Source organism: Streptomyces sp. NPDC127119 (genome assembly GCF_042677425.1).
In the GTDB taxonomy this organism is placed as follows: Bacteria; Actinomycetota; Actinomycetes; order Streptomycetales; family Streptomycetaceae; genus Streptomyces.
In genome coordinates, this window is record NZ_JBHXTO010000033.1 from 1 (window position 1) to 57,501 (window position 57,501).

Consider the following 57,501-nt stretch of genomic DNA (forward strand, 5'->3'; position numbering starts at 1 on the left):
GCATCGAACCCGCACCCAAAGGCCCCGTCAGGGGCGCGGGGAACGGCGCGAGCAACCACATCGAACCCGCACCCAAGGGCCCCGTCAGGGGCGCGGGGAACGGCGCGAGCAACCACGACCCACCCGCACCCGAAAACCCTGCGCACCTACCCCTCCACCGGCGGAGCCACCCCCCTCTTCCTCGCCCACGCCGCAGGCGGCGACGCCACCGTCTACACCCGCCTGGCAGCAAGCCTCGACGCCGACCGCCCGCTGTACGGGTTCGACAGACAGGCGGAGCCGGACGACGTACCGGGCCGCGCCGCGGAGTTCGCCCGATGCGTACGGGAGACGAGCCCCGACGGCCCATGGGTGATCGGCGGGTGGTCGTACGGCGGACTCGTGGCCCAGGAGGCGGCCGGACTCCTCACCCCCCACGGCACAGTCCGCGCCCTGATCCTCCTGGACTCCGTCCTCCCCCTCCCCACCACCGTCCCTCCGGCCGAGCAGGCCCTGCGCCACTTCCAGGACTTCGCCACCTACGTGGAACGCACGTACGGCACGGCACTGGACCTCCCGTACGACGAACTCGCCGCCCTCGACGACACCGCAAGGATCGACCTCGTCATCAAGGTGCTCAGGGACACCGTGGAGCTACCGGAAGCCGTCCTGGAACACCAGCGGAGCTCCTACCTGGACCTGCGCAGCGGCGAACGCCACCGTCCCGGCGGATACGCGGGCCGCACCCTGCTCTACCGCGCGAGCGAACCCGCCCCGCACACCGTCCGGGACCCCCGCTACGAGCGCGAGGACGCGACGCTCGGCTGGGACGCGCACTGCACCGACCTGACCGTCGTCCCGCTGCCGGGCCACCATCTGTCACTGCTCGACCCACCGGTCGTCGACCACCTGGCCCGGTTGCTGACACGCGATCTGCGGGACTCCTGATGCGGGACTCCTGAAGGGACTTGCCCCATGACTCGTAAGCGCAGATGTGCCGCTCTCGCGGTGACGACGGCCCTGCTCGGCACGGGCGTCGTACTCACCGCGCCGCCGACGGCCGCCGCACCCGTCGGCGCATCCGCCGCACCCGTCGAAGCCTCCGCCCCCCTCGCGAAGGCCGCCGCGACCGCCACCGTCGTGGGCGAGACGTGGCTCGACGCCCGGACCGTCGACCTCACGATCGCCTCCCCGGCGGCCGGCGCCTCCCTGCCCGTGCGGGTCGTCCTGCCGACCGGTTACGCCGCGCAGCCCGACCGCACCTGGCCCGTCCTGTATCTCCTCCAGGGTGCCCACGACGACTACACGTCCTGGACCAGGGAGACGGACGTCGTCGACTTCCTCGCCGGGCAGGACGTCCTCACCGTGATGCCCTCGTCGGGACCCACCGGCATCCCCACCGACTGGTGGAACTACGGAAGCGCGGGCGCGCCGGACTACGAGACGTTCCAGGTGGACGAGTTGATGGGCGTGCTGCAGCAGAGGTTCCGGGCCGGGACGAAGCGCGCCGTCGCCGGCGTGTCCACCGGCGGCTACGGTGCCCTGGCCTTCGCCGCACGGCACCCGGGCACCTTCGGCGCGGCGGCCTCGTACAGCGGGATCCTCGACACCACGGCCCTCGGCATGCCGACCGTGCTCAACGCCATCGTCGCCCGGGAGCTGCTGCTCCCGCTGACCCTGTGGGGCAGCTACCTGTTCAACCGGGACAACTGGAACCGGCACAACCCCTACGCGCAGGCACGCGCCCTCCAGGGCACCGGGCTGTACATCTCGCAGGGCAGCGGTCTGCCGGGCGGTGACTTCGGCAACCTCGAAGGTGCCCTGCTGGAAGGCACGCTCTGGGCTCAAGCCCACCGTTTCACCGCGCAGTTGGACGCCCTGGGCATCCCGGCTCAGGTGCACTTCTACAGCGGGGGAGCGCACGCCTGGCCGAACTGGCGGCAGGAGTTCAAGGCGTCCTGGCCGACGCTCGCGCAAGGCCTCGGCCTGAGCTGACCCCCGGTCCGAGCGGACCCGAGCCGATCCCCACCCAAGGAGGAACCACCATGGACGCGCTGGCGCAGGCCGTCGTCGCGGGAGCCGACCGCACGGAACTGGCACACCTCCCCACCCCCGGCCGCTACACCGCCGCCCATCTGCGCGCGGAGGACGTGGACAGTTTCGCCGGGGTGGCCGACAAGGACGTCCGCAAGTCGATCCACCTCGGTGACGTACCGATGCCCGAACTCGCCCCGAACGAGGTGCTGGTGGCCGTCATGGCGAGCGGCATCAACTACAACACCGTCTGGTCGGCGATGTTCGAGCCCATCCCGACCTTCTCCTTCCTGAAGCACTTCGGCCGCCAGGACCGGTGGGCGGCCCGGCACGACCAGCCGTTCCACGTGATCGGCTCGGACGCGTCCGGGGTCGTCGTCCGCGCGGGTTCGGGCGTGCGCAGATGGCACGTCGGCGACCATGTCGTGGTGAGCCCGGTCTATGTGGACGAGGAGGACCCGGCGACCCACGCCGACGGCATGCTCGGCAACGGCATGCTGGCGTGGGGCTTCGAGACGAACTACGGCGGACTGGCCCACTACGCCGTCGCCCGCGCCAGCCAACTCCTGCCGAAACCGGCCCACTTGACCTGGGAGGAGGCCGCCTCGAATCCGCTGTGCGCGGGCACGGCGTACCGCATGCTCGTCAGCGACCGGGGCGCCCGGATGACCCAGGGCGACGTGGTCCTGATCTGGGGAGCGGCCGGCGGGCTCGGCGCGTACGCGGTCCAACTCGTCCGCAACGGCGGCGGGATCGCGGTGGGTGTGGTCAGCAGCGAGCGCAAGGCGGAGTACGCCCGCCGCCTCGGGTGTCACGTGGTCATCAACCGGGAGGAGATCGGGCTCATGGGCGGCGAGGCGCCCGCGGACCCGTCCGTCGTCGGCAAGCGCCTCGGCAGACGGATCCGGGCCGCGACGGGGGAGGACCCGCACATCGTCTTCGAGCATGTGGGCCGGGCCACCTTCGGTGTCTCCGTCTTCGTCGTACGCCGTGGCGGCGCGGTGGTCACCTGTGGCTCCAGCACGGGTTATCAGCACGAGTTCGACAACCGCTATCTGTGGATGCGGCTCAAGCGTGTCATCGGCAGCCATGGCTCCAACCTCCATGAGCAGGCCGCCGTCCACCGTCTCCTCGGCCTCGGCCATCTGGTCCCCGCGCTCACCGAGACCTACCCCCTCACCGACACGGCGGAGGCCGCCAGACTGGTCCAGAGCAACACCCACCTGGGCAAGGTCGGCGTCCTCTCGCTGGCCCCGGCGCCCGGCCTCGGTGTCACCGACCCCGTACGCAGGGAGCTGGTCGCCCGCCCGGCGTGATCAAATCGTAGTAACCCGCGGTAATAGCTCGGGTGTGTGCAGGCCCCGTCGTTCACGGCGGGGCCTCGGCCATGAGAGGGGAAGATCCCGGCCAGCGGCCCGTGGCGTATGCACCTATTTACCCCGCCCAAGTTGGATCATGGTGGTTGGTCAACGGATTTGTCGACTCAAAGAGCCTGGTGGGAGCGTAACCAGACCTTCACGGCGAGGGGTCGGCCACGGTGATCAGGTGGAGATCAAAACCGATAAGGTTCCCTGAAGTGCGGCGAGTTGACGCAACAGCAATCGGTTGTCACTCGCTGTCCACGCATGCCTGTCACGGGGTCGACCACTCCGTGACGAGTGCAGCCCCCCGAGTTTCCCCCTGTTCGATCGTGTTGCTTTGAAGGATGCAGATGGAACTTGCCACTCCGCCACCGGCGGCGCGGGCACCGGTCCCCTGGTACGGCTGGTGGCTGCTGCCGCTGGCTTTAGGGGCCGGTACCGTCGTCGCCGCGGTCGTTGGCTCCGACCAGGTCCGAATACCCGCGATCGTCTCCGGCGTCGTCGTCACGGCCGCGAGCGCCGTCACCGTACGGCTCCTGATCCGCTCCCAGCGTCAACTGCGCAGCAGCGCGGGTGAGTTCAGAAACGCGCAGGCCGAGCACTCCCAGCAGTGGCAGCAGCACGTGGCCGGCCTCGAACGGAAACACGCCGCCGAGCGCGCCGCCCACGACACACAGCTCGCCGAACAGGCCACGGCCTACGAGACGCGGATCGCCGAGCAGAACCGGGCCTGGCAGGAACAGCTGGACCGGCAGCTCGCCGCGGTCGCCCGGCTCGCCGACGGCCTGCTGCCCGAAGCTCTGGAGCGGCTCAGAGCCGGTGACTCCATCGACGACCTGCTGCCCACGGCCGGCCAGGGCGCCGAAGTGGGCGCCGACCTGCAGGCCGCACTGCGCAAGGCCCTCAGGACCGCGCTCATGGGTGTGGAGCAGGAGCTCGACCGCTCCACCTCCGCCGAGCAGGCCGTCATCAGCATCGGCAGCCGTATCCACGTACTGACGAGCAAGCTGCGCGGCCGGCTGCACGAGATGCAGGGCGAGCACGGCAGGCTGCCGTCCGTCGCCCAGGGACTGATGGAGCTGGACCAGGAGCTCGGCCCCGCCGACTCCCTGGCGGCGAGCATCGGCGTACTCGGCGGCACCGACCGGCCCGGCCGCCAGTGGCAGGAGCCGCAGCGGCTGCTCAGCGTGGTGCGCGGCGGCATCGGCCGGATCAGGGACTTCGACCGCGTCCAGGTGCAGTACCTGCCCGAACTCGGCGTCGACGGCGGTCTGGTGGACCACCTCACGCTGATCTTCGCCCATCTGCTGGACAACGCGGCGCGCTACTCGCCGCCCACCGAGCCCGTGATCGTCTCGGGCAAGGAGGTCCCGAACGGCGTCGGCGTCGAGATCCAGGACTCCGGCAAGGGCCTGAGCGAGGAGAAGAAGCAGGAGGCTCTCCAGGCGCTCGAAGGCGTGGCACCCGGCCCCGGTATCGGCGGCGTGTCCGAGGACGCGCACCTCGGTCTGCGGGTGGTGGGAGTGCTGGCCCGCCGGTACGGCATCAGGGTCACCTTCGCCGACTCGCCCTGGCTCGGTACGTCGGTGGTCATCGTGGTACCCCACAAGTACTTCAGCCCGCTGCCCGCCGCCGTCATCGCGCCCGCCCCGGCCGCCCAGGTCACGGCCGCGCCGGACACCGAGGCCGCCGGGAGCGACACGGCGGACCCGGCCGCGGAACCGGAGGAGACCGGGGACACCACGCCCGGCGGTCTGCCCAGGCGCCGCAGGCGAACCGAGTCCGAGCCGCCGAAGGCGGCCGTGCAGGAGGACGACTCCGTCACCACCGCCTCGCACGCGGTACCGCCGGACGCGTCCTTCACCGGCCTGGCCGCCTTCGCCACGGCGGGGCGTGAGCCGATGGCCGAGCGTGAGCCGGCCTCCGGCGCCGAGTCCACAGAGCACCGCACGGAAGAGAGCGACTAGTCCTCATGACGCAACAGGGAACCGACGTGAGCTGGGCGCTCCGCGATCTGGTCGAGAGCATCAAGGAGATCCGCTTCGCCCTTGTCGCCTCCAGCGACGGAAAGGCCATCACCTCCTACGGGGCCGACGACCCCGACGACGTGGACCGCTTCGCCGCCGTGGTGGCGGGACTGCAGGCGCTGGCCCAGCCGGTGGCCGAGCAGTTCCCCAAGTACGCCGGGCAGCTGCGCCTCGCGATGATCGAGGTCGACGGCGGCCACCTCTTCGTGGTGCGCGCGGGCGTGGAGACCTACCTCGGCGTCCTGGCCAGGGAAGGGCTCGACCAGGGCCTCCTCGGCCACCAGATGAGGGACCTGGCCCGCAGGATGGGTGAACTCCTCGGCACCACTGCGCGAGTGGAGGAGCACTCTGGATGAGTGGTCCCAGTGGACCCGCGGACCCGTCCGGTCTTGAGCGCTACTACGTCCTCACGGGCGGTCGCAGCGGACCGGGCGGTTCGGCGTCGAGCCTAGACGTGGCGACCCTCATCACCTCCCGTGGGGCGGCCGGTCCCGGCCTGCAGCACGAACACGAGGAGATCCTCCGGCGCTGCCGTGATCCGTTGTCGGTGGCCGAACTCGGCGCCCACCTCGGACTGCCCTTCAACATTCTCGCGGTGCTCTTGGCCGATCTGCTGGACGCAGGCCGCGTTGAGGCCCGTGATCCCATCCCGGCGTCGGGCGCCGGTCGCGGGCCCGACCTCGCGCTCCTTGAGGAGGTACTCAGTGGACTTCAAAGGCTTTGACCATCCCGACCGCGACCCGGCCGACGGCGCGGCCGGTGCCCGCTCGGTGAAGGTGATGATCGCCGGCGGATTCGGTACCGGAAAGACCACCATGGTCCGGTCCGTCAGCGACATCAAGCCGCTCACCACCGAGGAGACGCTGACCCAGGCCAGCGCCGACGTCGACAACCTGATCGGGGTGGCGGACAAGCAGGAGACCACGGTCAGCCTGGACTTCGGCAAGATCGGCCTCAACGACCAGCTGATGCTGTACCTGTTCGGCACCCCCGGGCAGGAACGGTTCTGGTTCCTGTGGAACGGCCTCTTCAAGGGCGCGCTCGGAGCCGTGGTCCTGGTCGACACCCGCAGGCTGGCCTCCAGCTTCCGGGCCATCGAGGAGATGGAGCGGCAGAACGTCCCGTTCGTGATCGCCCTGAACGTGTTCCCGGACTCCAAGGACCACCCGGTCGAGGAGATCCGGGACGCCCTGGACATCTCCCCGGACATCCCGGTGGTGGCCTGCGACGCGCGCGACCGGGCCTCCAGCCGTGATGTGCTCATCGCGCTGATACGGCACCTCAAGGACCGCTCCGCAGTCGCACTGGAGTCGCGATGACCGACCAGCCCTTGAACGACGGCCCCGACGCCCCGCGCGGCTGCCCGGTCGCGCACGGCGGGGGAGGGGACCCCACCCGGCTCTACGGGCCCGAGGCGGCCGTCGACCCGATCGGCATCTACGGGCGGTTGCGCAAGGAGCACGGGCCCGTCGCGCCGGTCCTGCTGGAGGGCGACGTGCCCGCCTGGCTGGTGCTCGGCTACCGGGAGAACCGGCGGGTGCTCGACAACCCCCGCCAGTTCAGCCGGGATTCGCGGATCTGGCGGGACTGGAAGGAGGGCCGCGTCGAGAGCGCGTCCCCGCTGATGCAGATGGTGGGCTGGCGGCCCGACTGCGTCTCGCAGGACGGTGAGCCGCATCGCAGGCTGCGCAGCGCCGTCACCGACAATCTGCAGGCCGTCTCGGGCCGCGGCATCCGCCGGCACGTCACGCACTTCGCGAACAAGCAGATCGACGCGTTCGCCGAGGCCGGCAGCGCCGACCTGGTGTCCGAGTACGCCGAGTACCTGCCGATGCTCGTACTGACCAGGGTGTTCGGGCTCGCGGAGAGCGAGGGGCGGCGGCTCGCCGAGTCGTCCGCGCAGGTCATCAAGGGGGGTGCGGAAGCCCTCGCCCACAACGACCGCATCATGCAGATCCTCGGCGAACTCACCGAGCGCAAGCGGGTGGAGCCCGGGTCCGACTTCACCACCGGGCTGCTGGAGCACCACGCAGACCTCGACGAGGACGAGATCGTCAACCATCTGCGGCTGGTGCTGATCACCGCGCACACCACGACCAGCAACCTGCTGGCCCGGGTGCTGCAACTGGTCCTCACCGACGCGGGGCGGCTCTCCGGCCTGGTCAGCGGGCAGTTGAACATCTCCGCCGTCGTGGAGGAGGTCATGTGGAACACTCCGCCGCTGGCCGTCCTGCCGGGGCGGTTCGCGACCGCGGACATGGAGCTCGGCGGGCACCGGCTCCAGGAGGGCGACCTGCTGGTGCTCGGGCTGACCGCCGGCAACATCGATCCGGAGATCCGGCCCGACGTGGGTGTCTCCGTGCACGGCAATCAGTCGCATCTGGCGTTCAGCGGGGGGCCGCACGAGTGCCCCGGGCAGAACATCGGGCAGGCGATCATCGAGACCGCCGTCGATGTGCTGCTGCACCGGTTGCCGGGGTTGCGGCTCGCGGTCGCTCCGGAGGAGCTCACGGCTACCGCGTCCACGTGGGAGGCGCGGTTGGACCGGTTGCCGGTTCAGTTCGCCGCCTGAGCCCGTAGCCCCGTAGCCCGCAGGCCCGTTTGCCCGTTCGCCGGGCGGCGGGCCTTCGGCCTGTTCCGGGTCGTGTGTCGTCCGCGGGTGCGTGGGGGCCGGGCGCGCAGTTCCCCGCGCCCCTGAAGGGCGGCCCCTCTTCAGCGGTGCTGAAGAGGGGCCAGGAAATCGTTGTCAGACTGCCAGGAGGTCGTCCAGGGAGCCCTTGCCCGCCAGTTCCGCCTGGGAGGCGGGGGTTTCCTTGTCGGCGGCGTAGCGGCCCGAGGTCAGCGCCCATTCGTAGTTGCCGTTGATCCAGTGCTGGATCGCCTCGACGCCCATCCGGACCCTGTCGCGCTCCTGCTCGTTCAGGCCGAGCTCGTCGCACATCTTCGGTACCTGCGACTCCAGTTCGAGGTACTCGGCCAGGCACTCCGAGGTCATCCGGTACGCCTCGTCGGCGGCCTCCTGCCAGTCGCAGCGGCGCTCCCGGTGCAGGACGGCTATCAGGTTGTGCCCGTCCCCCCGGCGTTTCTCGCGCTCGAAGGAGTGGATGTCGTTCATGAAGCCGATGGTGTCGGCGGCGAGGTCCCGCATCCTCTCCATCAGCGGATGCGCCGCCGCCTCGGCGGGCACCTCGAAGCCGCGGCTGCGCTCCCCGGCGTCGATGCTGTGGTGGATGCCCACCGTACGGCGACGGAACGCCGCGTACTCCTGAAGGTCGAGCGTGCCGGTCAGGCCGCGTGAGGCGAGGTCGACCTCCTCGGTGTGCGCCACCAGGAAACGGCCCCAGGAGGCCGCGAAGCGCGTACGCCATGTCAGAGACATGCCATCCGAAAGACGGGCCCAGACCTCGGCCCAGGCGACCGTGATGGGGCAGACCACCCGAGGGGTGATGCCCGCGGGCCGCAGCGGGGTGACGATGAGTTCCCGCGCCACCTCCGCTATGCGGTCGGCACGGTCGGGCCTGCCCGAGTCGAACTGGTCGTCGAAGAGGAAGGCCAGCGAGAACCAGTTCATCAGGACGACCATGTCGTCGGCGGAGGCGTGGGGGTAGGTGCGGGCGGCGGCCTGGGGCAGATCCCAGGACCGGTACTCCTCGAAGCCGGCGTTGCTGCGCACCAGGCCCTTGTCCCACACCCAGCGCAGATGGCGGGACTGGGCGTGGTCGAGATGTGCGCTGACCGGGGTGGCGAAGGGGAGGTCGAACCTGACGTCCTGCGGCATTCGCGTCCTTCCTTGAGGCGAGTTCGCAGGGCCCCCACTCCTGCGCGCGGGCGTGCCGAAGTGACGCCCGCTGACTCGAACTGCGCTTCCTGAGACGAAAGTTGACTCGATTTGCGCTACGAGGCTGCCCTGATCGTAAATGATCTATGCCGCGACCTGTTGCCCGGGCTGTATGCCACACGACGGGGTACCCGGTCGACGAGCAGTGGGCGGAGGGCCGTTCGCGCTCGACCGGTCTTCGGAGGAGATATGGCACTGGTAGTGGCAGGGTTCGTGGTTCTGGACTGTTCCGAGCCCGAGAAACTCGCCGCGTTCTACAAGGAGTTCCTCGACGGCGAGGAGACCGACGCGACGGCGAACCGGGTGGAGATCCAGGGGGCCGACGGCATGCGGATGGCGTTCCGGCGGGACGTGAACGCGACCCCGCCCAGCTGGCCGCGCCCCGAGAACTCGCTCCAGGCACACCTGGACTTCCACGTCGACGACCTCGACGCGGCCGAGCGCAAGGTCATCAGTCTGGGCGGGCGTGCGCTGGAGGCCAAGGACGGGGGCGGCCCGTACGAGGAGCGGGGTTACGCCGACCCGTCGGGCCACTCGTTCACCCTGCGCCTGGGAGCGGCGACCGCACCCAAGCAGGGCTGAGCGCAAGCAGGACCGGGTCCGGACAACGCTGAGCCCCCCAAGCAGGGCCGGGTCGTTCAGGCGCGGTGCGCGCGCAGGGCCGCCAGGGCGCGGTCCGCGTGCGCGCTCATCCGGAGTTCGCTGCGCACCACTTCGAGGATCTTCCGGTCCTCGGCGATGACGAAGGTGACCCGCTTGGTGGGCGCCAGCGAGAAACCGCGCTTCACCCCGAACAGCTCGCGGACCCTGCCGTCCGGGTCGGACAGCAGCGGATACCCGAGGGTGTGCTTCTCGGTGAACTCCTGCTGGCGCTCGACCGTGTCACCGCTGATGCCCACCGGCCGCGCCCCGGCGGCCGTGAACTCGGCGGCCAGATCGCGGAAGTGGCACGCCTCGGCGGTGCAGCCCGAGGAGAGCGCCGCCGGATAGAAGAAGAGCACGACAGGGCCTTCGCCCAGCAGCTCCGAGAGCTGCCGGGGTGTGCCGGTCTCATCCGGGAGGGTGAAGTCCTCGACGGTGTCGCCCACCGCTGCCTGGTTCGTCACGACTGGCTCCCTGACTGTCGGCCACCTGTAGGAAGGCCAACCGTACTGGACGGTACGGGAGGTCAGTCGCGGCCCCCCTTGTCGTCGCCGGGCCACACTCCGGTGGAGCGCTCGATGGCCTTCGCGCCGGTGCGGTCCGCCGCGCTGCGGACGACCGCGAAGATCGCGCCCTGGACGGCCGCCGCGAACAGCACCTCGCCCCAGCCGCGGTCCTTGTCCAGCGCGTCGGGCGCGTCGTCCTCGTGGCGGATCATCTTCCAGACCTTCTGGAACGCCAGTCCGGCGAGGGTTCCGCTCGTCCAGCCGAGCAGGAACCCGACGGGCTTGTAGACGACGGGCAGGCTCTTCTTCTTCTTCGACACCTGGCTCTCCTTCGGTGGCTGTTGTCCGGGACATCAGGCGAGTGTCCAGTTCAGCGGCGAATACGCGGCCCCGCTCCTCTCAGGGCCGGCCCGCCGCCGGCACCTCTTCGCCCTCGCGCACGGGACCCGGCGGACTCCCGTCCCCGAAGGGGCGCCCGCCCAGCTCCTCGCGCCCGTGCGAGGTCAGCCAGCCGGAGAGGTCGGGGCCGAGCGGCACGATGCGGGTCGGGTTGATGCCCTCGTGGACCTGGTAGTAGTGCCGCTTGATGTGGTCGAAGTCGACGGTGTCCCCGAACCCGGGCGTCTGGTAGAGGTCACGGGCGTACGCCCACAGCACCGGATCCTCCGTCAGCTTGTGGCGGTTGCACTTGAAGTGGCCGTGGTAGACGGCGTCGAAGCGGACCAGGGTCGTGAACAGCCGGATGTCCGCCTCGGTGATCGTGTCCCCGACCAGGTACCGCCGCTCCGCGAGGCGCCCCGACAGCAGCTCCAGCCGGTGGAACACACCCTCGTGGGCAGCCGCGTACTCCTCCTGGCCGGTCGCGAACCCGGCCCGGTACACCCCGTTGTTGACGTCCTCGTACACCTCCTCCACGACCTCGTCGATCTCGTCGCGGAGCCCTTCCGGATAGAGGTCCGGCGCCCCCTCGCGGTGCAGGTCCCGCCACTCGGTGGCGAGGTCCAGGGTGAGCTGCTGGTAGTCGTTGGTCACCAGCCGCCCGCTCTCCACGTCCACCAGGGCGGGCACGCTGACGCCGCCCGGGGCGCCCGGTTCCCGCGCCTCGTACGCCTCGGCGAGGTAGCGGATGCCCAGCACCGGGTCGCGGCCCCCGGGGTCCAGCGTGAAGCGCCAGCTGCGGTCGTCCTGGATCGGGTCGGTGACCGCCATCGGCAGGGCCTCCTCAAGCCCCAGCAGCCGCCGCGAGATCACCGCGCGGCTCGCCCAGGGGCAGGCCAGGCTCACGACCAGCCGGTAGCGCCCGGCCGCGACCGGCCAGCCGTCGCGTCCGTCGGCCGTCACCCGGTCCGCGAAATGGCTCTTCGACCGCTTGAAGGATTTCTTTCCGAGCGCGCTGTTGCCCCCGCCGGTGCCCTTGGTGTCGCCCATGAAACGTCTCCCTTTCGTACGTCGGCCTCCGTACGACTTCCCCGAAAACCGCCGTCACCTCGTGTGAGGCAGGGCGAGTGGGGCATTCGGCGGAGGTGAACCGTAAGCCTTCCTCCCCTTCGGACCGCCGTACCCGTGTCACCGTGCTGGTGGCACTGGCCGCCAACCTCGTGATCGCCGTGGCCAAGGCCGTGGGCGGCCTGCTCGCCGGATCGCCCGCCCTGCTGTCCGAGGCCGCGCACTCGGTGGCCGACAGCCTGAACGAGGTCTTCCTCCTGGCCGCCCTGCGCCGCAGCAGGCGGCCCGCCGACAACCGTCACCCGTTCGGCTACGGAAAGGAACGCTTCTTCTGGTCACTGCTGGCCGCCGTGGGCATTTTCCTGATGGGCGGCTGCTTCTCGTTCTTCCAGGGCTTCGAGGCCCTGGGCAGCGAGACCTCGGAGTCCCGCAGCGGATATGTCGCGGGGCTCGCGGTGCTGGTCGTGGCGCTCTTCGCCGAGGGAGGGTCCCTGCTGCGCGCGGTCCGCCAGGTGCAGAAACAGGGCGGCTTCTCCTCCGAGATCCGTGACCCGGCGCTGCGTACCGTCATCGCCGAGGACGGCACCGCCGTACTGGGCGTGCTCCTCGCGATCGCCGGCATGGCCCTGCACATGGTCACCGGCCAGGTCGTCTACGAGGCCTCGGCCTCCATCGCCATCGGCTGCCTCCTGGTCTACGTGGCGTACCGGCTGGGCCGTGACGCGCGCGACCAGCTGATCGGGCAGGCCACGGACGAGGAGTCGAGCAACCGCATCCGTGCCCTGCTGGAGGCGCAGCCCGAGATCGACTCCGTGGAGTCCCTGCTGACCATGCAGCTCGGCCCCGACTCGACCCTGGTGGCCGCCCGCGTCGACCTGACGCCCGGTCTCGACAGCGAGGAGGTCGAACTCGTCGCCGTACGCATCAAGGCGTCCGTCCGTAATCTGGTCCCGCAGGTCGACCAGATCTTCCTCGACGTGACCGACGCCCGGCTGGCACGCCGCGCGGCCGCACACGAAAATGGCCCCGCCGCGACGGGGGAGCGCGGCGGGACCTGAACATCGGGTGCCCGACGTTCACCTGTTCATGCACACCTTTTTCGGGCCGGTCAGTGACCGGCGGCCGGCTCCAGGACGAAGACCGGGATCTCGCGGTCGGTCTTCTTCTGGTAGTCGGCGTAGTCCGGGAAGGCGGCGACCGCCCGCTCCCACCACCGGGCCTTCTCCTCGCCGGTCACCTCTCGCGCGGTCAATGTCCTGGCGGGTCGGGCCGTCCTGCAGCTCCACATGGGGGTCGCCGACCACGTTGTGGTACCAGACGGGGTGCTTGGGCGCGCCGCCCAGCGAGGCGACGGCCGCGTAACTGCCCTCGTGCTCGACCCGCATGAGCGGCGTCTTGCGGATCTTCCCGCTCTTCGCGCCCCGGGTGGTCAGCACGATCACGGGGAGGCCCGTCTCCCGCAACGTCGTTCCCTCGGTACCGCCGGAGCGCTCGTACAGCTCCACCTGATCGCGCACCCACTGGGTGGGACTGGGCTCGTACTCACCCTCAAGAGGCATGTCATCCATCCCATCGATCGTCGTCGTGTACGGCTCGTGCAGGTTCGTGCCGACTGTCGCCGGCTCCCGCCGACTCGGATTCCAACACGCTCGCCTCGCTCTTTTCATCCCGCACGAGCCGTTTCACCCTCCCACCTGCCCGAGTACGCCCGTACGAGTCATCCCTGGGCCGTGTCCGATCTAGAACGGGAAGTGCGCCTGCTGCGTGGCCAGGGTCACCCAGCGGGTGTTGCTGAACGCCTCGATGCCCCAGCGTCCGCCGAAGCGCCCGTACCCGCTGCCCTTGAACCCGCCGAAGGGGGCGTTCGGTTCGTCGGCGACCGACTGGTCGTTGACATGCACGATGCCGGTACGGATGCGGCGGGCGACCCTGAGCCCATGGGTGCCGTTCTCGGTGATGATCCCGCAGGTCAGCCCGTGCTCCGTGGAGTTGGCGAAGGAGACGGCCTCGTCGTCCGTGGCGAACGTGCTGATCACGGCGAGCGGACCGAAGGCCTCCCCGCGGTACAGCTCGGCCTCCTCGGGCAGGTCGGTCAGGACGGTCGCCGGATGCACGGCTCCCTCGGGGGCGGCACCCCCGGTGAGGACGGTCGCGCCCTTGGCGACGGCGTCCGCCACGAGCGCCGCGACCCGGCCTGCGGCGTCCCGGGTGACGAGCGGGCCGACGACGGTGTGCGGGTCGGCCGGGTCGCCGGACGCGAGCGACTCGGTCTTCGCGGTGAACCTGGCCGTGAACTCCTCGGCCAGGCTCTCGTGCACGAGGATCCGGTCGGCGGACATGCAGATCTGACCGGAGTTCATGAAGACCGAGAACACGGCCGCGTCGACCGCGTAGTCGACATCGGCGTCGTCCAGCACGATCACCGAGTTCTTGCCGCCGAGTTCGAGGACCGCGGGCTTCAGATGCCGGGCCGCGTGCACCCCGATGATCCGGCCGACGTTCGTGGAGCCGGTGAAGTTGACGGCCCGTACGCGCTCGTCGGCGACCAGGGCCTCGGCGACGACGGCCGCGTCCTCGGGGGCGTTCGTGATCACGTTCAGTACGCCGTCGGGCAGGCCCGCCTCGCGCAGGATGTCCGCGATGAACAGACCGCAGGCGATCGGCGCGTCCTCGCTGGGCTTCATCACCACGGTGTTGCCCGCGGCGAGCGGCGCGGCGACGGCCCGCACCCCGAGGATGACCGGGGCGTTCCACGGCGAGAAGGCGGCCACGACACCGACGGGTTCACGGATCGCGAGCCCCAGGGCGCCTTCCTCCTGGGCGCTCAGGACCTCGCCGCGCGGGGCGGTCACCGCGGCGGCGGCCTCGCGGAGGATGTTCGCGGCGAGACCGACGTTGAACATGGCCCAGGGCCGGGTGCCGCCCACCTCGCCCGCCATGATCCGTACGGCGTCCTCGGTGCGGGCCTCCAGGAGGTCGGCCGCGGCGAGGAAGATCTTGCGCCGCTGCGCCGGACCGAGCGCGGCCCACCCCTCGAACGCGGCGTCGGCGGCGTCCACGGCCCGGGTGACGTCCTCGACGCCGGCCGCGGCGACCGTGGCGTACAGCTGTGAGCTGTAGGGATTCACGTCCTCGGCGGTGCGGCCGGAGACCGCGGGCTGGTCCTTGCCGCCGATCAGCAGGTCACGATGGAGGGTCATGCGCGGCTCTTCCCGTCGGGCGACGCGCGCGACGCGCTCCGCGACGGAACGCCCGCGTTCGTCTGGTGAACAATCGTCCATTGAATCTTCAATGGGAGTCTGCAACCCGGCGGGGTGTCAGTCAATGGCCGGCCGGCACGCCGTTCGGGTCGCACGAGCGGTCGGACGAGCGGTCGGACGAGCCGTACGAGTCGATCAGTGCGCGGGCCGCCCGCCCGGCCCGGGCGGCGGGTTCCGCGCTCCGCTCCACGGCGGCGGTGACCATCGCGCCCTCCGCCAGCAGCTGCAGCTGACCGGCCAGCTCGGCGGGTAGTCCCGCGTCGTCCACGAGACGGCCCAGATACTCCCCGAAGGCCCGTTTGTGAGCGCGGACCCGCTCGGCCACCGGTTCCGACACGGCGCCCAGCTCCCCGTACGAGTTGATCCAGGCGCAGCCGCGGAAGTCGGGCTCGCGGAACCACCGGCCCAGCCAGTCGAAGACCGCGAGGACGCGCTGCCGTGCGTCCGCGTGACCGGTCTCGTTGTTGTCCTCGTGGCGGTCCACGTACGCGGCGAGCCGCCCTCGCCAGCGGAGGTCACGCCGCTCCAGATAGGCCACCACCAGCTGCTCCTTGGCCGGGAACAGCTGGTAGAGCCGCTTGAGGGAGACCCCGGAGGCGCCACGGATGTCGTCCATGCCGACGGACTGTATGCCGCGCCCGTAGAACAGGGTCTCCGCCGCGTCCAGGGCCTGTTCCCTGGCGACCGCGCTCTCCATGTACCGGCTCACTCCTTGGTGTCCTGGTGGCCCGTCTTGACGTGAGAACCACCGTTCTCTACGTTAGCAGCGACCGCGGAGAACGTACGTTCTCCAGCCTGTGCCGGCCCACCGGCGAGCTCACTCCGAGGGGACCCCGTATGACCGACGCCGACCGCCCGCCCCTGCCGCCCTTCACCCGCGAGACCGCCGCACGGAAGGTCCAGGCGGCCGAGGACGCCTGGAACACCCGCGATCCGCTGAAGGTCTCCCTCGCGTACTCGCAGGACTCGGTCTGGCGCAACCGCGACACCTTCGTCACCGGCCGCGCCCAGATCGTGGAACTGCTCACCGCGAAGTGGCGGCGCGAGGAGGAGTACGCCCTGCGCAAGGACCTCTGGGCCTTCGACGGCAACCGCATCGCGGTCCGCTTCCAGTACGAGTGCCGTGACGCCGACGGGCAGTGGTGGCGTTCGTACGGCAACGAACTGTGGGAGTTCGACGAGCACGGCCTGATGACCCGGCGCGAGGCCAGCATCAACGACGTACCGATCGAGGAGAAGGAGCGCCGCATCCTCGGCCCGCGGCCGGACGCGGAGCGCGGGGGAGCGGGGGGATCGGGGAAGCGCGGGGAATCGTTCCCGGTTCAGTAGGGTTCCCGGGTGACTGAACAGGCCCGGAAACCCTTCCTGTACGTCGTCGTCTGCGCGGCCGGAGTCGCCGACGGCATCGGCGAGTTGATCTCCCTGGCGCAGGAGCGGAACTGGGAGGTCGGCGTGATCGCGACCCCGGTGGCGACGGGCTTCTTCGACGTCCCGGCGGTCGAGACGCGGACGGGCCGGCCGGTCAGATCCGCCTGGCGTTCGCCCGGCGATCCGCGCCCGTTCCCCGACCCGGACGCCGTCACCGTGGCGCCCGCGACCTTCAACACCGTCAACAAATGGGCGGCCGGCATCTCCGACACGCTCGCCCTCGGCACGCTCTGCGAGGCGTACGGGATGGGGGTGCCGATCTCCGTACTGCCCTGTGTGAGCGAGGCGTTGACCGCCCACCCCGCCTATCGGGACAGCCTGAAGAGGCTGCGCGGGATGGGGGTCCGGTTCGGGGAGCACGCCTTCGGCGGACCCGAACAGCGCGGGTTCCACTGGGAGCAGGCGCTGGATCTGCTGGAGCGCTGACCCGCGGTGGGCGTCGGGTACCCGTCCGGTACCGGGCTACGGTCAGCCGATCAGCCCGTCTCGCGGACGTAGTCGTCGCTGTCGGGTGTCGACACCTGTAGGTCACGGCGGACGATGCTCAGCCGGTCGCCGAAGCCTGCCAGGGCCTTCTTCATGCCCTTGTCGGTGTACTCCACGACGACGACCTTGTCGTCGAAGGCGTCCGCGTACGCACCGCACTCGTCGTACGCGCCGCACTCCTCCACCACGGCGAAGTCGAGCCCGGCGTCGGAGCGTCGGTCCGCCAGTTCCACGGTGTTCTTCTGGGCGATGGCCAGCCCCTGCGCGTGGGCGCGTTGCGAGAGCAGCTTGATGAAGGACACCGCGTCGTCCGCGTTCAGCAGGCCGTCGGAGCGGGTGTAGCTGTCGTAGTTGTCCGGCTCGACCGCGTCGAAGCCCTTGTCCGCGCAGCCGTCGATCCACCGGTCGACCCGGGCCGCGACGCGCTTGCGCTTGGCGGGTGTGCCGATGTCGAGCAGCGCCTCGTCCCAGTCGGCGTCGATGACGACCTCGCCCTTCTTGTCCCGCAGCAGCAGGTCGTCGGGCCAGTCGTCCAGCTCGTCGGGCTGGGCTTGGAAGGCGTTGACGTAACAGATGTTGTAGAGGCCGCGCGCGGGCTTGGCGCCGCGGTCGCGCGCGACGATCTCGACGCCGGACGGCGGGGTGTAGGCGCCGCCGATCTGGTAGTCGAAACCGTCGGGTACGGGGGGTAGCCGGACGGGTCCGGAACTCGACTCCGTGCTGTCTGCGCTGCCTGTGCTGTTCGGGCTGCCCGTGGTGTCGGCGGGGTCCTTGGCGTCCCCGTCGGACGAGCAGGAGGCCAGGGCCGCGAGGGCGACCAGGGCGGTGGCGGCCCTGAGAAATCCCGTGCGGGGGCCACGCTTGGCGGGCATGTCCGCTCCATCGATCGCGAGTGCGGCCCCGCCTCGGACTCCGTGACGGTCCTGGCGACTTTGGCCGGACTGCGGAGCTTGTCCACCGGCTGGGCGCACCTCTGGGTGCCGGGTTGTGGGGCTCGGCACGTTTGGATCAAAGCGTGTGGGGGGTTTGTGCGTCAAATTCGGGCGGGTTTGGGCCCCGGGCCGCGGTGGGCTTGTCGGGTGCGGGTCGGTGGGGGCTGGTCGCGCAGTTCCCCGCGCCCCTGGGTGGGTGGGAGTGGTGCACGGGGGCCGGGTGCGGGTTCGTGGGGGTGCTGTGAGTCGTGGGGTAGCCGGTGTCATGGGGAATGGGTTCGTGCGGGATAATCGTGCATATCGTGTGACGGTCGGGCATTTCTTCCGGAGTGGCGAGGTCACGACAACTGCGGAAGGAGACGCGTGAAGCACGCGGCGGGGACGGACGACGGTGCCTGGATCGTCGGCAGGGACCGTGAACTGACCCTGCTGACCGCGCTCGTGAAGGGGTTGTCCTCGGCGGAGCCGGCGACGGACCTGCCCGGAACCGGTGTGCTGGTGGTCACCGGCGGTCCGGGCTCGGGCAAGAGTGTCCTCCTGGACGAGGCCTGCCGGACCGCCCGCGCAATCGGCGTACGGGTGCTGCGCTGCACGGGCTGCGAGGTCGAGTCGGGGCTGCCCTTCGCCGGACTCCACCAGTTGCTGCGCCCGGTGCTGGACCTCGCTCAGGAACTTCCCGCCCGTCAACGGACCGCCCTGCTCGGCGTGTTCGGCCTGGCCGAGGACGCGGAGCCGGACAGCGCCCAGAATCCGCTGCTCACCTCCCTCGGCGCGCTCACCCTCCTCTCCGACCTCGCGGCACGCGGCCCGGTGCTGCTGGTGGTGGACGACGCCCACTGGCTCGACGTGGGCACGCTCGACACGCTGGCCTTCGTGGCCCGGCGCCTGGAGGGCGAGCCCGTCGCGATGCTGGTGGCGGCCCGCGACCAGTCCGTACCGGCGCAGTTCGCCCGGGAGTTCCCGCTGCTGAGCGTCGACCCGCTGGACGCCGCGTCGGCCGGACGCCTCCTCGACCTCCAGCCGGAGGCCCCCGCGGGCCGGGCCCGTTCCCGCATCCTCGACGAGGCCGCCGGGGTGCCCCTGGCGCTGGTCGAGCTGGCCAGGGCCGTGGCCCGCGACCCGCGTGCCGCCCGGGACTCGCTGCCCCTCACCGACCGGCTGGAGGCGATCTTCGCCCAGGACCTGCCCGCCCTGCCGCCCGCCACCCGGCAGCTGCTCCTGCTGGCCGCCGCCGCGGAGACCGCCGAACTGCCCCTCATCCTGTCGGCCGCGGCCCCCGACACGACCCCCGCCGACTGGCACCCCGCCGAGCGGGCCGGACTGATCCGCATCGACGACGGCCGTCTCCGTTTCCGGCATCCGCTGATCCGCTCGGCCGTCTACCAGTCGGCGACCTACGCACAACGGCACGCGGCCCATCTGTCCCTCGCCGAGGTCTTCACCGGCGACCCGGACCGCCGCGCCTGGCACCGCGCCGCCGCCGTCGAGGGCGTGGACGAGGGCGTCGCCGAGGAACTGGAGGCCGGCGCGGGCCGGGCGCAGCGCCGTGGCGGGTACGCGTCCGCCGCCACCGCGCTGGAACGCGCGGCCCAGCTCAGCCCCGACCCCGCCGACCGGGCCCGCCGCCTGGTCCGCGCCGCGACCATGGCGATGTACGCGGGGCACCCCCGCTGGGTCGCCGAGATCACCGGTCGGGTCACCGCGCTCACCGAGGACCCCGCCGTGCTCGCCGAGGCCTCGCTGCGCGCGGGCTGGGCGCTCGCGGTCACCACCCAGTTCGAGGGCTCGCTCGGCTATCTGCTGCCGCTCGCGGACGCCGCCACCGAGGAGAACCCGGTGCTCGCGCTGGACGCCCTGGCGACGGCCACCACACCGGCGTACAACTCGGGGGAGTCCGCGCACCGCGAGAAGATCGTGCGCATCGCCGAACGCGTCCCCGTGCAGGAGGACGACAGCGACCGCCTGTGGATCCTGGCGGGCACGGACCCCCTGCGCCACCGGACCCAGGCCCTCGCCCTGCTCCACGCAGACCGCGACCGTACCGACCGGGACGGCACCGGCCGGGACTGTCCGTCGGCCGACGAGGAGAGCGGTCCCGTACGGGACCGGCCCCTCTCCCAGCTGATCACCTGGGGCGCGGCGGCCTGGGTGCTCGACGAGACCGGCGAGGCCGTACGGCTCCTGGGCGCCGCGCTGGAACACCTGCGGCGGTCGCCGACCGCCGGAGCCAACGCCACCGTGGCCCAGGCCCTCGCGCTCGCCCAGTACGAGAGCGGCGCGTGGACGGCGGCCCGTACCTCCCTCGACGAGGCGTACCGCACGGCGGCCGAGGGCGGTCTGGAGAACGTGGTCGCGGGCTCGCCGATCCTCGGTGCCACCCTGCTCGCCCTGCGCGGCGACGCGGACGCGGCGCGCACCGCGGTCCGCCGTGCCGTCCACGGCGTGGACCTGCCCACCTGCCGCAGTCTGCAGGTACGGGCCCACTACGCGCTGGGCGCGGCGGCACAGGCGGAGGGCGACCACGCGACGGCGTACGACCGGTTCCGCGCCGTCTTCACCCAGGACGGCGAACCCCTGCACTTCCACGCCTCCGACTACCACCTCGCCGACCTCGCGGCCGTCGCCGTGCGCACCGGGCGGGCCGAGGAGGCACGGGCGGTCCTCGACGCGGCCGGACGGCGGCACGCCGAGGGTGAGGTGTCCCCGCGCCTCGCCGCCCTGGTGGACCGCGCGCACGCCCTGCTGGCCGAACCGGACGACGCCGAACGGCACTTCCAGCGGTCGCTCGCCCGTCCGACGGGCGACCGGTGGCCCTTCGAGCGCGCGCGGACCCTGCTCGACTACGCGGAATGGCTGCGCCGCCGCCGACGCGCCACCGAGGCACGGCCCCTGCTCTCCGCCGCCCTTGAGGTCTTCGAGAACCTCGGCACCCGGCCGTGGACGGAACGCACCCTGGCGGAACTGCGGGCGGCGGGCGTCCACGCCACCGCCACCCCCGGTCAGGAGACGGACCTGTCCGAACTCACCCCGCAGCAACTGCAGATCGCCCGGCTCGCCGCGGCGGGCCTGACCAACCGCGAGATCGGCGAACGCATCTTCCTGTCACCCCGTACGGTCGGCTTCCACCTCTACCGGATCTTCCCCAAGCTGGGCGTCACGGCCCGCGCCCAGTTGCGCGACGTCCTGCCCGACGCGCTGCGTGAGGTTCCAGAGGCCTGAGCGCGGGTAGCGACCGGCCGTGCTGCCGCACCGGCGGCGCCGGGCTACCGTGCGTACGGAGGCCAGGAGAACCGTGACGGATGCAAGGAGAGCCGTGAGCACCCCGCACAAGCCGCTCGTGATCCTGCGCCCCGACCCCCACCCCGTCGAACGCATCTTCAGACCGGACACCCTGGACCGGCTCCACGACCGCTTCACCGCCGTCGAGCCCGACAGCGAGGACGCCTTCGACCGGGCGCTGCCGGACGCCTTCGCCGTCGTCGGCCAGCCCGACCTGCCCGCCGAACGCCTCGCTCGCGCGGGCGAGTTGAGGGCCCTGCTCAACATCGAGGGCAACTTCTTCCCGAACGTCGACTACGACGGGTGCTTCCGCCGCGGCATCCACGTCCTGGGCTGCGGACCCGCCTACGCCCAGGCCGTCGCCGAGTACGCCCTCGGGCTCGCCCTCGACCTGGCACGCGGCATCAGCCGCGAGGACCGCGCGTTCCGCGTCGGACGGGAGCGGTACGTGTCCGACGGCACCGCCGACTCCGTACTGCTGCGCGGCGCCGACATCGGCCTCATCGGCTTCGGGAACCTCGGCCGCAGCCTCCATCCGCTCCTCGCACCCTTCCGCCCGACCCTGCGCGTGTACGACCCCTGGCTGCCGCCCGCCGTCCTGCGTGAACAGGGCCTGGTGCCGGCCACGCTCGACGAGACGCTGGCCCGCAGCACGTTCGTGTTCGTGCTCGCCACCGTCACCGACGACAGCCGCCATCTGCTCGGCGAGCGCGAACTGGCACTGCTGCCCGACGGGGCGCGGCTCGTCCTCGTCAGCCGGGCACCGGTCGTGGACTTCCCCGCGCTGCTCGCCCGGGTCGCCGAGGGCCGCCTCCTCGCGGGGATCGACGTCTGGCCCGACGAACCCGTCGCGGCCGACGAACCCGCCCGCTCCCTGGAGGGCCTGGTCCTCTCCGCCCACCGCGCGGGCGGCATCCCGGACGCCTTCCTGAGCATCGGCGACATGGTCGTCGACGATCTGACCCTGCTGGCGCGGGGACTGCCGCCCGCCCGGATGCAGACCGCCGCCCGTGAACTCGTCGGCCGCTACCGCAACCGACCCGTCGTCTGAAAGGCCCGGACCCCGGACATGAAGATCCCGGACACGATCCCGGACATGAGGATTCCCTGTGACGGCCTCCTCTTCGACAACGACGGCGTGCTGGTCGACTCCGATGTCGGCGTCGACCAGGCGTGGAGCCGATGGGCCAGGGCCCGCGGACTGTCCGCCGAGCAGGTCACGGCGATGGTGCACGGACGGCGCTCCGCCGACACCGTCGCCCTCCTGGTGACCGACCCGGGGGAGCGGCCCGCCGCCCTCGCCGAGATCGACCGTCTGGAGATCGAGGCGGCCGCCACCACGACCGCGCTGCCCGGCGCCCTCGACCTCCTGACGAGCCTGCCGGACGGCAGCTGGGCCGTCGTGACCTCCGGGGTCACCGGGCTGGCCCGCGCCCGCCTCGCCGCCGCCGGTCTCCCCCTGCCGCCCGTGCTCGTCACCGCGGACGACGTCACGAACGGCAAGCCCGCCCCCGACGGCTACCTCGCGGCGGCGGCCCGCCTCGGGGTGGACCCGGCGCGGACCGTCGTCCTGGAGGACGCCGTCGCCGGTGCCAGGGCGGGGGAGACGGCAGGTGCGTACGTCATCGGCGTCGGGCCGCGCGGCCTGGACACCGGCGCCCAGGTCGTCGTACGTGATCTGCGCGGGCTGACCTGGCACGACGGTGTACTCGACCTGAGTGCCGCGGACCTGCTGCGCTCCTGACCCGGCGGGTGCCCGGGTTCAGTGCGGTCCCGCCGGTGCGAACTCGGTGCCGCACGGGCCCGCGCCCTCGCTCTCCAGCAGGGGGACGGGGTCTCCGCCCATGGTGAGGGTGGGGTAGTAGCGGCCGATGCGTTCCGTGGAGCGGCCGACGTAGTGGCCGATGAACGAGCGGCGGAAGCGGTCGGTGCTGCGGTTGGGCGGGGAACCGTGCACCAGGCTGCCGTTGAAGAAGAGGACGTCCCCCGGTGCCATGTCGACCGGTACGGCGGACAGACCGGGCGGCGGCGGCACGTACTCGCGGGCGAACGACAGTCCCTCGTCGGCCTCCTCGGGGCAGAACACATCCATGCGGTGGGTGCCGGGGACGACCTCCAGACCGCCGTTCCCCCGGTCGATCGCATCGCAGGCGATCCAGGCGGCCACGCAGGTGCCCGGCTCGGTCCGCAGATAGAAGTTGTCCTGGTGCAGGGCCTGCCCGCGGGCGCCGGGCGGCTTGAAGTAGAACATGCTCTGGGCCGCCAGCACCTCTTCGCCCAGAAGGAGTTCGAGCACCTCGCGCAGCCGGGGTTCGAGGAGGAAACGCCGGGCCAGGTCGTTGATGCGGTGCGGCTGCATGACCCGGGGGTGGACGTCCAGCGGGTCGGCGGCCGAGGCGGCCTCGGCGGCTCCGACCGCGCGGGGCTGGAAGTGTCCCGGAACCGGTCCGGCCGCGTGCAGCGCGGTGAACTCGGCGCACAGCGCCTCGATCTCCGCCGGGGCGAACAGCCCGCGCGCCACCGTGAAGCCGTCCTCCTCGAAGCGCCCGACGAGGCCCCTGTCCGTGACTGTCGTACGACCACTCATGCGACGACCCTCTCGCTACGGTGTCCTGGATTCCCCACGCTAGGGACAAGCGCTTTCCGGGAGGATGCCTGTGCGTGCTGACGAGTTGCCCGAGGCTGCTGCGCCGTCCCCGCCGCCGGGCCTGGTGACCGTCGGCCGCTTCGACGAGCGCGCCGGCTACAGCGTCGACCGGCCGGGCGGCGCCGACAGCTGGCTCTTCACCTGGACCACGGACGGCGCGGGACTGCTGGCCCAGGGGGCCACCCGGACGCTGTCGGGGGCCGGCGACCTGGTCGTCCTCGGCCCCGGCGTACCCCACCGTTACGCGGTCGCGCCGGATGCCGGGCGGTGGACGTTCTGGTGGGTCCACTGCCAGGCCCGCCCGGCCTGGGCGGGCCGGCTGCGCCCCCATCTGCTCGGCGACCGGCTGTACGCCGTCACGCCGGTACCGCCCGGAGTGCGGGACCGGCTGGAGCAGGCGTTCCGCCGGATGCTCGCCGACGCGCGGTGGACGGGGGAGGGCGCGCCGCCGGCCATGGAGCCCGTGGAGCCCGGGGGGCCTGAGGGATCCGACGAGCCCGGGGACGGCACGGTCGCCGTCGCCCACGGCACCGCCGCCCGCGAACTCGCCCTCTGCTCCCTGGAGTCGATCGTCCTGCTCACGACCGCCACCGCCACCGTGATCGCGGGCGGGGATGCGGACCGGCCGGGCGTCGACGCACGGATACGGCGGGCCGAGGCACGCATCGCCGCCGACCCGGGAGCGCCGCACACGGTCGACACCCTGGCCGCCGGGGTGTCGCTCTCGCCCTCCCGCTTCGCCCACCTCTTCACCCAGCAGCTCGGCCAGTCACCTATGCGGGCGCTGCTCGCCGCCCGGCTGCTGCACGCGGCGCGGCTCCTTGAGGCGACCGACCTGCCGGTGGAACGGGTCGCGGTGGCCGCCGGGTTCACCAGCCCGTTCCATTTCAGCCGGGTCTTCCGGCAGCGCTACGGAGCCCCGCCCGGCGCGTACCGCGCGGGGCTCCGGCACTGACGGCGTGCCCTGTCTGTAGCTCTAACCGTGGCGGCGTTCGGAGGCGAAGGCCGCCAGCCACGCCAGCGGGGCGTTCCAGTTGATCGTCACCTCGTTGGTGGAGTACGAACCGATGTCGTCGATGTAGCAGGCCGCGGGCGCGCATCCGGCGAGATGCTCCTGCGCCACCGGGTCCTGCAGACCGCTGTTGGGACCGCCCGCGAGGGAGCCGGCCGGCGGGTTCGGCAGCGAGGCGTCGTACTGGTGCGCCCAGAACCGGTGGTGCTGGTTCTTGGCGTACGTGTCGCCGTAGCCGGTGACGTAGGAGAGATCCAGGGTGTTGCGGCCCAGCAGGTAGTCCATCGACTCCAGCACCCCTGCCCGGTACCGCTGTTGACCGGTCAGCGCATAGGCGGTGGCCACCACGATCGCGTTGTTGGTGACCTGGCTGTTGGAGCCCCAGACATATCCGTTCGCGGGGATGGGCACCGCGTAGCCCTGCCCGGCCATCGTGGCGAGGTGCCCGTCGGCGGCGGCGGTCACGGACGCCCGTACACGCCGGATGTCGGAGGCGGGCAGCCCGTTCGGCACGGTCGCCAGGGTCAGCCGGCCGAGGGCCGCGGTGTCGGCCCAGTTGAAACCGGTCGCCGTGAGCGCGTCCGCCGAGGTGTGCCAGGGCGAGGAGGTGACCGCGTCCCGGTAGACGCGTTCACCGGTCGCCGCGTACAGCTCGGTCGCCGCCCAGTAGAAGTCGTCGGTGACCTGGGTGTCGTTGTAGGGGCCGCCGCCCGTGCTGTCCGAATCCGGCGCGTACAGCGCGGGGTTGGCCTGCGCCGCGGTCCACGCCGTGCGCGCCACGCTCAGGCACCGCTTCGCGTACGTGGAGTCGTACGGCCGGAACACCCGCGCGCACTGCGCGGCCGTCGCGGCGAGATTGAGCGTGGCCGCGGTGGACGGGCGGTGCAACTCGCGCGGTTGGGGGTCCAGTTCGGGCCGCGTCGGGATACCCGTCCAGGCCGCGTCATGGATCTTGTGGAAGGCCATACCGGCGTACGGCTTGCCCTCGGGCACCTGCATCCGCATCAGGAAGTCGAGCTCCCAGCGGGCCTCGTCCAGGATGTCCGGGACGCCGTTGCCGCGCTCGGGGATCCGCAGGGTCGAGTCGCCGAGCGCGGACGCGGTGCCCGCCCGCTGGGCGCGCGTGAAGGAGTCGACGAGCAGCCAGACGGAGATCCCGCCGTTGACGACGTACTTGCCGTGGTCGCCCGCGTCGTACCAGCCGCCCCGCACGTCCTGGGTGTAGTCGCACACCCCTGCCTGGCACGGGACACTCGTGTCGCCCTGGTTGGGGGCGACCCCGAGATGCCCGGCGGGCCGGGCGTACGAGGGACCCACCAGGGAGGCCTCGATCGGCGTGCCGCTGCGCTGGTGGTAGAAGAAGGCCAGGGACTCGGTGCGCAGGGTGTCGTAGAGGTTCGCGCGGATGTCGAAGGGCGCGCTGCTCCACCCGTCGACCACCAGGACGAAGCCCGCTCCCGCCTTGCGGAACGCGGAGAAGTCCGCCACGTGGGTCGACTCGCCCGAGGCCGTGTCCGCGCCGTGTACGACGGTCCGGCCCGAAGCGGCGGTGGCTCCCGACGCGCTGCGCAACTGCCAGTTCAGCGGCTCCGAGGCCGTGGTGACGATCGTGGCGCGCTTGGGGCCGTCCGGCAGGTAGCCCGCCTGGTTGACCCGTACCGGCGTGGTGGCCGCGGCGGGATCGACGGCGGACTGCGCTCCGGCGGCGCCGGGCGCGAGGGCGAGACCGCCGGTCAGCAGGACGGCCGCCAGCAGCGCGGCGGTCGTGCGTCGCCCGGCACCCCCGGTACCCCGGGTGCTGCTGGTGCTTCCGCTACTTCCGCTACTTCCGGTACGAGGATTCGTGGGGTGGCGGCGGTGCACGTGAGGGAACATGAGCATGGAGCGTCTCCCGGTGCCTGGAATGGGGTCCATGGACGGCGTCCGGCGTGGACGACAAAGTGGTGGGAGCGCTCCCAAAAACGGAGCATTGCATGGCCATGTCACAGCGTCAATGCCCTTCGCGCGACCTCGCCCGTACGCGTGACTCAGGTCCCGAACGTATGAACTCAGGCCCCGAACACACGCAGCGAAAGCCAGAGCGCCACCACGGCCGGGATCAGCGTGGCGGGCACGGTGAGCAGGCCGAGGCGGGTGAACTCACCGAGGTTCACACTGTGGTCGTGCTGGTGCACGATCCGCCGCCACAGCAGGGTCGCCAGCGAACCGGCGTAGGTGAGGTTCGGGCCGATGTTCACCCCGAGCAGGACGGCGAGGATCGGTCCGGGGCCCGCCGCCGCGGCCAGCGGCAGCAGGACGAGGACCGCGGGCAGGTTGTTGATCAAGTTGGCCAGCACGGCGGCGAGGACCGCGATGCCGAACAGTGCGAGCAGGCCCGACGAGTCGGGGACCAGGTGACCGAGCGCGTCCGAGAGGCCGTTGTCCACCACGGCGCGCACCACGATGCCCAGGGCCAGGACGAAGGCGAGGAAGGGCAGCGAGGTGGCCCGCACGACGGCGAGCGGGGTGGTGCGCCCGCGGGCCAGTGCCCGGACGGCCAGGACGAGGGCTCCCGCGAAGGCCGCCCAGGCCGGTTCGATCCCGACCGCGGACGTCACGACGAAGCCCGCGAGGGTGCAGGCGACCGTGGCCAGCGCGAACACGGGCATGTCGACGGGATCGCTTTCGGCCCCTTCCGGCGAGTCCCCGTCCAGGTCGCCGGGTTCGGCCAGTTCGGCGGCGAAGAAGCGCCGGAAGACCAGGTACTCGGCGGCGATGGCGACGGCCCACGCGGGACCCATCAGCAGCGCGAACCGGGTGAAGCTCAGCCCGCTGGCCGTGAACGCGAGCAGGTTGGTGAGGTTGGAGACGGGCAGCAGCAGTGACGCCGTGTTCGACAGATGGGCGCACGCGTACACATGGGGCCCGGGACGGGCGCCGAGGCGGGCCACGGTCGCGAAGACCACCGGGGTGAGCAGGACGACCGTGGCGTCCAGGCTCAGTACGGCCGTGATGACCGACGCGAGCAGGAAGTTGGCGGCCAGCAGGCGCTGCGGCCGGCCCTTCGACGTACGGGCCAGCCAGGCGCCGCAGGCCCGGAAGAGGCCCTCGTCGTCGCAGAGTTTGGCGAGCACGAGCACCGCGGCGAGAAAGCCGACCACCGGGCCGAGCAGTTCGACCTCGGCCCGCGCGTGGTCGAGGGAGATGGCGCCGGTGGCCATCACCAGTCCGGCGGCCGGGACGGCCACGGTGGCCTCCGGCAGACCGAACGGCCGGATCACGGCACCGGCCAGTACCGCTACGAGTAGAAGAGCGGAAAGGGCGGTCGCGAGTGTCGAGCTCAGGGTTCGTCCTTGGAAAGTGATTGTCGGTTTCGTCGTCGGGTCGTCCGGTGCAATCGAATCAGACGGCGGAGTGCCGAGGTGGACGGGGGTGCGAGTGTCGCCGCCCAGTCCTTCTGCTCGTTCTCGGGCTGCATATTCCAACGGAATGGAGATGCCTCCGCTCATTCCGAATTGCATTGCCCCGGCTCACTGTTGACACTTTGTCTCTGACAAAACACGTACGGGTCAAGGGGATTGAGGGTCTTCTCTTGTTACCTGAGGGTTCGCTGTGTCAAGGTGCAGCTTGTCGGCGTGCAGACAACGCTTTCCGTACCCGTTGGTATGGACTAATTCCGCTTGGGGCTCTGGAGGAAAGTGCACGTGAAAGACGCGACCCCGCATAATTCTCCCGCGATCGGCAGCCTGTTCGATACGACCGACGAACGGCTCGCGGCCGAGCTGAAGAAGGGGTCGGGCAAGACGCCCGCGCGCTATCCCGCGGGGGAACTGCTGGGCCGGCACTGGGCGCCCGTCTTCTCGTACGCGCGGCTGTGCGCGAACGGCGCGCAGTACGCCGGAATGCTCGCCACCGACGCATTCACCCGCCTCTTCGGGGAATCCGTTCGACAGGTCGGACCGAGAGCGGCATGGCGGCCGGAGTTGCTGGTCACCGTACGCCGGATAGCGGGCGAATGGGACGCGGACAAACGCCGGGGGATGCTGAGTCCCGAGTTGCGGTCCGCCCCGGGGGACGGCGATTCGCTCGCGGTTCGGCTGCTTCCGCCGAATGACCGGCGACTGGTGTCCCTGGCGTTCCAGCGGCTGCCGGAGGCCGCGCGGTGCGTGCTGTGGCACGCGGAGGTCGAGGCCGAGGAACTCGCCGTGCCGGCCCGGCTGCTCGGCCTCCGCGTACGGGACGTCTCCCAGGCGCTGGAGCGCGCGCGGGAACTGCTGCGTCAGTACTGCCTCGAAGCGCATCGCGAACTCGCTCCCGACGAGGAGTGCCGCCGGTACAGCCGGCTCCTGGACGTCTCGCTCCGGCGAGGGGGCAACAGCGTCGACCCCGACCTGCGCCGGCACATGACGGCCTGCGAGCACTGCCCGCACTCGGCCGAACAACTGGACCAGTCCGGAGACCGGCTGGCCGTGCTGCTGGCGGAGGGGGTCCTGGGGTGGGCGGCCCGGCCCTACCTGACCTCCAGGCCAGGCCGCCGCCCCGGGGGAGAGGAGGCGACGGCGGGCCCGGTCGTCTCCACGGCCCCGGGCTCGGGCCCCGACTCGGACGCCGGGCGCCATCCGGGGATGGATTTCTACTCGACCGGGGGGTCGTATCCGGGGGGCGGCGGTGCGGGTGTGGGGGCCGGGGTGGGCCCAGGGGCCGGGGAGGCTGCGGGCGAGAGCTTCGACCATGGGACTGAACCGGAGAAGGGCTTCGGCCTCGACTCCGCTTCCGGCCAAGCCCGCGGTCTCGGGCGCGGCCCGGTCGGGGGGCCGCGTTCGACCACGGGCTCGGGCCCTGGCTCGGAAGAGGGGCGGGGCCGGGGTCTTGGCCGCGGTCCCAGCCCGGAGGCGGATTTCTCCCGGGGGTCTGGCCCGCGGGCAGGTACTGGGCGTGGCCTGGGTGGCGAACCGCGTTCGGTTCCCGGCTCGGCCCCCGGCCCCGGACAGGGCCAAGGGCAAGGTCCTGGCCCCAGCCCGTACCAAGGGTCCGGCCCGCAGGCTGGCGCTGGGCGTGGCCCGGGTGGCGGGCCACGTCCGACTGCTGGATCGGGCCCTAGTTCCGGCTCGACCCTCGGCTCGCGAGATGGGCAGGGCTGGGGTCTTGGTCCTGGTGCCAGCTCGGAGGCGGATTTCTCTCGGGGGTCCGGCCCGCAGGCCGGTGCCGGGCGTGGTCCGGGTGGCGAGCCGCGTCCGACCACTGGATCGGGCCCTAGTTCCGACTCGGCCCCTGGCTCGGGAGAGCGGCAGGGCCGGGGTCTTGGTCCTGGTCCCCGTCCGGAGGCGGATTTCTCGCGGGGGTCCGGCCCGCGGGCAGGTTATGGGAGTGGCCCGGGTGGGGGGCCGCGCCCGACTACTGGATCGGGCCCCAGTTCCGGCTTGACCCCTGGCTCCGGAGAGGGCCAAGGCCGGGGTCTTGGCCGCGGTCCCAGCCCGGAGGCGGATTTCGCCCGAGGGGCTGGCCCGCAGGCAGGTGCCGGGCGTGGCCCGGGCGGTAGGCCGCGTTCGATTCCCGACCGGGGCTCCGATTCTGGCTCGCCGCCCGGCGTCGGCTGGGCCCCCGGCCCTGGCCCCGGTCAGGGCCAAGGCCGGGGTCTTGGTTCTGGTGCCAGCTCGGAGGCGGATTTCTCTCGGGGGTCCGGCCCGCAGGCCGGTGCCGGGCGTGGTCCGGGTGGCGAGCCGCGATCGGCCACCGGCTCGGGCCTCAGCTCCGGCTCGGCCCCTGGTCCTGACTCGGCCTCCGGCTCCGGCTCCGGCTCCGGCCTTGGGCCGAGCCTCGGCCTCGGGCAGGGCCAGGGCCGACGTCTCGGTCCCGGGCGCGGGCCGGAGGTGGGCTCGTACCGAGGGCCCGGCCCGCTGCCGGGCGCCGTGCCTGGCCGGGGCGGCGAGCCCCGCTCGATCCCCGGCACCGGCCGTGGCTCTGATACCGGCACCGGCACCGGCCAAGGCCTCGGCTCCGGCCCAAGCCCCGCGGCTGAGACCGGCCCCGGCCCCGGCGTCGGCCCCGATCTCGCCGACGAGCTGGACGTCGATCCCGACTCCGTCTGGGGTGTGAGTCCTCGGCGGAAGGCCGATGCCCACCGGGGGGCCGGCTCCCGGGCGGGTGAGGCCGTGGCCGGACGGCCGGTGGCGGGTTCGGACGCGGGGGTCGCCGGCGCTCACCTCGGTATCGGCTCGTACCTCGGTGCCGGCCGGGCCCGGCATGCCCTGCGGCTTCCGACGCGTGCGGACGCCCGCGATGACGGGGGCACCGGCAGGCACTTCCCGCGGTGGCGACGGCGCCGGAACCTCGCCCTGGCCGTACTCGTCGTCAGCGGATGCGTCCTCGTGCCGCTCGTGCTGTGGGCCGGCGGCGGGGACGAACCCGAGCGTTCCCCGGGCGCCGGGCCGACGGCGGAGGAGCCGGTGGACGTCCCGACCAGGATCGGCTCCGGCGACACCGGACCCGGCGCCCTCAGCGGACGGCTCCGCAACCAGGGCGGCGGCGACTGCGCCGGTGTCGCCGACGGCAAGGTCGGCGTGGGCGCGGAGGTCGTCCTCGCGACCTGTACCGCCTCGGAGCGGCAGCAGTGGTCGTACGAGAGCGACGGCCTGCTGCGGAGCCTGGCGGCCGACGACCTGTGTCTCGACTCCCGGCTCCCCTCCTCGGTCCGGCTGGGGCCGTGCGAGGGGGCGAAGGACCGGGCGGGCGTCCGCTACGACTTCACGCTGGAGGGAAGCCTCGTCCCCCTGGGGCAGCTGGCGCTCGCGCTGGCCCCCGTCCCGGGAGGGGACGAGGCGGGGCTGGCCCTCACGTCCCGTACCGGCGGACCCGCCCAGCGCTGGGAGTTCGACACCTCGGTGGACTCGCTCCAGATGGAGTGGATCACCTCGTACACGGACGGGGAGACGGGGGAACCGGCGCCGACACCGACCGTCGGGCCGAGGCCCGGCCGCACCGCGTCACCGCCTCCCGAACCGAAGCCCACCCCTTCCGAGGCGACCCCGGCTCCGCGGCCCACGGCCTCCACCTCCGGCTGGACCTGTTACGGCTACTACTGCTGGTACGACGACGGGAACGGCGGCGGCTACGGAGGAGGGGGTGGCTACGGCGGTGGTTACGGAAGCGGCGGATACGGCGGATACGGCGGCGGGCACTGACCCGAATCCGCCTCAACCCTCGCCGGCCCCGGCGCCCCCGTCGTCCTCGCCGAACACCAGCTCCGCCCAGATCGTCTTGCCCTCCGTGGTGTGGCGGCTGCCCCACCGCTGAGTGAGCTGGGCGACCAGGAGCAGCCCGCGCCCACCTTCGTCGAACGTCTTGGCGCGGCGCAGGTGGGGTGCGGTGTGGCTGGAGTCCGAGACCTCCACGATCAGCGTGGCGGCGTTCTGGATGAGCCGCAGCCGGATCGGGCGCTCGCCGTACCGGATCGCGTTGGTGACGAGTTCGCTGACCACCAGCTCCGTCGTGAACGCCGCCTCGCTCACGCCCCAGACCTCCAGCTGCCGGACGACCTGCTTGCGGATCGGGCCGACGAGCGCGGGATCGGCCGGCACCTCCCAGGTCGCCACCTGGGAGGACGGCAGGCCCTTCGTCCGGGCGAGCAGCAGGGCCACGTCGTCCGAGGCGCCGGTGGGCGGCAGCAGCGACTGCAGGATGTCGTGGCAGGTCTCGTCCAGGGAGCCCGAGGTCCGCGCCAGCGTCCCGGACAGCAGCGCACGGCTCGTGTCGAGGTCACGCTCGCGGCTCTCGATCAGGCCGTCGGTGTAGAGGGCGAGGACGGTGCCCTCGGGAAGCCGCAGCTCGGTCGACTCGAAGGGCAGCCCGCCCAGGCCCAGTGGCGGCCCCGACGGTACGTCGATCTCCTCGGGCGGTCCGCCGGGCGGAAGCATCACCGGCGGCGGATGACCGGCGCGGGCGAGGGTGCAGCACCGGGTGACCGGGTCGTAGACCGCGTACAGGCAGGTGGCCCCGACCTCCCCGGTGGTGCCGTCGCTGCCCGCCTCCGCGGAGAGCCGTACGACCAGGTCGTCGAGGTGGGTGAGCAGTTCGTCCGGTGCCAGGTCGATGTCGGCGAGGGTGCGCACGGCGGTCCGCAGCCGGCCCATGGTGGCGGAGGCCTGCAGCCCGTGGCCGACGACGTCCCCGACGACCATGGCGACCCGCATCCCCGACAGCGGGATCACGTCGAACCAGTCGCCGCCCACTCCGGCCCGCGCCGCGGGAAGATAGCGTGAGGCCGCCTCGACGGCGGCCGTGCGCGGCAGCGACCGGGGCAGCAGGCTGCGCTGCAGGGCGATCGCGGTCTCGCGTTCGCGGGAGAACCGGCGGGCGTTGTCGATGCAGACGGCCGCCCTGGCCGTGACCTCCTCGGCCAGCAGTACGTCGTCGGCGGTGAACGGGTCGGGCCGCCGGAACCGGGTGAAGACCGCGACGCCCAGGGTCGCGCCGCGGGCCCGGACGGGCACGGACATCGTCGAGTGGATGCCGTGCTCCCTGACCCGGTCGGCGCGTACGGGGTCCCAGGCGAGCCATTTCGAGAGTGTGGTCGCGGCATCGGCGGCCACGATGGGCCGGCCGGCCACCAGGGAGTCGGCCTGCGGCGAGCCGGCGGGATAGGTGTCCACCTCACCCAGTTTGACCACCGACTCCGGATCGCCCGGATGCACGGACCGGTGGGCGGCGCGGCGCAGGCTCACGGGGGCGAGGACCGGCCCGATGTACGGTTCGCCGCCGCGGTCGGGAGGGTCCACCAGGTCGACGCTGACGAAGTCGGCGAGCGCGGGCACGCAGACATCGGCCAGTTCCTGCGCCGTACGGGTGACGTCGAGGGTGGAGCCGATCCGGATGCTCGCCTCGTTCACGAGCTGCAGGCGCTCCCGGGCGAGGTACTGCTCGGTGAAGTCGTGGGCGGACAGGCAGATGCCGCGCACCCGGCCCTCGGCGTCGGTCAGCGGCGCCATCCGCGCCAGCCAGGCCTGGGCGCGGCCCTCGGGGGCGGTGCCCAGATACGTCTGCACGTCCTCGCGTCTGCCGGTCAGGAGCACCCGGAGCATGTGCCCCTCCAGCTCCTCGTTCTGCGGCCGGCCGCCGATCTCCGAGATCCGCAGACCGCGGATGTGCTCCTCCGGGAGGCCCATCGACTCGGCCATCACCGTGTTGACCCTGCGCAGCCTCAGTCGCTCGTCGAAGATCGCGGTCGCACAGGGCGACTCGTCCAGGAAGGTGGAGGCGAGGGACTGGTCCCGCGCCGGCAGGGTGCCGTTCTCCAGCGGGGTCACGACGAGCCAGTCGCTGCGACGGCCCAGCTCGGGGCGCCGCCGGTGCGCGAGCAGCCAGACGCGCAGGGTACGGCCGTCCTCGTGGCGCAGCGCGAGCGTGCCGATCCAGCGGTTGTCGGCCGACGGACGCCGCAGCTCACCGGCGTCCGGCGCGAGCAGTTTCGCGGCGGGCCGGCCCACGACGTCGGCCGGAGCATGCCCGAGCAGACGCCGGGCGCCTTCGTTCCACTCGACGACGATGCCGTCACCGTCGATGACGGCTCGTGCCGTGGAGGTCTCGTCGAACGGATAGCCCGGGCCGTCGCCCGATGTCTCGCTGTGGCTCCTCACATCGCCGCCACTCCATTGCGCACACACTCACGGTGAACAGGTGCATCACTTGTGTTCCAGGGTAGTGCGTCCGGCCCCTCCGCACCCGGCGCGGCGGTTCCCGCCCCTCGTGCACCGGTGTCCCCGGCGGGCCCCGTCCGTCGGCGGGGGATTCGGGCCGATGTGCCGGGACGGACAGAATGCGCTTACCGGGGCCTTGACGGGCGTATGTGCCGCGCTGTCAGAATCTGTTCGTTCACGCGTAGTTGTGAGCAGGTGGTGGGCAGGTAGTGGTGAGCACATGTGGACCCTTGAGGAAAGGGAAACCCGGTGACGGTCACGCGCAGGTCTCTACTGATCGCAGGCACAGCCACTCCGGTGGCCCTCGCCGCGGCCTCGGGGGCCGAGGCCGCCGAGGGGGCCGTGACCAGGGCCGGGACCGGGACGGGAGGCCGGTCGATCCCGCTCCGGGACGGCTGGCGTTTCGCGCTCGCCGACCCGTCCGGCGTCACCGACCCGACCGGGGAGTACGCCCGGGCCGCCGAACCCGGCTACGACGACTCGCGGTGGCGGCGGATCTCCGTACCGCACGACTGGAGCATCGAGCTCACCCCCACCACCGACCACGGCACGAGCAGCGGCACCGGCTTCCTGCCGGGCGGCCTCGGCTGGTACCGGCTCGCCTTCACCCTGCCGCCCGCGTACGACGGAAAGCGGATCTCCGTAGAGTTCGACGGCGTCCACATGGACTCCTCGGTGTACTGCAACGGTGAACTCGTCGGCCAACACCCTTACGGCTACACGGGGTTCGCGCTCGACCTGACCGACCTGCTGCACACGGACGGCAGCACCGCCAACGTCCTCGCGGTCCAGGTCAGGAACCAACTCCCCAGCAGCCGCTGGTACTCGGGAAGCGGCATCTACCGCGAGGCACGCCTGATCGTCACCGAGCCCGTGCACGTCCGGCGCTGGGGCACTTACGTGACGACCCCGGAGATCGACGACGACCATGCGCTCGTACGCGTACGGACGAGTGTGGTGAACGCGTCGGGCACCGGGGGACGGGTTGAGGTCGGATCCGCGGTCGTCGACCCGGACGGCCGCACGGTGGCCCGGCGGACGAGCACCGTCGACGTCGGGGACACGGGCACCGCGGACCATGAACTGAGCCTGCGCAAACCGAAGGTGTGGTCGTACGAGCATCCGTGGCGCTACACCCTGCACACCGAACTCCGGGTCGACGGCCGGACCACCGACACCTACCGCACGCCGTTCGGCATCCGGCACGTCGTCTTCGACGCCGACGACGGCATGACCCTGAACGGCACCCACGTCAAACTCCGTGGCGTCAACCTCCACCATGACCTCGGCGCACTCGGCAGCGCCGTCGGCGCGGACGCCGTGGAACGCCAGCTGAGGATCATGCGCGGCATGGGTGTCAACGCCCTGCGCACCTCGCACAACCCACCGGCGCCCGAGGTGATCGAAGCCTGCGAACGCCTCGGCATCGTGATGATGGTCGAGGCCTTCGACTGCTGGCGGCGCGGCAAGAACCGCTACGACTACGGCCGCTTCTTCGACGAGTGGTCCGACCGGGACATCGCGGAGATGGTCCTGGCCGCCCGCAACTCGCCCGCCGTCGTCCTGTGGTCCATCGGCAACGAGATCCCCGACTCCACCTCGACCGCCGGCCTCGCCATGGCCGACCGGCTCATCGACGACGTGCGGCGACTCGATCCGACCCGGCCGATCGTGATCGGCTCCGACAAGTACCGGAGCCTGCCCGCCGTCGGCTCACCCGCCGATCTGATGCTCGCCAAGATCGACGGACTCGGCCTCAACTACAACACCGCCGCGTCGGTCGACGCCCTGCACGCCCGCTATCCGCACCTGTTCCTCTTCGAGTCGGAGTCCTCCTCCGAGACCTCCACCCGGGGCGCCTACCAGGAGCCCGAGCACCTCAACACGGGCGAGAACCACACCCCAGGCCGCCGCGACACCTCCTCGTACGACAACAACCTCGCCTCCTGGACGATGAGCGGCGAGTACGGGCTGAAGAAGGACCGGGACCGGAAGTGGTTCACGGGGGAGTTCCTGTGGTCGGGCATCGACTACATCGGCGAACCCACGCCGTACGACGTGTTCCCGGTGAAGGCGTCCTTCTTCGGCGCGGTGGACACGGCCGGCTTTCCGAAGGACATGTACCACCTCTTCAGGAGCCAGTGGACCGACGCACCCATGGTCCATCTGCTCCCCATGGACTGGACGGACCATCGCGCGGGCGACACCGTGGAGGTCTGGGCCTACTCGAACGTCGACACGGTCGAGCTCTTCCTCAACGGAAAGTCGCTGGGGAAGAGGAAGTTCGACGAGAAGAAGACCACCGACGGCCGTACGTACCTGGAGACCACCGAGGCGACGGGCGACGACAAGACCGTCACCGGCGGCCCCTGGCCCGGGAGTTACACCAGCCCGACGGGCAGCGCCGGCAAACTGCACCTCACCTGGCGGGTGCCGTTCGCTCCCGGTGAGCTGACGGCGGTGGCCCGGCGCGACGGCCGGACCGTGGCCACCGATGTGCTGCGCACCGCGGGCGAGCCGCACGCGCTGCGGCTCACGCCCGACCGCAGTTCCGTTGCCGCGGACGGCCGTTCGCTGTGCTTCGTGACCGCCGAGGTGGTCGACGCCCGTGGTGTGGTGGTGCCCGGCGCCGGCCACTCCATCGCGTTCGACGTCGACGGCGGCTCGCTGGCCGGCGTCGACAACGGCCGCGAGGAGAGCGCCGAGCGCTACCAGGCGAGCACCCGCACGGCCTTCCACGGCAAGGCGCTGGCGATCGTCCGCGCCGGGACCGAGGAGGGAAGGCTCCGACTGCGGGCACGCTCCGTGGGGCTGCGGACGGCGACCGTGACCGTGCGCGCCACCGCCGCACGGCCCCAGGTCCGCACCCCGCCACCCGACTTCGCACCGGACCCGGGACCGGCCGCCCCCGACTACCCGCTGGCGGACGCAAGTTACTCGGGCCGTCCGGACGCCCTGCCCGCCGCGATGCTCGACGGCGACCCGGCCACCGGCTGGTCCAACGCGTTCTTCAAGGCGGCCACGGCCCTGCTGCCCGCCTTCGACGGCGCCCGCGCGGAGGACTGGGTGACCGTCGACTGGGGCCGCACCCGGACCGCCGACCGGATCGATCTCTCCTTCACGGTCGACGCCACGCACTCCCTGCCGGCCCGACTGGACGTCGCCTTCTGGGACGGCCACCGCTACCGGCCCGTGCGGGGCGCCGGCATCGACTGGGCCACCGCGTCCGACGCGCCGACAGCGATCACCTTCGACGCGGTACGCGGCAGCCGGCTCCGCATCACCATGACGAGCGGCCACCCCGGTGAGGCCCGGGGCGGCCTGCGGATCAGCCGCCTGGAGGTCCCGCCTCGCTGACCTCCCGCTCGCCGGCCCGGTCCACTCCGGTTCCATGGGCCGCCCGGTGCTCCTCGGCCGTCGGCTTCGCCACCTGGGTGCCCTCGCCGTACAGCGCGCGGGAGAGCCGGGTCCGCAGGTTCGACGCCCGCCCGTTCGGACCCGGCACACCGTTCGCGTCCTCCGCCGGGCCGGGATCGAGCGGCCGGGGCTGCTCGTGCTGGGTGAGGGTGTGCAGCTCGGCGGGGGAGAGGGGCCGGTGCAGTTCGACGTACTCCCCGTGCGGGAGCCGCTTGACGACGCCGGTCTCGCGGCCGTGCAACACCAGTTCTCTGTCCCGGCGTTGGAGGCCGAGGCAGATGCGCCGGGTCGCGACGAAGGTGAGCACCGGGACGGCGAACACGGCGATCCGCACGGCCCAGGTCACCGTGTTGATCGACAGATGAAGCCGGGTGGCCACGATGTCGTTGCCGCCGCCCGCCAGCAGGATCAGATAGAGGCTGATCCACGCGGCGCCGATGGACGTGCGGACCGGCCGGTTGCGCGGCCGGTCCAGGAGATGGTGTTCCCGCCTGTCGCCGGTGACCCAGGACTCCAGGAACGGATAGGCGCCTATGAACACCAGCAGAAGGGGGAAGACGACGATCGGGATGAGCACACCGAGGACCAGCGTGTGCCCGGCCACGGTGATCTCCCACCCCGGCATGATGCGTACCAGCCCCTCGGCGAAGCCCAGGTACCAGTCCGGCTGCGCCCCCGTGGACACCTGGTCGGCGCGGTAGGGGCCGTACGCCCAGACCGGGTTGATCGACGCGACCGCCGAGATGAGGGCGATCACCCCGAACACCAGGAAGAAGAAGCCGCCCGCCTTGGCCACGTAGACCGGCATGAACGGCGAGCCCACCACGTTCCGTTCGGTCTTTCCCGGACCGGGGAACTGGGTGTGCTTATGGTACACGACGAGGATCAGGTGTGCGACCACCAGGGCCGCCATGATCCCGGGAATCACCAGGATGTGCAGCGAGTAGAAGCGCGCGATGATGTCGTGCCCGGGGTACTCGCCGCCGAACAGGAAGAACGACAGATATGTCCCCACGATCGGCACCGACAGGATGGCGCCGTCCACGAACCGCATCCCGGTGCCGGACAGCAGATCGTCGGGGAGCGAGTAGCCGAACAGCCCCTCGAAGAGCCCGAGGAGCAACAGCGTCCAGCCGAACAGCCAGTTGACCTCACGGGGCCTGCGGAACGAGCCCGTGAAGAAGTGCCGCATCATGTGCATGAGCATCCCGGCGACGAAGATCAGCGCCGCCCAGTGGTGGATCTGCCGGATCAGCAGACCGCCCCGCACATCGAAACTGATGTCCAGCGTGGACGCGTACGCCTCCGACATCCGGATGCCGTTCAACGGGACGTAACCGCCGTTGTACGTCACCTCGTTCATCGACGGGTGGAAGAACAGGGTCAGATAGACGCCGGTCAGGATCAGGACGACGAAGCTGTAGAGGCAGATCTCCCCGAGCAGGAACGACCAGTGGTCCGGGAAGACCTTGCGCAGATACTTCCTGCCGAGGGTGTGGGTGCCGAGGCGGCCGTCGAACCAGTCGGCGACCCGCCCGCCGGAGGACGCGCCGGGACCCCTCGACCCGGCGGCCGGCCGTTCGCCGGCGGTCACGTGTCCGCCCCCTTCTCCGCGGGCTCCGCGGGCTCCGCGGGCTCCGCGGGCTCCACGTGGGTGAGCTTGTCGGGGTTGGTGACGACGTAGACCCCGGACACCCGGTCGCCCTCCGGGGTGAGGTCCAGGACGATCACCGCGTAGGGGGCGGTGCCAGCGAACAGCACCGCGGCGTCGTCGCCGTTGACGCGCCGGTAGCGCAGGTCCAGATGCTGTCCGGCGCCCCGCGAGGCACCGGCGGTGAGGAGGCGGATGGCCTTGTCCCGGCCGTGCACCGGCCGCAGCCCGGCCCGCCGCCGCTTGCCGCCGCCGTCGGTCCACACCGTGACGTCCGGTGCGAGGATCTCCATCAGCGCGCCGATGTCCCCGCCGAGCGTGGCTTCGACGAACCGCTCGGTCGCCTCCCTGCGCACCCGTGGATGTGCCTCGTACAGCGGACGGCGGGCGTGGACGTGCCCGCGGGCGCGGTGCGCGAGCTGGCGTACCGCCGCGGGGTTGCGGTCGATGATCTCCGCGATCTCCGTGTGGGCGTACCCGAACACCTCGTTGAGGACGAACACCGCCCGTTCCAGCGGGGTCAGTGTCTCCAGGACGACGAGCATCGCCATGGAGACGGACTCGGTGCGCAGGGCGCGGTCGGCCGCGTCCGCCGGTGTCTCCTCGCCGGCCGCGGCCACCAGCGGCTCGGGCAGCCACGGACCGACGTACGTCTCACGCCGTCGGCTGATCGCGGCCCGGCGGGTCAGCGCGTGGTTGACCGCGACGCGCACCAGATAGGCGCGCGGATTCTCGATGTGCCGCTCCGGCGACCGGTCGCGGCTGCCGGACCAGGACAGCCAGGTGTCCTGGAGTACGTCCTCGGTGTCGGCGACGACGCCGAGCATGTTGTAGACGATCGCGAACAGCAGCTCGCGGTGCCGCATGAACTGCCGTGTCGGCGAGGTCGGTTGCTCATGGGTCTGCGGTGCCGGACTGTCGGACATGCCTGTGCCTCCCGTAGCGCGCTCACTACTGCGAGGGCTCCGGGGGGCCGGGATGTGACAGGCCACGGCGGAATGTGACACAGGTCTCAGAGGTGTGCGGCACAGGGCGTTCCGGGAGGAGGGGTGCGGGCCGACCCGCCCTCGGGGCCGCCGACCGAGGGCGGGAGATCGGGGTCGACGGCCCGTTTCGCGTGGGAGAGCCGCCGTCCCGCGCGGGGCCTTCCGAGAAGGGCCGGGTCCCAGTGGACCACCGGCCTCCTCGCGCCGGGAGTGTGCGCGGGCCGCGGGCACGGGTACCCGCTTCACACGGGGCGCTCGGCCGGGCGCCCTGCCGAGCGCTCCTTCGGGGTGCTCGGCGGCCAATACGCGGCCGGACCGTTCCGCCCGTCATGAGTTGACCGGTACGGGCCGCAACGAGTTGCCGAGAAGGGCCGGACGACTTGACCGGGATGGATACTGACTTTCCTTCAATGGGCGGATGTTGCTGAAGTCGCTCACGCGCCTTGTTGGGCGTGAGCGACATGTGCAAGGGTGAACTTCCTCGCCCATGGCCAATGGCCAGGTCTGATTCACCGTTCGGGATTTCAACGTGCCGCCGGGCCCGAAAGGCTCGTGGCCGGCGGATGCCGAGTGGAAGACGTCCCGGCCGCTTTCCGTGCGCCAAGCCCGAAAGGTACGCACCAACAGGAGCTCCTTTTCGGCGGTCAGAACTCCTGTGTGCGACCTTGTGCCTTGGAAGGAAACCGCTCAGTGCACACCCCCCACCCGCCTCGCCCGCCGTATCCGCCCGTCTCCGGTGCCGCCCCCGGAGAATCCGACGAGAGCCTCGCGGCACTCCTCAGGGCACAGCCGGAGGGTGAACTGTCCCACCCCGTCGCGCTCCTGCTCGCGCGGCACTGGCAGTCGACGCACGACTACGCGGTCATCTGCCTGGCCTCCTCGGCGGACGTCGCCTCGATGGTCACCGCCGCCGCCTTCCAGCAGGTACTGGAACGCCTCCGGCGTGCCGGGTCCGCCGCGGCCCTGCGCCCCCAGCTCCTGGTGGCCGTACGGGACATCATCAAGGTGTGGTCCGCGGAGGACCGTATATCCGAGGCTCTTCCGGATCTCGGGAAACCGGCCGGCGGTCGCGGTATGCGCGTGACGAAGTCCATGACGCCGGAAAACCGCAAGCTCGCGGAACGTTCTTTCCAGGCTCTCCCGGGACTCGCCCAGTGCGTGCTCTGGCACACCGAGGTCGAGGCCGAGCACATATCCGTACCGGCCGGTCTGCTGGGCATGGATGTCGACAACGCGTCGGCGGCGCTTGAGCAGGCCCGCGAGAAATTCCGCGAAGGCTGTGTACGGGCCCATCGTGAACTCGCGCCGAACAAGGATTGCCGCTACTACAACCGTCTCCTGGACGTTCCGATTCGGCGGGGCGGCGCTCTGCTCCCCGATGTGCAGCAGCATCTGCTCGCGTGCCGTTTCTGCCGCTACGCGGCCGAGCAACTGAGCCATTTCGAGGGCGGTCTCGGCGGACTGCTCGCCGAAGGCGTGCTCGGCTGGGGCGCCCGCCGATATCTCGAATCGCGGCCGAGCGGCGGACTTTCGGCGGCCCGGGGCGTCCGGCACACCGGCAGACGCGCGGGCGGCGGCGGCCGTCCCCGTCCGCGGTCCCAGCGCTCCGCCCGGCAGGGGCGGCACTCCTCCCCGGGCCCGCGGCACTCGAAGGCACTCCTCACCGGGGCGGGCCTGGTCTCGGTGGCCGTCCTCGCGACCGTGCTGGTCACGAGCCTGTGGTCGCACGACGACGACGGCGCCGATCCGTCGGCCACCGCCGGCGCGTCCGCCAGTCTCTCCCCCGGCGGACAGGCCCCGCCCGTCAGGTCGTCCTCCCCGCCCGACTCGGCGGGCCTCCCCACCGGGCCCATCAGGACCCGGTTGCGCAACCTCGCCGCCGACCTCTGCCTCGACATCAAGGGCGGCACGGCGAAGGCCGGCGCGGGCGCCGAACTGGACGCGTGCTCGGCCGTCGCGACGCAGAAGTGGTCGTACGAGAAGGACGGCCTCCTGCGCAGCGCCGCCGACCCCGACCTGTGCCTGGACTCCCATGTGGACGCCGGGGTGGTCGTCCTGGGCGACTGCGTCGCCGCGTCCGCCAAGAGGGGCGACGACGTGCGCTACGACCTCACCGTGCGGGGCGAGTTGCTGCCCCGCTGGCAGGCGCAGCTGGCCGTCGCGCCCGCCGCGGACGAGGTCGAGGCGGAGGTGGTGGTGAAGATCCGCGACCGCAGCGACGACCAGCGCTGGCTCACCGACAACACCAGGGCGACGCCCGAGTCGCTGTCGATAGCGGGAACGGACGCGCCGTCCGGCGAGCCGACCGCCGACCGGTCCGCCACGGACACGCGGATCGGCTCCGACTCCGCTGCCGGGGAAGGGAACGGCTCGGGGTCCGAGTGCGCCGGGGCGAGGTGCGACGCCGAGCCGGGTACGTCGGAAGCGGACGGACCGGACCGGCCGGCCGAGGGGGCGGAGCCGACCCCCTCAGCGGCGAGTCCCTACGCGGAGCGCCGGGCCACCACGGTCGACGACTCCGGCCCGCCTCCCGCCGGACCGCTGCCCCTCCTGCTGGCGAGGTCGGTCACCGCCCTCGGCCTGTGACCTGCGGGTTCCGCGGGGCGGCGGACGGCCTCGCGGCCATGGCTCCGGTCAGGAGGTCTCCTCCTCCAGGTCGTCGGGGCCGAGGTCACCCGGCCCGGCGTGTCCCGACAGGGCGAGCGTGAGGTCGAGTTCGGCCAGCAGGCAGCGGATGACATGCTCGACGCCGGCCTGGCCGTCGAGGCCGAGCCCGTAGGCGTACGGACGCCCGACGAGCACCGCCTCGGCGCCCAGTGCCAGTGCCTTGAAGATGTCGTCGCCGGTGCGGACACCGCTGTCGAAGAAGACGGTCAGCCGGTCCCCGGCGGCTTCGACCACCCTGGGCAGCGCGTCGGCGGCGGCGACGGCACCGGCCACCTGGCGTCCGCCGTGGTTGGAGACGACCACGCCGTCCATCCCGGCGTTGACGGCCCGCCGGGCGTCGTCGGGGTGCAGGACGCCCTTCAGGACGATGGGGCCGTCCCAGTTCTCCCGCAGGAACTCCAGGTCGGGCCAGGTCTTCGCGGGATCCGCGAACATCCCGACGAAGTGCATGACGGCCGCGTTCGGGTCCTCGTGCACGGGCTTGGCCAGACCTGCCCGGAACGCGGGGTCGGAGAAGTAGTTGGCGGTGCCCACGCCGTGCAGGAACGGGAGATACGCCTGGTCCAGGTCGCGGGGCCGCCAGGCCAGCAGGGGTGTGTCCAGCGTGACGAACAGCGCGGTGAACCCGGAGGCCTTCGCCCGGTCCAGGAAACTCTTCGTGACCTCGCGGTCCTTCGCCCAGTACAGCTGGAACCAGCGCTCCCCGTCGCCCATCGCCTCCGCGACCTGCTCCATCGGCGTGCTGGAGGCGGACGACAGGATGAACGGAACGCCCTGTGCGGCGGCGGCCCGTGCCGCCGCCGACTCGGCGTCCGGATGCATGATCGACAGGACACCGACCGGCGCGAGGGCGAGGGGCGCGGGCAGCGGACGGCCCAGCACCTCGACGGACAGATCACGTTCATGGACGTCCCGCAGCATGCGCGGCACGATCCTGCGGCGCTCCAGCGCGGCCCGGTTCGCCCGTGCCGTACTGCCGTTGCCCGCGCTGCCCGCCACATAGCCCACCGGACCGGGCCCCAGCCGCTGCTCGGTCAGCTCCTCCAGCCGGGTCAGATCGGTGGGCAGCCGGGGCACCGCCCCCGTCATCCCGTTGAGATAGATCTCGTACTGGAAGTCCGCCCAGTGCTTCGTCATCCGCACACTCCGCCTCTCACCCTGCATCCGATACCCGACCCCGTACGGTCCCGTCCCACACCCCGCAACGATCCTGACGAGCGGAACAAGATCCGTCCAGCACGGGAACGGCACGCTCACACCGGGAACGACACCCGTATCGACACCAGGTGACCCGTCGGGGACAGGTCTGCCGTGACCGGGAGCCGGCCGTCGCCCTGGCCTGTCATCGCGCACAGCATCTGTGCGCCGCCGACCTGGACGGTGCCGGCGTCCAGTGGGGAGGCGCGGACCGCTCGCATGATCTGCCAGTGGTGGGAGTGCGGGCGGAAGTCCACCATCAGGCGCCTGCGCGGGTCCGCGTCCTTCCAGTCGAAGAGCGCGGTGGCCAGCCGCATCGCGTCCGGCACCGGCAGTCCCGTCCAGCCCTTCACGCCCTTCTCGCCGGGCCCGCCCAGATCGGGAGCGGCGAACTCGTCGGCGGCGTCGGCCTCGGCGGCACCCCAGAACGCGACGTCGGCCAGCCCGTCGACGGGATCGTCGTGCCGCCAGGCGCTCAGCGCGTCGGCGTCGCCGAAGAACAGCCGGGCCCAGTCGACGCGGATCTCCCCGAGTTCCAGGGACTTGACGGTGGCGACGGCGGGGGAGGGGTCCACGGGGATCACGATGCCGCTGTCCGTCGCGAGGACCGGCAGCGGGCGGTCCCCGGGTAATCCGCCGAGGGCCACGACCGGTACGCCGTTCATCTGGAAGCAGCCTCCGCCGCGTTCCGCGCACCGGCGTACGCGCTCCCGGTGCGGCACCCGTTCGGCGCGGGCTTCGAGCGCGGCGTCGAGGCCCTGCTCCCGGCAGTGCGCGCCGAAGAGCTCGACCAGGTGCGCGGCCCTGGACGCCGGGATGTCGTGGAGCGTCCGGCCGGGCTGCCGGCCGAAGGAGTGGGCCGCGGTGTCGGCGTCGGGCCCGGTGATCAGGAAGTCGGTCGCCGCGCCCACATCGGCGGCGACCGCCGGTTCCTGGACGCCGAACGCTCCCGGGTCCACCAGCGCCGGTGAACCCTCTCCGCTCCACATGCCCAGATGACCGCCGTCGACGATCACCAACTGACCGGACGGACAGGTGATCTCGCCCAGTCCGTAGATCTCTCCCATGGCGGGGCAGTCTACGAAGACGGCGTTCCCGGGCAGCCCCCCTGACGCAGGAGCTGTCCGGAATTCGCTGTCAGGGGTACGGGGCAACGGGGTACGGGGTGCTCGCTGTCCGCGCGGGCCCGGCTCCAGGAGGCGTCAGCCGCAAGCCGTCAGCCTTCGGTCGCCACCGGGCCGCGGTCCGCCGTGGCTGCGGCGCCGTGACCTGGCCCGGCATCGTCCTCCGTGCCCGGTCCCGTGATCGGCGGCACCGGCACGTCCACGGTACGGACCAGGCGCGCGCCCCGCGGACCGTACGCCGCCCTCGGTTCGGGGAAGAACCACAGCAGGCCCAGGAACAGGACCGCCGCGACGGCCAGGGAGATCGGCAGTCCGATGTCGACCCCGCCGGCCAGATCACCGAGCGGTCCCACGAACTGGCCGGGGATGTTCGTGAAGAGGACACCGAGCAGCGCGGAGACCCACCAGGCGGTCATGCCGCGCCAGTTCCAGCCGTGCGTGAACCAGTAACGGCCTCCGCGCTGGCGCCGGTTGAAGACCTGGAGCGCGTCGGGGTCGTACCAGCCGCGACGGGTGAGGAAGCCCAGCATCATCACGACCATCCACGGCGTCGTACACGTGATGATCATCGTCGCGAACGTCGAGATGCTCTGGACGAGGTCGAAGCCGAACCGGCCCACGAAGATGAACGCGATCGACAGCACACCCACCAGCACCGTCGCCTGCACCCGCGACAGCCGCGGGAACACGGAGGAGAAGTCGAGCCCGGTGCCGTACAGCGCGGTCGTGCCCGTCGCCATGCCGCCGATCAGCGCGAGCAGGCACACCGGCAGGAAGAACCAGCTCGGCGAGATGGCCAGCAGCCCGCCGACGAAGTTCGGGGTCGCCGGATCGACGTACTCCGGAGCCCTGGTCGCGATGATGCTCGCCGTCCCGAGGCCGAAGACGAACGGCAGCAGGGTCGCGATCTGCGACAGGAACGCGGCCCCGACCACCCGGCGGCGCGGCGTGCTCGCCGGGATGTAGCGCGACCAGTCGCCGAGGAACGCCCCGAAGGACACCGGGTTCGACAGCACGATCAGCGCGGAGCCGATGAACGACGGCCAGAACAGATCCTGCGTCGCCGCGTCCGCCGACGCCGTGAAGATGCCCGCGTACGACGGGTCGAAGTCCCCGGCGAAGGCCGCGAGGCCGAGCAGGAACAGCACGGTCGCCGAGGCCACCGCGACCTTGTTGACGAACAGCATGAAGCGGAACCCGTACACGCACACCGCGAGGACCAGTACGGCGAACAGCGCGTACGCGACGACGTACGACAGGGTGCTGCGCTCCAGGCCGAAGAGCCGGTGCGCGCCGCCGACCAGGGCGTCCCCGGAGCTCCACACCGAGATCGAGAAGAACGCGATCGCCGTGAGCAGCGACAGGAACGAGCCGACGACCCGGCCGTGCACACCGAGGTGGGCCGAGGAGGAGACGGCGTTGTTCGTGCCGTTGACCGGGCCGAACACCGCCATCGGGCAGAGGATCAGCGCGCCCGCGAGCACTCCGAGGAGCGTCGCCGCGAGTCCCTGCCAGAAGGAGAGCCCGAAGAGGATGGGGAAGGCGCCGAGGACGCAGGTGGAGAAGGTGTTGGCTCCGCCGAAGGCGAGCCGGAAGAGGTCGAGCGGGCTCGCGCTGCGGTCCGCGTCGGGGATCCGCTCGACACCGTACGGCTCGACCTCGGTGAGCGACGGCGGCGGCGTGACGGGTGAGGCCGGGGCGAGCGGGGAGTTCTGGGACAAGGAGGGGCTCCAGCGAAGGACCGGCCCTGGCGGGCTGGGCGGGGGAGCGCGTGGTGACGCGGCTGACGGGACGGCGTGTCGCCGCGCGGGGGTGCGCGCGGCGCGGGGAAGCCGTCCCCTGGTGCGGTGGTCTGCCGAAGCTATGGGGCACACCGAGGGCCGCACCAGTGGATGAACCGTCCATCTTTACGGCCCGAGGTGGAGGAATGCTCCACTCCCGCGCATCCCGCGTACCCTCGCTGGTCGCTGGTCGCTGGTCGCTGGTCGCTGGTCGCGGTCCTGGGGCTCAGCTGTCTTCGTCGGTGGCGGTGGCGGTCGGCTTGTCCTCCGGGGCGAGGTCCGGGGCTGGGGTGGGGTCCGGTCCGTCGGGGCCCTGCGCGCGGACCCGCTGCACCTGCTCCAGGGAGTCCCGCAGCTCGCTGAGCCAGTCGTCCGTGTGGCGCTCGACGAGACGTACGCACCAGGCGAGGGCGTCGCTGCGGCTGCGGGCGACCCCGGCGGCGATCAGCGTGTCGAGCACCTGGCGCTGCGGCTGGCGCAGCCGGGTCATGACGGGCGCGGCGACATGCGTGAACAGGGCGCGCTCGCTTCCGCACTCGACGCCCCACGAGACCTTCTTCTGGAAGCGGTGCTCGGCGTCCCGGGCGACGGCCACGCGGGCGTCACGGGTGCGCTCGCGGAACTCCTGGATCCGGGAGCCGATCGCGGCCTCCCGCTCGGCGTCCGACGCGCCCTCCGCGAGCCGGGGTTCGGGGATGCGGCCGATGACGGTGATCTCCTCGCGGTCGGCCGTGACCTCGCCGAGGCTCTCGAAGAGGTCGTCGGGCAGGCGGCCGGCGAACCAGCCGCGCAATTTCTCGTGCTGTTCGGCTGTAATCATGTAATGACGATTACTCGCCTCGCGGCGAGACGCAAGAGGCGTGCGCTCAGCTCGAAGCGGAATGTTTCAGGCCTATTGCTGAGCAGGGGATATCCGGCCAGCGGGTCTCCGCGGCGACCTGGCGCCCGCTCAGTTCCAAGGGGGGCGTGTTCGATTTCCGTCACTTCGCGCCACTGATTCAATACGCAAGGTTACTGAAACGCGTGGGGTCGAGGTGTGTTTCCGCCGCGGAATCGGCAGACTCGCGCTCGCCGCACCGGCAACACCGAGCCGGTGCGGCGTTCGACCGAGCGGAAGGATGCACACAATGCCGAACACCGCGCGCTGGGCAGCGACGATCACCCTGACGGCCACCGCCGTCTGCGGTCCCCTGGCCGGGACCGCCCTCGCCGCCTCATCGCCGACCGCGCTCTACGCCCCCTCGTCCCTGGTGTTCACCACGGGCCACGGGGAGATCGCGGCCGAAGCCACACCTGAACGCGCGGTCACCCTGAACTGTGCGCCGACGGCCTCGGGAACCCACCCGGCCGCGTTCTCCGCCTGCGCCGAACTGCGGTCGGCGGGCGGGGACCTCAACGCCCTGCCGACCAGATCCGACGTCCTGTGCACCCGTGAGTACGACCCCGTCGTCGTCACGGTCGACGGCGTCTGGCAGGGCAAGCGGATCTCGTACGAGCGCACCTTCTCCAACGAGTGCGTGAAGAACTCCTACGGGACGACCGTCTTCACGTACTGAAAGGGCCGGGGTCGCGCGGTTCTCCGAGTGCGTCGACGGAGGCCCGCGTAAGCGGATGGGGAGTGCGAGTCCCGTCGCGGAGTGCCGCGTGACCTCGCAACAGGGGCCGGCGGAGAGACGGAGTGGGGCCGTCTCTCCGCCGGTTCTGGCGTGTCCGGCGTCACCGCCCCGCGGTGACGCTCCAGGTTCCGACCTCGCGATGTCCGGAGTCGTAGAGGGCCGACCCGTCACCGGGTTTCAGCTCGTAGTGCCGGAGGTTCCCGCCCCAGTAGCGCAGGATCCGCTCCAGCTCCTGGACCGCGTTCCCCTCCCAACCGGTGGCTGCCATGTCGACTTCGAGAGTGAACTTCATTCGGGCGCTCTCCTCTTCGGGATTGCCGTTGCCTTCAGCCGTTGCCTTCAACCGTTGTCTTCGATCCGCTGTCGATCTGCCTTCAATCGTTCCATTGAATTGCTTAGTGAGACTTGGGCCGGCGAACGGCCTGTTCCGGAGAGCGTCGTACGCTGAAACCCTCAACCGGTGGTGGCGGAGCGAGCGTGAGGAGCCGGGGTGGGTGACAGACTCCGGGTCGTCGATCTGGCACGGGCGGCCGGTATCTCGACCCAACAGGTGCGCAACTACGTGGAGACGGGCCTGCTGCCGCCCGTGGAACGCACGGACAGCGGCTACCGCGTGTTCACGGACGTGCACGCCGACGCGCTCACGGCCGTCCGCGCGCTCGCCGCCGGGCACGGCTGGCCGACGGCCGGGGCCGTCATGCGCGCGGTGCACGGAGACGACCTGGAGACCGCCCTCGCCGTACTCGACGCCGGCCACGCCGAACTCCACCGGGAACGGGGTGAACTGGCCGAGGTGCTGGGCGTCCTGGACACGCTGGTCACGCTCGACACCCCGGCGGCGGACCGCGGCGGGCTGCGGATCGGTGAGGTGGCCGACGCCATCGGTGTGCGGACCCCCGTGCTGCGCCTGTGGGAGGCCCGCGGTCTGCTGCGGCCCACGCGCGAGAGGTCCACCGGTTACCGCACCTACTCGGCGTCCGAGGCGCGGCTGGCCCGGATCGTCGCCCTCCTGAGGCGCGGCGGGCACCCCTTCTCCGCCATCGCGCCGGTCCTGGCCGAACTGCGCGCCGGTGGAAGCCCCGAGCGGGTACGGGCCGAACTGGCCGGACGTGAGCGGGAGTTGCACCGCCGGAGCCTGACCCGGCTGCGGGGCTCGGCCGCGCTCGACGCCTATCTCGAACGGCTCGGGAGGACGGTCCGGTAGATCTCCTCAGGCCTCGGGGGCGGGCGGAGGCGCGGGAGGCAGTTCCGCCAGGGGCGGGAAGCGGCCCAGGAGGCCGCAGGCGCGTAACAGGCGGTGGATACGGGCCTGGTCGGAGACCAGACGGAGGCTGCCGCCGTGCTCTCCGGCCCGGCGCTCGGCCCGGCACAGCACCCGCAGCCCCGAGCAGTCGAAGAACTCGACCGCCCGGAGGTCCACCACGACCTGGGGCGCTCCGCCCGAGGTCAGGGCGTCCAGATGTTCGCCCAGGGCGCCGGCCGTCGCCATGTCGATCTCGCCCAGCACCTCGACCACGGTGAACCCGGGGCCCGGGTAACTGTGCGCATACGGATTCGCCGGGGGCGGGCGGAACCTCGCCGCGCTCTCGGCCCCTGGCTCCGCCGCGTCCGCGAGCCCGGGTTGCTCGGTACCGCCCTCGGCTGGTCCGGCGGCATGATCATGGGGTTGGGGTGGCATGTCGGCTCCACCTCGTACAGGGGCAGGCGTATTCGATCTCGGTTGTTACCCGCAGCGCGCCGGAACCATCCATACCGCGCTCAACGCAAGATCTAGTTCACTCGACCTAGTGAACTTCGGCTGTAGCAGTTGACTTTTGGTCTTTATGTTTACTCAACGTGCCCTATTCATGGGGGTGTTGTCGACGTACAGTCACCGTGCTGCCCCAGTCCCCGGCCGCACCACGCACTTCGTACGACTGTCTGGCCGAGGAGGGTTGGCGGTGGGAACGCCGGTACGTGCTTCCTCGGACGGGCCCGCACTGCTCACCGAGCACGGGCTCATGGAGCCTGTCCGGGAGATGGAGTTCACGGCCCATTTCGCGCGCCAGGACGGGGAGTTCGCGGCCCAAGCGGCCGCCGTGGCGGTGACACAGGTCATCGACGCCCCGCTGTCGTTCGTCTCGCCGGTCCTCGACGCCGGCTGCTCCGCGAGCAGATGCCTGCTGGCGCGCAGCGCCGCCGACACCTGCCGGATCGTCCTCACGGCGGACCCCTCGGGCATCACCGTCGCGGCCACCGACGACGTCGCGGTCCCGCTGGACGCCGACGACCAGGCCGGTGCCAAGAATCTGCCGCTGCTCGCCGTCGTCGACGGCCTGAACGTGCACCACGGCCCCGACGGACATGTCTGGGTCGTGTGGAAGGCGCCGTGGCGCCGCACCGGCCTGACTCGGGGCGGCCCCGCGCAGCCCTGATCCACCGGCCCCCGGGCGACCCCCGTACAGCCTTAATGCATATGATGCGCAAGTGCGCGACTACTGCATAAGAACGGCGACCCCCGACGACGTCGACGGCGCCCGCTCCGTGATGCTCGACACCGTGTACCGGGACTTCGGCACGGGCTACGTGCCCCGCTGGCACCGGGACATCATCGACCTCCACGGTGCCTACGTCGCGCCCGTCCGCCACACCCTGCTGGTCGCGGTCGACCGGCGGGACGGCACGGTGGCCGCGACCGCCGCCCTCGACGCGCGTGGCCCGGCCCACCCGCCGAACCCGCGCCACGTGGCCGAGCGCTACCCCTCCGGCGAGACCGCCCAGCTGCGCCGGGTGTACGTCCGCCCCGAGGACCGCAGACAGGGTCTGGCCCGCCGGCTCGTCGCGGGACTGCTCGACTTCGCGGCGGCCGACGGCGGCTATCGCGCCGCCTATCTGCACACCGATCCGTCGGTGCCCGGCGCCGAGGCGTTCTGGCGTTCGCTGGGCAAGGCGGTCCACGACGAGCGCGAGGAACCGGGCGGCGGCCAGGGAATCATCCACTTCGAAGTCCCCCTGCCCTGACGGCTGCCCCGAAACGACTGCCCCGACGACGCGGCCCGCTCGCATCAGGCACCCCGCACCGAACGAAAGTGACCATGCTCCCTCTGCCACGCCGTCGCGGGTTCGCCGCCGGACTGCTGCTCGCGCCCCTGCTCACCGGCTGCTTCGCCTCCGGCGGCGGTGACGAGTCCTCCGACAGCGGCACGGAGGGCGCCCGGCTGAAGGTCGCGCTCGCCTTCCCGCCCGCCGAGAACTTCTCCCCGTACGGTGCCGACGCCACCCTCCTCAGCAGGCTCGGCGTCACCGAGGGCCTGACCCGCCTCGACGCCAACGGCGCCGCCGCCCCCGCGCTCGCCGAGTCGTGGACCCGCGAGAACGACCGCGCCTGGCTGTTCACCCTGCGGGACGCCGCCTTCCAGGACGGCACCGAGGTCACCCCGAAGGCCGTCGCCGCGGCCCTCACCCGCGCCGCGGACGCCGACCCCGTGACCGCCGCCCTCTCCGGTGTCGAACTGACCGCCGAGGCCGCGGACGACGGCCGGGTGCGCGTCACCACCGCCGACCCCGACCCGGCGCTGCCGTTGCGGCTGTCCAGCCCCGGCCTGGTGATCCTCTCGGCGAAGGCGTACGCGAAGAAGGACGCCGTCAGCCCCGTCGGCACCGCCACGGGCCCCTTCGAACTCACCGGGACGACCGGTACCACCGCGGCCACCCTCGACCGCTTCGACGACTACTGGGGCGGCCGTGCCCAGGCCTCGGGCGTCGACGCGAAGTTCATAGCCGACGGCACTGCCCGGACGAACGCGCTGCGCACCGGCGAGGCCGACATCGCCGAGGCCGTGCCCGTCTCGCAGGCGGCCTCCCTCGACAGGGCGACCCGTCGCGAGACGGCCACCACCCGCACGACCAGCCTCCTGCTCAACACCAGGTCGGGTGCGTTCAAGGACGCGAGGACGCGGGCCGCCGCCCGTGAGGCGGTCGACACCTCCGCCCTCGCCAAGGGCGTCTACGAGGGATACGCCGACGCCGGAGTCGGTATCTACGGGCCCGCCCTCACCTGGGCGGCCGACAAGCGCGTCGAGCCCACCGGTCGGGCCGCGGCGGGCTCCACCGCCGGGAAGACGGTCACCGTGGCCACGTACGACAACCGGCCCGAACTGCCGGAGGTCGCCCAGGTGCTGAAGCAGCAGCTGGAGAAGGCGGGCTTCACGGTGAAGCTGGAGGTGCGCGAGTACTCGCGGCTGGAGAGCGACGCGCTGGCCGGGAAGTTCGACGCGTTCGTGTCCGCCCGCAACACCATGCTCGACACCGGCGACCCGCTCTCCATCCTCGCCAGCGACCACACCTGCGAGGGCAGCTACAACCTGGCCCTCCTGTGCGACAAGAAGGTCGACGAAGCCGTCTCCGACGCCGAGTCGGTCGGCGACACCGCCGAGCGGCAGGACGCCGCCATGACCGCCGAGGCGGCGGTCCTCGGCACGGACGCCGTCGTACCGCTGGTCCACCAGCGGATCATCACCGGCGTCGGCGCCGACGTCAGCGGCGTGCTCCTCGACCCGTACGAGCGCGGCCTCGTCGGTGTCGGCACCCGGCGCTGACGGGCGGCCGCGCACGTGAACGGGGCGGGCCGCGCGCTCAGGAGCGCCTTCCGGGGCGGGGCGCCCGTGCTGCTCTGGCGCGCCGTCCTGGTCGCCGTCCTGCTGTGCGGCGTAGGGCTGCTGCCATGGCTCTCGCGCACGGACCCGGCGCTCACCGTGCTCAGGGCGCGGTCCGCCGAGCGCACCGCGACCCCCGAGGTACTGGACGCGATCCGCGCGCAGCTCGGCCTGGACACCGGGCCGGTGCGGCTGCTCGGCGACTGGCTCGGCGGACTGTTGCACGGCGACGCGGGCCGGTCGTGGATCTCCGGCGCGGAGGTCATGCCGTCCGTCCTCCAGGCGCTCGGCGTGTCGCTGCTGCTGATGGGCGGGGCGCTGGTCGTCGCGGCGGTCACGGCGGCCGGGGTGTGCGCGCGGACCCTGCGGCTCGGAGCCGGCCGACGGCTCGACGAACGGCGCTCCGCGGGCACCGGCTCGGCGTTCCTGGCCACCCTGCCCGACTTCCTGACCGCCTCGGTGCTCGCCTCCGTCGTCGGCGTACAGCTCGGCTGGCTGCCCGCCCTCGGCTGGTACGGACCCCGGTGGATGGTGCTGCCCGCCCTCGCGCTCGGCCTGCCCGCGGGCGCGCTGCTCGGACGGATGCTCGACGACCTGCTGCCGGGCGCGTTCGCCGAACCGTGGGCGCTGGCCGCCGCCGCGCGCGGAGTCCACGGCCGTACCGTCGCACGGCAGGCCCTGCGCCGTTGCGTCCCCGGCCTGCTGCCGAACCTGGGACTCTTCGTCGTCGGCCTGACCGGCGGCGCGGTGGCCGTGGAACAGATCTTCGACATCCCGGGGCTCGGTCGGCTCTCCCTCCAGGCCGCGGTGGCCCAGGACCTGCCCGTCCTCCAGGCCGGCACCCTGGCCCTCGTCGTGCTGGCGGCGGCCGTCGGCGGCCTCGCCCGCCTCGGCGCGCGCCTGCTGATCGGCCCGGCCCTGCGCGACGGCGCACTGCCCTCACTGCACCGCCCGACACCGTCACGCCCCACCACACCGCCCCTGCTGTACGGGGGCCTGCTGCTCGCCGTCGTGGCGCTCGGCCTGGCCCGTGACCCCCTTGAGCTGGACACCACGGCCCGGCTCCGGCCCCCGTCCTGGACGCACCCGTTCGGCACGGACGCACTGGGACGCGACGTCCTGGCCCGGGTCGGCCACGGAGCACTGGACACCCTCGCCCTGGCCGCCGCCGTCAGCGCCGCCGCGCTGCTCCTGGGCCTTCTCCTCGGGCTGCTGCCGCGCTTCTCTGGGCCGCTCGCCGACACGGTCAACGCGATCCCGCCGGTCCTGGCGGCCCTCCTGGTCACCGCGGTCGCGGGCAGCGGGTCCGCCACCCCGGCCCTCGCGGTGACCGCGGTCGCCTGGGCGCCCCTGGCCGCCCACACCTCGGCCCTGCTCCGGCAGGAGAAGGCCACCACCCACCTCGCGGCGACCCGCGGCCTCGGCGCGACCCCGCTCCAACTCCTGCGCCACGAACTCCTCCCCGCCGTCCTGCCCCCGGTCCTGCGCCACGCCCTGCTCCGCCTGCCCGGGGTCGCCCTGTCCCTCGCGGCCCTCGGCTTCCTCGGCCTGGGCGCGCAGCCACCGTCCCCGGAGTGGGGCCTGCTGCTGTCCGAGAACCAGCCGTACGCGGAACGGGCGCCGTGGGCGTCACTGGCACCGGCCGCCGCACTGGCCCTGCTGGGAGCCGTCGCGGTCACGGCCGGTGGCGTCAGCCGGCCCCGCTCGCCACGCGCACGCGCCCGGCGACGACATGCCTGAACCCGCAACGCGCTCCAGGGCTGCGAAACCCCTCACCACCCTCCGCACCTTCACCTCCCTCTCCCCGCTGCTGCGCCTGCTCGTCCTCACCCAGCTCGCCTTCAACATCGGCTTCACCGCGGTCCTGCCCTTCCTCGCCGAACACCTGGGCACGGCGATCGGCATGGCGGGCTGGCTGGTCGGGCTGGTCCTCGGGCTGCGGACCTTCAGCCAGCAGGGCCTGTTCGTGGTGGGCGGCGCGCTGGCGGACCGGTACGGGGTGCGTCCGGTGGTGCTCGCCGGCTGTGTCCTGCGGATCGCGGGCTTCGCCTGGCTCGGGTACGCGGAAGCCACCTGGGCGGTCATCGGGGCGGTCCTCCTCATCGGTTTCGCCGCGGCGCTCTTCTCACCCGCGGTCGAGTCGGAGGTGGCCCGGCAGGCGGTGTGCCGGGAGGAGGCGGGGGAGGGCCCGCGGACCCACGTACTGGCGCTGTTCACCGTGGCGGGTCAGGCGGGCGCGTTCGTCGGCCCGTTCATCGGGGCGCTGCTGCTGGGCGTGGACTTCCGCACGGTCTGTCTGGCAGGGGCGGGAGTCTTCGTGCTCGTCCTGGCGGGCCACGCGTGGCTGCTGCCGCAACGCATCCCCGGCCGGGCACGGATCCGTACCGGTGGCGGACTCCGCCGCCTGGTACGCAACCGCCGCTTCCTGGCCCTGTGCTGCGCGTACGGCGCCTATCTGCTCGCGTACAACCAGCTGTACCAGCTGCTGCCCGTCGAGGTGGAGCGGGCGGCGGGCTCACAGGCGCCGCTGGCCTGGCTGTTCGCGCTCTCCTCGCTGCTGGTCGTGACGGCCCAGCTGCCCGTCACACGCTGGGCGGGCAACCGCCTGGACCTGCGCCGGTCCATGGTGACGGGGCTGTTGCTCATCTCGGCGGGGTTCGCGGTGGTGGCCGCGGCTCGCCCGGCCGCCTGGACGGGAACAGTGGGGCTCCTGCCCGTGGCCGGTTACGTGGTCCTGCTGACCCTGGGCCAGATGCTGGTCGCCCCCGCGGCTCGGGCCTGGGTCCCCGACCTGGCCGAGACCGACAGACTGGGCCTCTACACAGGAGCCCTGTCCTCGATCTCCGGCTTCATGGTCCTCCTGGGCAGCGCCACCACAGGCACCCTCCTGGACACGAACCTCCCCCCGGCAGCCCCCTGGCTGGCCATGGCGGCAACAACGGCGGCGGCGACAGCACTACTGCCCCATCCCCCTCCGGCAAGGACTGGGGCGCAGCCCCGTCGTTGAGGGGCGCGGGGAACTGCGCGACCAGCCGTCCACACCGCCGCAGACGACATCGCAACCCCCTGGAGGGGAACGCGAAGAGGGGCCACCGTCTCCCTGAAGACGGCGACCCCTCGGCCCGGCGACGACGCAACCGCGTCACATGTGTCACATGTGAACGACAGGCGCGGCGTCAGAATTCTGCTCAGGCACCCCGGGACGGAACAGCAGGAACGTCACCAGCGCACCCGCCGCGAAGAACCCGGCGGACCACCAGAACGCGGTGGTGTAGCTCTCGATCGAGGACTGCGCCCGCACCAGCGGGTCCGCCGCGTTCTTGCCGACCAGGAAGCTGGTCGCGGCGCTCGCGGCGAGCGTGTTCAGCAGCGCGGTACCGATGGAACCACCCACCTGCTGCATGGTGTTGACCGTGGCCGAGGCCACACCCGCGTCCTCCGCGGCGACCCCGCTCGTGGCCAGCGCCATCGCGGGCGGCATCACGATGCCGAGTCCGGCGCCCATCAGCAGCAGCGGCGGCAGCACGGCGGTCGAGAAGGCCGAGTCGACGTCGATGCCGGTCAGCCAGACCATCGCGACCGCGGCGAGCGCGAAGCCGGCCGGGATGACGGTCTTCGGTCCGATGCGCGGCACCAGGATCGTCGTGGACACCTGGGCCATGACCATCAGGGCGGCCATCATCGGCAGGAAGGCCACACCGGTCTTGGTCGGGCTGAAGCCCAGGTTCAGCTGCAGGTAGTAGGTGAGGAAGAGGAAGACACCGAACATGCCCGCACCGGTCACCAGGACGGCGATGAACGAGGCCGCGCGGGTGCGGTCCAGCAGGACGCGCATCGGCAGCAGCGGGTGCGCGGAGCGGGTCTGCCACCAGCCGAACAC

46 protein-coding genes and 1 pseudogene (1 of these 47 only partly in view) are annotated in these 57,501 nt (G+C 71.9%); 26 read left to right on the top strand and 21 right to left on the bottom strand.

Annotated elements, in window-relative coordinates; translation table 11 throughout:
• The 8 genes from ACFVH5_RS17125 to ACFVH5_RS17160 all read left to right on the top strand — a co-directional run.
• The coding region (locus ACFVH5_RS17125; protein ID WP_385834488.1) for a thioesterase domain-containing protein at nt 1-927 on the top strand (927 nt) is incomplete at its 5' end.
• Nucleotides 928-954: 27 nt separating this feature from the next.
• A complete protein-coding gene (locus ACFVH5_RS17130) occupies nt 955-1,974 on the top strand; it encodes an alpha/beta hydrolase (RefSeq protein WP_385834490.1) in 1,020 nt (339 codons plus the stop codon).
• 50 nt (nt 1,975-2,024) lie between these two features.
• Nucleotides 2,025-3,329, top strand: coding sequence for a crotonyl-CoA carboxylase/reductase (gene ccrA, locus ACFVH5_RS17135; protein ID WP_385834491.1), 1,305 nt, complete (start codon nt 2,025-2,027; stop codon nt 3,327-3,329).
• A 395-nt stretch (nt 3,330-3,724) separates the two neighbouring features.
• A complete protein-coding gene (locus tag ACFVH5_RS17140) occupies nt 3,725-5,341 on the top strand; it encodes an ATP-binding protein (RefSeq protein ID WP_385834492.1) in 1,617 nt (538 codons plus the stop codon).
• Nucleotides 5,342-5,346: 5 nt separating this feature from the next.
• Nucleotides 5,347-5,757 carry a roadblock/LC7 domain-containing protein gene (locus tag ACFVH5_RS17145; protein WP_384801960.1) on the top strand — a complete coding sequence of 137 codons (411 nt, stop codon included), beginning with the start codon at nt 5,347-5,349 and terminating at the stop codon, nt 5,755-5,757.
• On the top strand, nt 5,754-6,125 hold the full coding sequence (locus ACFVH5_RS17150; RefSeq protein WP_384801957.1) for a DUF742 domain-containing protein: 372 nt from the start codon (nt 5,754-5,756) through the stop codon (nt 6,123-6,125). The genes ACFVH5_RS17145 and ACFVH5_RS17150 overlap by 4 nt, the downstream gene beginning before the upstream one ends.
• The gene (locus ACFVH5_RS17155) at nt 6,106-6,720 is read left to right on the top strand and encodes an ATP/GTP-binding protein (RefSeq protein WP_385834493.1); all 615 of its coding nucleotides are present in this window, start codon (nt 6,106-6,108) and stop codon (nt 6,718-6,720) included. The genes ACFVH5_RS17150 and ACFVH5_RS17155 overlap by 20 nt, the downstream gene beginning before the upstream one ends.
• Nucleotides 6,717-7,973 (top strand): cytochrome P450, encoded by a 1,257-nt coding sequence (locus ACFVH5_RS17160; protein ID WP_385834494.1) that lies wholly within the window; start codon nt 6,717-6,719, stop codon nt 7,971-7,973. The genes ACFVH5_RS17155 and ACFVH5_RS17160 overlap by 4 nt, the downstream gene beginning before the upstream one ends.
• 174 nt (nt 7,974-8,147) lie before the next feature.
• Here the strand turns inward: ACFVH5_RS17160 and ACFVH5_RS17165 are convergent, their stop codons facing one another.
• Nucleotides 8,148-9,179 (bottom strand): 7-epi-alpha-eudesmol synthase, encoded by a 1,032-nt coding sequence (locus ACFVH5_RS17165; RefSeq protein WP_385834495.1) that lies wholly within the window; start codon nt 9,177-9,179, stop codon nt 8,148-8,150.
• Nucleotides 9,180-9,428: 249 nt separating this feature from the next.
• Between ACFVH5_RS17165 and ACFVH5_RS17170 the strand changes: the two genes are divergently transcribed.
• Entirely contained in the window at nt 9,429-9,821 is a 393-nt protein-coding gene (locus ACFVH5_RS17170; RefSeq protein ID WP_385834496.1) for a VOC family protein, read from the top strand.
• 56 nt (nt 9,822-9,877) lie between these two features.
• Here ACFVH5_RS17170 and ACFVH5_RS17175 read toward each other — a convergent pair whose 3' ends face one another.
• The 3 genes from ACFVH5_RS17175 to ACFVH5_RS17185 form a co-directional block, all read right to left on the bottom strand.
• Entirely contained in the window at nt 9,878-10,345 is a 468-nt protein-coding gene (locus ACFVH5_RS17175) for a peroxiredoxin (RefSeq protein ID WP_385834497.1), read from the bottom strand.
• Between the two features lie 62 nt (nt 10,346-10,407).
• Entirely contained in the window at nt 10,408-10,707 is a 300-nt protein-coding gene (locus tag ACFVH5_RS17180) for a DUF4235 domain-containing protein (RefSeq protein WP_366785589.1), read from the bottom strand.
• Nucleotides 10,708-10,786: 79 nt separating this feature from the next.
• Nucleotides 10,787-11,815 (bottom strand): glutathione S-transferase family protein, encoded by a 1,029-nt coding sequence (locus tag ACFVH5_RS17185; RefSeq protein ID WP_385834498.1) that lies wholly within the window; start codon nt 11,813-11,815, stop codon nt 10,787-10,789.
• A gap of 95 nt (nt 11,816-11,910) precedes the next feature.
• Between ACFVH5_RS17185 and ACFVH5_RS17190 the strand changes: the two genes are divergently transcribed.
• The gene (locus ACFVH5_RS17190) at nt 11,911-12,891 is read left to right on the top strand and encodes a cation diffusion facilitator family transporter (protein ID WP_385834499.1); all 981 of its coding nucleotides are present in this window, start codon (nt 11,911-11,913) and stop codon (nt 12,889-12,891) included.
• 50 nt (nt 12,892-12,941) lie between these two features.
• On the opposite strand, the pseudogene ACFVH5_RS17195 reads toward ACFVH5_RS17190, so the two are convergent.
• From ACFVH5_RS17195 to ACFVH5_RS17205, 3 genes and pseudogenes are all read right to left on the bottom strand, one after another.
• Nucleotides 12,942-13,392 (bottom strand): annotated as a pseudogene (locus ACFVH5_RS17195) (nitroreductase family deazaflavin-dependent oxidoreductase).
• Between the two features lie 180 nt (nt 13,393-13,572).
• Nucleotides 13,573-15,033: an aldehyde dehydrogenase family protein gene (locus ACFVH5_RS17200; protein ID WP_385834500.1), complete on the bottom strand. Its 1,461-nt coding sequence runs from the start codon at nt 15,031-15,033 to the stop codon at nt 13,573-13,575.
• A gap of 121 nt (nt 15,034-15,154) precedes the next feature.
• The gene (locus tag ACFVH5_RS17205; protein WP_385834501.1) at nt 15,155-15,790 is read right to left on the bottom strand and encodes a TetR/AcrR family transcriptional regulator; all 636 of its coding nucleotides are present in this window, start codon (nt 15,788-15,790) and stop codon (nt 15,155-15,157) included.
• A 140-nt stretch (nt 15,791-15,930) separates the two neighbouring features.
• On the opposite strand from ACFVH5_RS17205, the gene ACFVH5_RS17210 reads away from it, so the two are divergent.
• Together ACFVH5_RS17210 and ACFVH5_RS17215 are read left to right on the top strand one after the other, a co-directional pair.
• Entirely contained in the window at nt 15,931-16,422 is a 492-nt protein-coding gene (locus ACFVH5_RS17210) for a DUF1348 family protein (protein WP_385834503.1), read from the top strand.
• 9 nt (nt 16,423-16,431) lie between these two features.
• The gene (locus ACFVH5_RS17215) at nt 16,432-16,947 is read left to right on the top strand and encodes a flavoprotein (protein WP_385834504.1); all 516 of its coding nucleotides are present in this window, start codon (nt 16,432-16,434) and stop codon (nt 16,945-16,947) included.
• 50 nt (nt 16,948-16,997) lie between these two features.
• Here ACFVH5_RS17215 and ACFVH5_RS17220 read toward each other — a convergent pair whose 3' ends face one another.
• Nucleotides 16,998-17,879, bottom strand: coding sequence for an endo alpha-1,4 polygalactosaminidase (locus ACFVH5_RS17220; RefSeq protein ID WP_385834505.1), 882 nt, complete (start codon nt 17,877-17,879; stop codon nt 16,998-17,000).
• 423 nt (nt 17,880-18,302) lie between these two features.
• On the opposite strand from ACFVH5_RS17220, the gene ACFVH5_RS17225 reads away from it, so the two are divergent.
• The 3 genes from ACFVH5_RS17225 to ACFVH5_RS17235 all read left to right on the top strand — a co-directional run bounded on the left by ACFVH5_RS17225 (nt 18,303) and on the right by ACFVH5_RS17235 (nt 22,962).
• A complete protein-coding gene (locus ACFVH5_RS17225) occupies nt 18,303-21,158 on the top strand; it encodes an ATP-binding protein (protein ID WP_385834506.1) in 2,856 nt (951 codons plus the stop codon).
• A gap of 94 nt (nt 21,159-21,252) precedes the next feature.
• Nucleotides 21,253-22,269: an NAD(P)-dependent oxidoreductase gene (locus ACFVH5_RS17230; protein WP_385834507.1), complete on the top strand. Its 1,017-nt coding sequence runs from the start codon at nt 21,253-21,255 to the stop codon at nt 22,267-22,269.
• Nucleotides 22,270-22,314: 45 nt separating this feature from the next.
• Entirely contained in the window at nt 22,315-22,962 is a 648-nt protein-coding gene (locus tag ACFVH5_RS17235; RefSeq protein WP_385834509.1) for an HAD-IA family hydrolase, read from the top strand.
• Nucleotides 22,963-22,980: 18 nt separating this feature from the next.
• On the opposite strand, the gene ACFVH5_RS17240 is transcribed toward ACFVH5_RS17235, so the two are convergent.
• Nucleotides 22,981-23,805 (bottom strand): phytanoyl-CoA dioxygenase family protein, encoded by an 825-nt coding sequence (locus ACFVH5_RS17240; RefSeq protein WP_385834510.1) that lies wholly within the window; start codon nt 23,803-23,805, stop codon nt 22,981-22,983.
• A gap of 64 nt (nt 23,806-23,869) precedes the next feature.
• Here ACFVH5_RS17240 and ACFVH5_RS17245 point away from each other — a divergent pair, with 64 nt between their 5' ends.
• A complete protein-coding gene (locus ACFVH5_RS17245; protein WP_385834511.1) occupies nt 23,870-24,820 on the top strand; it encodes a helix-turn-helix domain-containing protein in 951 nt (316 codons plus the stop codon).
• 21 nt (nt 24,821-24,841) lie between these two features.
• Here the strand turns inward: ACFVH5_RS17245 and ACFVH5_RS17250 are convergent, their stop codons facing one another.
• A complete protein-coding gene (locus ACFVH5_RS17250; protein WP_385834512.1) occupies nt 24,842-26,758 on the bottom strand; it encodes a glycoside hydrolase family 9 protein in 1,917 nt (638 codons plus the stop codon).
• A gap of 167 nt (nt 26,759-26,925) precedes the next feature.
• The gene (locus ACFVH5_RS17255; protein ID WP_385834537.1) at nt 26,926-28,200 is read right to left on the bottom strand and encodes an arsenic transporter; all 1,275 of its coding nucleotides are present in this window, start codon (nt 28,198-28,200) and stop codon (nt 26,926-26,928) included.
• Nucleotides 28,201-30,726: 2,526 nt separating this feature from the next.
• On the opposite strand from ACFVH5_RS17255, the gene ACFVH5_RS17260 reads away from it, so the two are divergent.
• Nucleotides 30,727-32,037 (top strand): ricin-type beta-trefoil lectin domain protein, encoded by a 1,311-nt coding sequence (locus ACFVH5_RS17260; protein ID WP_385834513.1) that lies wholly within the window; start codon nt 30,727-30,729, stop codon nt 32,035-32,037.
• A gap of 12 nt (nt 32,038-32,049) precedes the next feature.
• Here the strand turns inward: ACFVH5_RS17260 and ACFVH5_RS17265 are convergent, their stop codons facing one another.
• Entirely contained in the window at nt 32,050-34,488 is a 2,439-nt protein-coding gene (locus ACFVH5_RS17265; RefSeq protein ID WP_385834514.1) for a SpoIIE family protein phosphatase, read from the bottom strand.
• Between the two features lie 309 nt (nt 34,489-34,797).
• Here ACFVH5_RS17265 and ACFVH5_RS17270 point away from each other — a divergent pair, with 309 nt between their 5' ends.
• Nucleotides 34,798-37,905, top strand: a complete 3,108-nt coding sequence (locus ACFVH5_RS17270; RefSeq protein WP_385834515.1) for a glycoside hydrolase family 2 TIM barrel-domain containing protein — start codon at nt 34,798-34,800, stop codon at nt 37,903-37,905.
• On the opposite strand, the gene ACFVH5_RS17275 is transcribed toward ACFVH5_RS17270, so the two are convergent.
• Entirely contained in the window at nt 37,877-39,559 is a 1,683-nt protein-coding gene (locus ACFVH5_RS17275) for a cytochrome bc complex cytochrome b subunit (RefSeq protein WP_385834516.1), read from the bottom strand. The two genes, ACFVH5_RS17270 and ACFVH5_RS17275, sit on opposite strands and share 29 nt — an antisense overlap.
• On the bottom strand, nt 39,556-40,542 hold the full coding sequence (gene sigJ, locus ACFVH5_RS17280; protein ID WP_385834517.1) for an RNA polymerase sigma factor SigJ: 987 nt from the start codon (nt 40,540-40,542) through the stop codon (nt 39,556-39,558). The genes ACFVH5_RS17275 and sigJ overlap by 4 nt, the downstream gene beginning before the upstream one ends.
• A 750-nt stretch (nt 40,543-41,292) precedes the next feature.
• Between sigJ and ACFVH5_RS17285 the strand changes: the two genes are divergently transcribed.
• The gene (locus ACFVH5_RS17285; RefSeq protein ID WP_385834518.1) at nt 41,293-43,188 is read left to right on the top strand and encodes an RICIN domain-containing protein; all 1,896 of its coding nucleotides are present in this window, start codon (nt 41,293-41,295) and stop codon (nt 43,186-43,188) included.
• A 48-nt stretch (nt 43,189-43,236) separates the two neighbouring features.
• On the opposite strand, the gene ACFVH5_RS17290 is transcribed toward ACFVH5_RS17285, so the two are convergent.
• The 4 genes from ACFVH5_RS17290 to ACFVH5_RS17305 all read right to left on the bottom strand — a co-directional run bounded on the left by ACFVH5_RS17290 (nt 43,237) and on the right by ACFVH5_RS17305 (nt 48,191).
• Nucleotides 43,237-44,406, bottom strand: coding sequence for a lactate 2-monooxygenase (locus tag ACFVH5_RS17290; protein WP_385834519.1), 1,170 nt, complete (start codon nt 44,404-44,406; stop codon nt 43,237-43,239).
• 116 nt (nt 44,407-44,522) lie between these two features.
• Nucleotides 44,523-45,533, bottom strand: a complete 1,011-nt coding sequence (locus tag ACFVH5_RS17295; protein WP_385834520.1) for a hypothetical protein — start codon at nt 45,531-45,533, stop codon at nt 44,523-44,525.
• A 149-nt stretch (nt 45,534-45,682) separates the two neighbouring features.
• Complete coding sequence (locus ACFVH5_RS17300; RefSeq protein ID WP_385834521.1) at nt 45,683-47,311, bottom strand: purine-cytosine permease family protein; 1,629 nt, start codon at nt 47,309-47,311, stop codon at nt 45,683-45,685.
• Nucleotides 47,312-47,597: 286 nt separating this feature from the next.
• On the bottom strand, nt 47,598-48,191 hold the full coding sequence (locus ACFVH5_RS17305; protein WP_385834523.1) for a hypothetical protein: 594 nt from the start codon (nt 48,189-48,191) through the stop codon (nt 47,598-47,600).
• A gap of 307 nt (nt 48,192-48,498) precedes the next feature.
• On the opposite strand from ACFVH5_RS17305, the gene ACFVH5_RS17310 reads away from it, so the two are divergent.
• Entirely contained in the window at nt 48,499-48,927 is a 429-nt protein-coding gene (locus ACFVH5_RS17310) for a protease inhibitor (RefSeq protein WP_384801870.1), read from the top strand.
• Nucleotides 48,928-49,087: 160 nt separating this feature from the next.
• Here ACFVH5_RS17310 and ACFVH5_RS17315 read toward each other — a convergent pair whose 3' ends face one another.
• Complete coding sequence (locus ACFVH5_RS17315; protein WP_385834524.1) at nt 49,088-49,279, bottom strand: hypothetical protein; 192 nt, start codon at nt 49,277-49,279, stop codon at nt 49,088-49,090.
• A 198-nt stretch (nt 49,280-49,477) separates the two neighbouring features.
• On the opposite strand from ACFVH5_RS17315, the gene ACFVH5_RS17320 reads away from it, so the two are divergent.
• Complete coding sequence (locus ACFVH5_RS17320) at nt 49,478-50,191, top strand: MerR family transcriptional regulator (protein WP_385834525.1); 714 nt, start codon at nt 49,478-49,480, stop codon at nt 50,189-50,191.
• Between the two features lie 6 nt (nt 50,192-50,197).
• Here the strand turns inward: ACFVH5_RS17320 and ACFVH5_RS17325 are convergent, their stop codons facing one another.
• A complete protein-coding gene (locus ACFVH5_RS17325; protein ID WP_385834526.1) occupies nt 50,198-50,665 on the bottom strand; it encodes an STAS domain-containing protein in 468 nt (155 codons plus the stop codon).
• A 262-nt stretch (nt 50,666-50,927) separates the two neighbouring features.
• On the opposite strand from ACFVH5_RS17325, the gene ACFVH5_RS17330 reads away from it, so the two are divergent.
• The 5 genes from ACFVH5_RS17330 to ACFVH5_RS17350 all read left to right on the top strand — a co-directional run bounded on the left by ACFVH5_RS17330 (nt 50,928) and on the right by ACFVH5_RS17350 (nt 56,628).
• Nucleotides 50,928-51,401 carry a hypothetical protein gene (locus ACFVH5_RS17330; protein ID WP_385834527.1) on the top strand — a complete coding sequence of 158 codons (474 nt, stop codon included), beginning with the start codon at nt 50,928-50,930 and terminating at the stop codon, nt 51,399-51,401.
• Nucleotides 51,402-51,453: 52 nt separating this feature from the next.
• A complete protein-coding gene (locus tag ACFVH5_RS17335; protein WP_384801855.1) occupies nt 51,454-51,987 on the top strand; it encodes a GNAT family N-acetyltransferase in 534 nt (177 codons plus the stop codon).
• Between the two features lie 74 nt (nt 51,988-52,061).
• Nucleotides 52,062-53,564, top strand: a complete 1,503-nt coding sequence (locus ACFVH5_RS17340) for an ABC transporter substrate-binding protein (RefSeq protein WP_385834528.1) — start codon at nt 52,062-52,064, stop codon at nt 53,562-53,564.
• A gap of 66 nt (nt 53,565-53,630) precedes the next feature.
• On the top strand, nt 53,631-55,361 hold the full coding sequence (locus ACFVH5_RS17345; protein ID WP_385834538.1) for an ABC transporter permease subunit: 1,731 nt from the start codon (nt 53,631-53,633) through the stop codon (nt 55,359-55,361).
• On the top strand, nt 55,354-56,628 hold the full coding sequence (locus ACFVH5_RS17350) for an MDR family MFS transporter (RefSeq protein ID WP_385834529.1): 1,275 nt from the start codon (nt 55,354-55,356) through the stop codon (nt 56,626-56,628). Before ACFVH5_RS17345 ends, ACFVH5_RS17350 begins: the two co-directional genes overlap by 8 nt.
• Nucleotides 56,629-56,772: 144 nt before the next feature.
• On the opposite strand, the gene ACFVH5_RS17355 is transcribed toward ACFVH5_RS17350, so the two are convergent.
• Nucleotides 56,773-57,501 carry the final stretch of an MFS transporter gene (locus ACFVH5_RS17355; RefSeq protein WP_385834530.1) on the bottom strand. The gene runs 780 nt beyond the window's last position, so the window shows 729 of its 1,509 coding nt (coding positions 781-1,509); the start codon falls outside the window, past its right edge; its stop codon occupies nt 56,773-56,775.

What these genes read in the sequence shown, in the direction of transcription:
- ACFVH5_RS17130 (WP_385834490.1), top strand. Translation starts at nt 955, where the DNA reads ATGACTCGTAAGCGCAGATGTGCCGCTCTCGCGGTGACGACGGCCCTG.
- ccrA (WP_385834491.1), top strand. Translation starts at nt 2,025, where the DNA reads ATGGACGCGCTGGCGCAGGCCGTCGTCGCGGGAGCCGACCGCACGGAA.
- ACFVH5_RS17140 (WP_385834492.1), top strand. Translation starts at nt 3,725, where the DNA reads ATGGAACTTGCCACTCCGCCACCGGCGGCGCGGGCACCGGTCCCCTGG.
- ACFVH5_RS17145 (WP_384801960.1), top strand. Translation starts at nt 5,347, where the DNA reads ATGACGCAACAGGGAACCGACGTGAGCTGGGCGCTCCGCGATCTGGTC.
- ACFVH5_RS17150 (WP_384801957.1), top strand. Translation starts at nt 5,754, where the DNA reads ATGAGTGGTCCCAGTGGACCCGCGGACCCGTCCGGTCTTGAGCGCTAC.
- ACFVH5_RS17160 (WP_385834494.1), top strand. Translation starts at nt 6,717, where the DNA reads ATGACCGACCAGCCCTTGAACGACGGCCCCGACGCCCCGCGCGGCTGC.
- ACFVH5_RS17165 (WP_385834495.1), bottom strand. Translation starts at nt 9,179, where the DNA reads ATGCCGCAGGACGTCAGGTTCGACCTCCCCTTCGCCACCCCGGTCAGC.
- ACFVH5_RS17170 (WP_385834496.1), top strand. Translation starts at nt 9,429, where the DNA reads ATGGCACTGGTAGTGGCAGGGTTCGTGGTTCTGGACTGTTCCGAGCCC.
- ACFVH5_RS17185 (WP_385834498.1), bottom strand. Translation starts at nt 11,815, where the DNA reads ATGGGCGACACCAAGGGCACCGGCGGGGGCAACAGCGCGCTCGGAAAG.
- ACFVH5_RS17200 (WP_385834500.1), bottom strand. Translation starts at nt 15,033, where the DNA reads ATGACCCTCCATCGTGACCTGCTGATCGGCGGCAAGGACCAGCCCGCG.
- ACFVH5_RS17205 (WP_385834501.1), bottom strand. Translation starts at nt 15,790, where the DNA reads ATGGAGAGCGCGGTCGCCAGGGAACAGGCCCTGGACGCGGCGGAGACC.
- ACFVH5_RS17210 (WP_385834503.1), top strand. Translation starts at nt 15,931, where the DNA reads ATGACCGACGCCGACCGCCCGCCCCTGCCGCCCTTCACCCGCGAGACC.
- ACFVH5_RS17220 (WP_385834505.1), bottom strand. Translation starts at nt 17,879, where the DNA reads ATGCCCGCCAAGCGTGGCCCCCGCACGGGATTTCTCAGGGCCGCCACC.
- ACFVH5_RS17235 (WP_385834509.1), top strand. Translation starts at nt 22,315, where the DNA reads ATGAGGATTCCCTGTGACGGCCTCCTCTTCGACAACGACGGCGTGCTG.
- ACFVH5_RS17240 (WP_385834510.1), bottom strand. Translation starts at nt 23,805, where the DNA reads ATGAGTGGTCGTACGACAGTCACGGACAGGGGCCTCGTCGGGCGCTTC.
- ACFVH5_RS17245 (WP_385834511.1), top strand. Translation starts at nt 23,870, where the DNA reads ATGCCTGTGCGTGCTGACGAGTTGCCCGAGGCTGCTGCGCCGTCCCCG.
- ACFVH5_RS17250 (WP_385834512.1), bottom strand. Translation starts at nt 26,758, where the DNA reads ATGCTCATGTTCCCTCACGTGCACCGCCGCCACCCCACGAATCCTCGT.
- sigJ (WP_385834517.1), bottom strand. Translation starts at nt 40,542, where the DNA reads ATGTCCGACAGTCCGGCACCGCAGACCCATGAGCAACCGACCTCGCCG.
- ACFVH5_RS17290 (WP_385834519.1), bottom strand. Translation starts at nt 44,406, where the DNA reads ATGACGAAGCACTGGGCGGACTTCCAGTACGAGATCTATCTCAACGGG.
- ACFVH5_RS17295 (WP_385834520.1), bottom strand. Translation starts at nt 45,533, where the DNA reads ATGGGAGAGATCTACGGACTGGGCGAGATCACCTGTCCGTCCGGTCAG.
- ACFVH5_RS17305 (WP_385834523.1), bottom strand. Translation starts at nt 48,191, where the DNA reads ATGATTACAGCCGAACAGCACGAGAAATTGCGCGGCTGGTTCGCCGGC.
- ACFVH5_RS17310 (WP_384801870.1), top strand. Translation starts at nt 48,499, where the DNA reads ATGCCGAACACCGCGCGCTGGGCAGCGACGATCACCCTGACGGCCACC.
- ACFVH5_RS17315 (WP_385834524.1), bottom strand. Translation starts at nt 49,279, where the DNA reads ATGAAGTTCACTCTCGAAGTCGACATGGCAGCCACCGGTTGGGAGGGG.
- ACFVH5_RS17325 (WP_385834526.1), bottom strand. Translation starts at nt 50,665, where the DNA reads ATGCCACCCCAACCCCATGATCATGCCGCCGGACCAGCCGAGGGCGGT.
- ACFVH5_RS17340 (WP_385834528.1), top strand. Translation starts at nt 52,062, where the DNA reads ATGCTCCCTCTGCCACGCCGTCGCGGGTTCGCCGCCGGACTGCTGCTC.
- ACFVH5_RS17350 (WP_385834529.1), top strand. Translation starts at nt 55,354, where the DNA reads ATGCCTGAACCCGCAACGCGCTCCAGGGCTGCGAAACCCCTCACCACC.